Genomic DNA, 57,671 nt, shown 5'->3' on the forward strand with positions numbered 1-57,671 from the left:
AGCAGTGGCAGCCCGTACACCAGATAGAATTGCGTCGACGCCTGCAAGTGCCTGCTGATCTGTAGCGCTGCCTGCGAATACACTACGACCGGCGCTTTTGGTGTTAAGTGCGCTGACGATGGTTTCTAATTCCGAGAGCGCCTCGGTCGAAAATTGATCAAGTACCGGTCCGATCGCGCTGGTAGATCTTGTGAGCAGGGTCGTACCTAGGCTGCTCGCGCTGGACTGCATGCGTTCAAGTGCGGTTTGCATAGCTTCGGAAAATTGCGTGGCTTCCGACGTCGCAATATTGTAGCCCGCCAACGAAGTCAGATCATTTTCGAGGTCGCTAAGGTAAGCCACATTGCCAGCCAATACCGACTTGATGTCACTTACTTGCCCGGTCGCCACCTCCTCATTCAGGCGTGCCATCTCTGTTTTGAGCGCTGCGCCACGCCGCTGCAACATGAACGTTTGAGCCAGATCGCCAAGTGAAAAATTACTCATCTTCAAAGCCTCATCAATGTGTCGAACATCTCATCTACGGTTTCGATTACACGTGCATTTGCGGCGTAAGCTTGTTCAATGATCAACAGATTCTGTAGTTCGACATCTGTATCGACGCCGTTGGCCAGTTCGTGTTCAGTCAATTCGTAGAATTGTGCTGACGCAAAGCTAAGCAATTGGTTTTCTCGCAAGCGACCGGATCCAAGTTCGGATGCGATGCCGGTCACGACATCAAAAGCCGAGAGGGCCACAGGCCCAAAAACTCCCGAAGACGGAGTTCGGGTTTCCGTTAAAACGTCTGACATTGTGTTCAGTAGCGTTGCGTCACCAGACGCGCCGGGTGCGGATGCGCCTAAGCCATCTCGTAAGCGCCATGCCTCGCCGCCTTGCGCGGGATCGACCAGCGCATTTAGTGAAAGACGATTGGCGAGGCCAGTTTCAACGGCGACATCGAGTGAAGCGCCCGCATCCGTAAATAGTCCAGGTTGTCCTGCGGTAAGTGTGGGATCCACACTCGTGCTTTCGAAACGTTCGATTAAATCACGTGCAAGAGCGTCAATCTGAGACTGAGCTGCGGGTGATAGCTCGTCTCGAATTTCGAATTGGGCACCGAGCGTGCCTCCGTGCAAGCGTCCGGAAGTTGAAGATGTGCTCGTGGCGTACCCGTTAATTGTCAGACCTGACAACGTTCCGTCATCTATGGACATGTAAGGAGTCACGGTATTCGCGGATTCAAACCCGATTTCCACGGCGCTTCCATCCAACAGGATTGCGCCACCGGTTGAATATAGCGCGACAACGCCATGATCTCTGTCGATCATTCGCACAGGAACCATTTCGCTAATTTCGTCGACGAGTACTTGTCGTTGGTCTAGCAAAGATGCGGACTCTCCAGAGCGCACAGACGCCCGTGCAATTGCCGAATTGAGTTCTTGGACACCCCGCAATGCATCGTTCAAACGGGTGACTTGATCGGTGATATTATTTTCCGCCTCAGTGCGGGCCTCTTGGATGCCGTCCGCAACTGAGTTGATTGTTGCCGCCAGGTCACTTGCGCTAAATGCTACGTTGTTCAAACGTTCAATGGCATCTGGGCGGCTGCTGGCCGTAATGAGGTTGTTTTGAAGATCGGCGAGTCGAGCAGAAAGTGATCCCTCTTGATCTGGGGTTCCTACCAAATCTTCGATCCTAGTCATGTATGTTGAAGTCGTTGCCCGATAACCAAACTCTGATCCGGCCAACCTTCTGTCTGCAATAACCTGTGTGTCGACAAACCGAGTCACACCGTTGATTTGTACGCCAACGCCGCTTCCGTTCGTTGCTGAACTGACAGACAGGGTACGGCGCGCATATCCAGGCGTCAGCGCATTTGCGATGTTGCTCGACACAAGTTCTGAGGCACGGCTTGCGGCTTGAAGGCCAGACATGGCCGAATTGAGAGCGCTGGTAATTGTCATGTGACAACCTTTCGGGGTGATCCGGGCCTAAGCCCGGACAGATTTACCGTTTGATGTTTGTCGTTTCTTGCAGCATTTCGTCGACGGTCTGAATGACTTTGGCATTCGACGAATAGGCGCGCTGCGTCTGGATCATAGCGGTCAATTCACCAGCGACGTCGACAGCCGATTCTTCGCGTGCAAAGGCGACAATATCGCCCGTTGGACCATCACTGGCGTCCCATAGGAAGAAACTTCCGCTTTCGGGAGAAGCTTGATAGGTCTGTTGATCCAGTGCGACCATGCCGTTGGGGTTTGGTAGGTCGACCAATGGAATTTGATAAATTGTACTGTTGATCCCTGTGTCAAAGAACGCAGTCACAAATCCATTTGCGTCCACCTCGACGTTGGTCATGTTGCCAACAGGTGACCCGTCTTTAGAGATGGATACTGGGGCGAAACTGTCGGACAGTTGAGTGATGCCGTCATTGTCGCCCAATGTACCGATGTTGATTTCCAACGGTCCGCCTTCGGCATTGACAATTAAGTTGCCTGTAGTGGGATCGTATGCTCCTCCGCTCACAGCTGTAACGGATGCAAGCGTACCACCAGATGCTCGGCTGTCATCAAAAGTCACAACGTATTCGCCAATGACAGCATTGTTGAGCGCGGAATCAGTGAATTGAACTGTCCACTCATTTGACGAGCCATTGGCGGGTACAGTCGGCGTGAAACTGATGTTGATATTCTCTGACGTGCCAAGATTATCAAAGTATTCAACGGACAAGAACTGAACATCACCAAACGAGCCCGCATCTGTGTCTGTCGCTGGCAGGTTAACGCCAAGCGACATCGTCGTCGTGGGCTCGCCTGAAAATTGGTTTACGTTGATTTGTACTGGTTCCAGTCCTGCAGAAGTATCGCGTGGAAATGTTGGTACAGAGCCATCAGACTCCGCTGGCCAGCCCAGCAAGACGAGTCCAGACTCAGACACTAAAAAGCCGTCGGCGTCTGTACGAAACGACCCTGTTGTCGTCAGGAACATTTGTGGATCACCGTTGCCAACCACGACCTCTGATGCCTGTGCAACAGGCAAAAATCCGCGCCCTCGTACAGCAAGGTCAGTTGCGTTTGAGGTCGACACAAGGGAACCGCTTTGATCGATCAACCGCGAAGTGGTTGCCCGCACGCCACCCGCAGAATAGGTGCCGCCATCCGATGATATGACCATAGAATGAAAGTCAGTTTGTACTCGCTTGTAGCCAAAGGTTGATGAATTCGCGATGTTATCCGAAATGGCCGCAAGGCGCGTCGCATTCGCTTGAAGTCCTGCAACCCCTGCGTTGAGAGATGAAGAAATAGTCATAGACACGCCTTTCTGCTGTATCAACTTGGTTGAGCCAACAGATAGGTGCCCCTGCTTAACGTCAGGCTAACAGATCAAATCCAATCTATTCAGGTGTTCAGTTCATTCCCTGAGTAAGACAACTTCCAACCGGTTGTTTCGGATCGCCATTGGGTTGCGCGTTGCGTGTTCGCGATCAGCATGACCGGTAACCCGTTGCATCCGATTGGGTGCCGTGCCGGTATCTTCCAAGAGCTTTCGCATGATACTGGCTTGTTCAGCAGATTGGTCCCAAGTCGAATTGTTTGCCACGACGAGGGGCTGCGCTGGAACGTGCCCTTCGACGGCTATGGTGTTTGTGACGGACCTTGCAGCATTCGAGATCAATCGCGCGACATCACGCAATAAAGTGGATGGGCGGTTCGTACCCAGATCAAATAAAGGGCGGTCCGGCAATGCGAACACTTCAATGACCAACCCTTCGTCGGTGACACGCGTCGAGATATGCCGGAGTTCATTTTCCATGACGCTGGATTCACCGCCATGCCCAGTCAACATTTCTTCAATGGTTTCGAAGACTTCGTCTTGGGCAGCGGCGACTTCGTCACCGGTATCTGACATACCGGTTTCGCCTCGTGCCTCGCGCGCTTCCGTAGGATGCTGCGCAGACGCGCCAGTGCCATTATGCGGTAACGTTTCTTCAGAAAATATAGAATCGCCACCAAAGCTGCCATCCCCGCCACCAGACACCCGGCTGATTGGGATCGTCGGCGAGAAGTAATCTGCCAGACCTTTTCTTTGTTGTTCTGTCGTTGCATTCAACAGCCACATCAACATGAAGAACGCCATCATCGCAGTCACGAAGTCCGCATATGCCACCTTCCAAGCACCGCCGTGGTGGCCATCGCCACCGACAACTTTCTTGCGCTTGATGATGATAGGTTGCGCATTTGCTTGCACACTCATTTCCCACACCTCATTTTCACCCAAGACGAGGTTTAGCGGACACGGGTTTCGCCTGCCTTAACAGATAGAATTGTCACGATTTATACTGCGCTCTTGCACAAACCAAAGGAACGCGCGCAGATGTCTTCATGACGACATCGATCCATGACAGCGCATATTCTTGGACACGGCTTGCCCTGACCTTAGCCATCGCGACGGTGGCCAACGTTGGGATGTGGGCGATTATCGTGATTATGCCTGCGGTACAGGTTGAATTCGGTGTCGGCCGAGCCGAGGCAAGCTTGCCGTATACATTGACCATGGTCGGCTTTGGGATTGGTAATTTCGTCGTGGGGCGGGCCGTGGATAGGTGGGGCGTGACACCTGTTTTGATCGTCTGTGCTGTCGGAATCGCGGGGGGCTATGGGTTGGCGATCGCAAGCGGGTCTATTCTTGCGCTGGCTCTGGCTCAGTTCGTTGTGGGTCTTGGGACCTCTGTTGGTTTTGGGCCGTTGATCGCTGATATCTCGCACTGGTTTATGAAACGTCGCGGTATTGCTGTGGCGATCGTGGCCAGTGGGAATTACCTGTCAGGCGCGATTTGGCCGATCTTGCTAGCCGGTATTTTGACGGATAGCGGCTGGAGAACGGCCTATGCTGTACTGGCAAGCGCGACTTTGGTTATTGTGATCCCATTGGCCTTTGCATTGCGCCGTCAAGTGCCCGACAGCGCGCATGAAACGGCGGAATCAGCGTCAGCTGCAAAACGTCGTTCCTCGGGTTTGTCACCGCGGGCATTGGCGTGGCTGTTGGGTTTGGCGGGCATCGGGTGCTGTGTCGCGATGTCGATGCCACAGGTGCATATCGTCAGCTATTGTGTCGATCTTGGTTATGGCCCTGCGGTAGGGGCCGAGATGCTATCGTTGATGCTGCTGGGTGGTGTGGGGTCACGGTTGTTGTCTGGGTTGTTGGCCGACCGGCTTGGAGGTGTGAAAACGCTGCTGTTGGGGTCGGTGTTACAAGCCATTGCCTTGGCGCTTTATCTGCCTTCAGACGCATTGGTGTCGCTGTACGTGGTCAGCTTGATATTTGGGCTGAGCCAAGGCGGGATTGTACCTAGCTATGCACTGATCGTACGTGAATATATGCCGGCCAGAGAAGCAGGCGCGCGGGTCGGTTTTGTGCTGATGGCGACGATTATGGGCATGGCACTGGGCGGTTGGATGTCGGGTTGGATTTACGACGTGACCGGAAGCTACGAGATGGCGTTTTGGAACGGTATTTTGTGGAACGGAATGAACATTGCCATCATGGTGTGGTTGCTGCTGCAGAGCCGTTCGCGGACGGCGTTGCAACCTGCCTGAGGGCAGTTCGCGCTATGATGTTCTATCTGCTTGCGATGCTAGGTCGGAGGACACCTCCGCCTTACTTTGCATCTGTTGGGGTCTAATTTTTATCCGGGACCATTTTGCCGGTTAGGTGCGAAGTACCCCGCTTTCGCGCCAGTGCCACTTGTTTTTGGCGTTCGCGGAATCGGGCTTTGTCATGTTCGCTCGTTTCTTCGGCACAGTGATGGCAAGCCACCCCATTTTCATATTCAGGGCGGTCGCGATCCGCAGGCAGAATAGGGCGGCGGCAGGCGTGGCACAGGTGGTGTGGCCCGACTTCTAGCCCGTGACCAACGCTGACCCGTCCGTCAAACACGAAACAAGATCCGTCCCAAGTGCTGTCTTCTTGCGGTACGTTTTCAAGATATTTCAGAATCCCGCCTTTTAGGTGAAAGACGTCTTCCACCCCTTGGCCAAGCAGGTAATTGGTGGACTTTTCACAGCGGATGCCACCGGTGCAAAACATCGCGACCTTTTTGTTGTGGAAGCGGTGTTTGTTTGCTTCCCACCATTCCGGAAATTCGCCGAAGCTGGCAGTTTGGGGGTCGATGGCGCCCTTGAACGTGCCGATGGCGACTTCGTAATCGTTGCGGGTGTCGATCACCGCAACGTCTTCGCGGTTGATCAAGTCGTTCCAGTCGGCAGCCTCGACATAGTGGCCTGTGCGTGCGGCGGGATCGACATCGGGTTGACCCATGGTGACGATCTCGCGTTTGAGACGGACTTTCATCTTGCCGAATGGGGGCGTTGGGCTGTGGCTTTCTTTCCATTCCAAAGCTTCGCATCCAGGCAGGGCGCGAATATGGCCAAGTACGGCGTCAATGCCAGCACGCGGACCGGCGATTGTGCCGTTGATACCCTCGGGGGCAAGCAACAGCGATCCTGTCACGTCGTGGGTTTCGCACAGTGTCAGCAGCGGCGGTTTAAGCGACGCCGGGTCACTGAAGCGTGTGAAATGATAAAGAGCAGCGATTGTGAACATGGGGCGTGAGATAGGCGATGCACTGGCACTTGTGCAAGAGGGGCGGCGGATGCGATAATTTGTGAAACAAATGCAGGAGCCGCCCATGACCCATGCTTTGATCGTGATCGATGTGCAGAACGACTTTTGCCCTGGTGGCGCTTTGGCGGTCCCCGAGGGCGATTTGATCGTTCAAGGTATCAACACGCTGATGGCGGATGCTGACGCTGTGGTCTTGACGCAAGATTGGCACCCAAAAGGGCATTCGTCCTTTGCAAGCAGCCACAGCGGGTCTGGTCCATACGAGGTGATCGATATGCCCTATGGGCCGCAGGTGTTGTGGCCGGATCACTGTATTCAAGGCAGTGGCGGGGCCGCGTTTCATGCGGACTTAGACGTAAACCGGGCGAATATGATCGTGCGCAAGGGGTATCGAGCAGGGATCGACAGCTATTCTGCGTTCTTTGAAAATGACCGTGAAACGCCCACAGGGCTTGAAGGCTATCTACGCACGCGCGGGATCACGCGGTTGACTATGGCGGGATTGGCCACAGACTTTTGCGTGAATTTTTCTGCTGTGGATGCTGCAAAATTGGGTTTCGAGGTGAACGTACGCATGGATCTGTGCCGCGCCATTGATCTGGACGGATCGCTGGCGGCGGCACAGGCGGGGATGGCAAAGGCAGGGGTCAATCTGACCTAAGCTGGCTTTAATTTGTTCACGTCTTTGACCAATTTGGTCACTTCTTTGGCTTCGGTCTTAAGCTGTTTGACCGATTTTTTGATCAGGTTTTTTGCTCTTTTCACGCCGCTTGCAATCTGGCCGACTTGAGCGACCCATTTAAAGACCATCTGCAACATTCTCTTCATCGTGTTGATAAGGCTAAGCGCGATGTCGATGGGGTTCAGCACTGTCACCACCTCAAACACTTTTGAAAGGACTGTGCGGAACAATTTGGCCAGTCGGGCCGTCATGGTTTTGACGATCTTGAATGCTTTTTCCGGCGCAGAATTCGATTTGCGAATGATGGCCAAGATTTTATCAGCCATTTTGATCGTTTCTATAACTTGTTTGTCGACAAATATGGCGACTTTCAGCAACTGATCACCCGCTGTTATGATGTTTTGCACGACTTGGTCGCCAACTGCCTTGGCGAAGTCTTTGGCGGCTTTTCGCACCTCAGACATGAAGCTGACCAAGGATCGCAACACGGGCCGCATCTTGGTCAATACGTTACGCAGAAAATCGTACAGGCTTGAACGGATTTTTACGACCTTGTCGTGGATCGGGGTAAGTGGGTTTTCGGCCTCTGCCATAATGTTTCCTTTCTAAAATATCGCTTAATAAAAATGTCAGGACCAACGTCCTGAGGCATAGCGTGCAGCGAAATACTGTTTCATGCAAGTTTGCCGATCCAATGTGCGGCTCTTGCCCCTTGCCATGCGACTTGGCACAACAGGCGAGCGCCGGATGAGGAAATACGCACCATGGTCGATATCGCCACACGAGTTTGGAACCACAAATGGAAGATTGACCCAATTGTTCGGTCCTTGATCGACACGGACTTTTATAAACTGTTGATGTGCCAATCGGTGTTTCGCAACAAGCCGGACACGCAGGTCACGTTTAGCCTGATCAACCGGTCCACTCATATCCCATTGGCCAATCTGATCGATGAGGGTGAGCTGCGCGAACAGTTGGATCACATCCGCTCGTTGTCGTTGAGCCGGGGTGAAAGCACGTGGATGCGCGGCAATACATTTTATGGCAAACGGCAGATGTTCACGCCGGAATTCATGGACTGGTTCGAAGCTTTACGCCTGCCGGCCTATCATTTGGAACGGCGCGGTGATCAATATGAACTGACCTTTGAAGGCACATGGCCAGAAGTCATGCTGTGGGAAATCCCGGCGCTTTCCGTACTAATGGAACTGCGCGGACGTGCCGTGCTGAATGACATGGGGCGCTTTGAACTGCAGGTGCTTTACGCACGCGCCATGACCAAGCTTTGGGAAAAGATCGAACGATTGCGGACACACGAAGGTCTACGGGTGGCAGATTTCGGCACACGTCGCCGTCACAGCTTTCTCTGGCAAGACTGGTGTGTGCAGGCAATGGGCGAAGGGTTGGCAGGGGCTTTTGCAGGAACCTCGAACTGTCTGATTGCCAAGAACCGCGACCTTGAGGCGATCGGCACCAATGCGCATGAATTGCCGATGGTCTATTCCGCGTTGGCCAAGGACGATGCGACACTGGCACGTGCGCCATATGACGTGTTGCAGGACTGGCAGGATGAACATGATGGTAATCTACGCATCATCCTGCCCGACACCTATGGCACGCCCGGTTTTCTGAAAAACGCGCCGGATTGGCTCGCAAGTTGGACGGGCATTCGGATTGACAGCGGCGATCCGGCCACGGGCGCGGAAAACGCGATCAAGTGGTGGAAAGAACGCGGAGAAGACCCGCGCGATAAATTGGTGATCTTCTCAGACGGGCTGGATGCAGAAAAGATCATCGAGTTGCACCAGCAATTCACAGGCCGGGTCAAGGTGTCCTTTGGTTGGGGCACAATGTTAACCAATGACTTTAAGGGATTGACCCAAGATGACCGCTTGGCCCCGTTTTCAATGGTGTGCAAAGCAGTGTCGGCCAATGGCAGCCCGACAGTTAAACTGTCAGACAATCCCAACAAAGCGATGGGCCCGGCAGACGAGATAGCGCGTTATAAGCGCGTCTTTGACGTCGGAACACAGGACAAACAGGCTGTTGTTGTTTGAACACAGTTACCTAAATCGGGGGGTATTGTTTCCAAAATTAGGGCAGTGCCCCAATCTGACCACATTTGCTTTTTAGATTCATGGCAACAAAACTAAAAAATCTATTGAGCAGGTCACATTATGCGCATTGCAGCCCTTGTATCGTCACTTACCGTCGCGGTCGTCTTGAGTGGGTGTGGAGTGGTAAGACAGGATGTCACGCGGTCCAATACCGATCACTTATCTTTCAGCCAAAACGCTGATGCCGTGGCGATCCAAGAACAGGCCAATGCGCTAAACCTCATGGCAGACCAATTGGTGCGTCGCTCGACGGTGCGCGGCGCGGTGACAGGGGCGGCGGTGACCTGTGGCTTGGCGGCGCTGTCAGTGGGCAGCGCACAGTCTTGCGTTGTTGGGGCGGCAGCAGGTGGCGTTGCGGGTGCCGCTGTTGGGCGCGCCAAAGGTGAACGCGAGGTCGCGCAGCGTGTCGAATTGGTGTCCGCAAATGCACTGGTGCGCAGCATTCGCGGCATGAACGGTCAAATGTCCGCCATAGAGCTAAGCCTGCCCGAACTGTTGGCAGAACAGGATGCAGAACTGGCCGATTTGCAGATTCGTCGTGCCACGCGGGCTGTGACACAAAAGGAATATGAGAATGGCGTGCGTGCCATTCGTGAAAGCCGTGCCACGATTGCAGAGGCGTTGACCTTGACCATCGAGCAGACCGAAGTTGCAAGCCGGAACATGACCGTTGCCATGCAGCAAGGACAATCGGGTTTGGATTGGCACTTGAATGCCGCCAACCAATTGGGGCGGGAGGCACATTCCGCCCGGTCGACGATTTCTCCGATAGGGCCATTGTCGTTTGCGCAAGACGAACGCGTTGCGCTTAACGCGGCCCCTCGGTCGGGAGAGCTGCGTTAGTAGACCGACTACGTTTCCGTTCGCGCCAGATGATCAGCAAACCACCGACTGCGATCAACAGAGCCCCGGGAAATAGGGTGGACCAAGGTGTTTCGTCAAAGAACAGCCACCCCATAAGAAACGCCAGCGGGATGCCGAAATAGCTAAAAGGCGCTAGGTTGCTTTGTTCGGTCATGCGGTAGCTGATGACAAGAAACAGAACGGCAGTGCCGCCGAACCCGCCCATCGAAATGAGCCAAGCCATATCAGTGCTGCTTTGGATTGGGGTAAATCCGCCAAACGAAAGCGCGACAAGCGATGCCCCAACCAGTGATGCGCATGACGCATAAAGGTTGACCAATGCGCTGGGCACATCGTCATCCATCATCCGGGCACTGACGCCGACAAACGCATAAAATGCGGCGGCCGCCAACGGCAGCAACGCCACGGGCGTGAAGGTGTCCGACCCCGGTTGCATGACCAGAATGACCCCGACAAACCCGATCAGAACCGCAGACCAACGCACCCACCCAACTTGTTCCCCAAGCAGCGGAACGGCGAGGGCCGTCATGAACAATGCATTGGCATAGGTGATCGTCGATGCCGTCGCGAATTCCATCAGACCCAGGGATAGATAGAAAAAGAGCTGTGCAACCGTAACTACCGCACCACGCCCAAGCGCTAATTTCCATTGTCGGATGCGCCAGCGCCGCCCAGCGCGATGCCATTGCCGAGACAGGAACAGCGCAACAATGGCAGGGAAAATGCCAAACAGATTGCGCCATGCCGACAGTTCCGCCGCCGAATAGGCTGAAGACAAGTGTTTGATCACCAGTCCCATTGAATCGAACAAAACAAGCGCCACTAAGCTAAGACAAATGGCAAAGCCTGTCCGGTCTATTGGGCGCACAAGGGGCCTCTTTCGCAAAATGAGTTGGTCGCTGCGCTAGCTTTAGCAGAAAGAACGCAGCTGCTAATGCATTTACGGCATCAATCCGTGGAAGAACACGCAAACTGTCGTGAAAAGTCGAACAGATGCCCCACGGCTGCCACATTTCGTAGTCATATTGAGATCAATACAAAGCAAATCAGATGTATTGGATAGTAAAGTGAAACGTATTTTCTTGGTCGCAACCCTTACCGCAGCAACAGTCGTTTCGGCTTGCGGAGATCAGGCGCAAAGTGTCACGCGCACGCAGACCGTGCCCCTGAATTTTAGCGATTTTGGCGCTGATCTTGGTGGCGCGACGTCGACGCGGTCCTCGATCGACTTGTTGTCTTTGAGTTAATCAGTGGGGTCGACGCGTCCACGCATGGCCTTGACGTCGCCCCTTACTTTTTTGGCTTTGAGCCGACGTTTTTTCGACCCCAATGTGGGTCGTGTGGCAATGCGGCGTTTGGGCGCCACAAGTGCTTTTTGAATCAACTCGATAAGCCGTTGTCGCGCGATGTCACGGTTACGGGCCTGACTGCGTGTTTCATCACATTGGATGATCAACGCGCCCTCAAGGGTCCATCGTCGGCCCGCCAAGCGTTTTAAACGCGTTTTGATCGGCCCCGTCAGGGCAGGCGAACGCTCGGCCTCAAACCTAAGTTCCACGGCCGTTGCAACCTTGTTCACATTCTGCCCACCCGGCCCTGATGCGCGCACAAATTGCTCGCTCAGTTCCCAGTCTTCGATTGTGATGGTGTCGTTGATCCGCAGCATGTGTTTGTCTTACCCTGTCTGAGGCATGCGAAAAAGGGCCACCCTTTTTAGGGCGGCCCTTCTCGAAATGTTTCGGAGGTTGTGTCGGTTAGGTCAACCGACCAACTTGGCGATCTGCACCGCAAGGGGTTGCCCTAGCTGGCGACCTCCCAAGTTGTTCCGACACGTCGCTCCAATACCTTTCTTGACACTGGATCACCTCCTTTTCATTTGTTGAACTCACCCTCAGCTTTGCACAGCTGAGGGATAAGTCAACGTTTTTATGCGGTGTGTGCCACGCGAGCCGTGATCCAACGGAAAGGTGCCAAAGCAATAAGCGCGAGGGTCAGCTTGACCGCCCAGTCCGCGATTGCCAGCGAAACCCAAAGCGGCGCGGCAGGGCCAAAGCCAAGGATCGGCAGCACTTCGCCCGCCCAAGATACGTCATTCCCGGGTTCGATAAAGGTCAAGCCAGCTGAAAAAGCGATCGTGAAAAACAGAGCGGTATCAACGGTACTGCCCACTAGGGTCGACACCAAAGGCGCTTTCCACCACACCCCTGTGCGCAGTGCGGCAAAGATCCCGACGTCAAGCAATTGCGCCGTCAGGAAAGCAAGGCCCGAACCAATGGCAATGCGCAAGGTCACGGCAGGAAAGGTGAAGCCGTCGCCTTGAAGCATGACTTGAGTGCCGATCAGTGAACAAACCACCCCGACCAGAAACCCCGCGAACACGACTTTACGTGCGGCCTGCGCGCCATAGACGCGGTTCATCACGTCCGTCACCAGAAAGGCAAGCGGGTAGGTGAATGCCCCCCATGTCAGCCAATTGCCGAACAGATGTTGTACAAGGATGTTAGATGCCACCACGATGGCGGCCATGGCAAGGATGCCGGGAAGATGTGCGCGTGTCATAAATATATGCCCGTTTTTTGCAAGGTTGCGGCGACTTGGTTCGGTATTGAACTCGGGCGTCTTAGTCACAGGATGCATCCTGCGCAAGCGTTTCTGTCAGGGCGTATTCCACCAATTCGCTGCGTTGCACGGGTAAAAAGTTGTCATCGGATACCATTGTCAAACATGTGGCACCGCTTTGCGATTGCCAGATCGTTAGCCCTTCAAGGTTATCATGCCGACCCGGCGGAGTGGTCAGCAAGGTTTCTGCTCGAAGGGGCGCGGTGTTAAGATCAAGGCGCACGATGCGGCTGCGGAAACCCAATGGGCCGAAAGCGCGTTCAAGGATGTAAAGCATACCATCAGGCCCGATGTCTGCGCCTGCTGGCAGAAACGCGTCTTGGCGCGGCAAGTGGCCGATGATGTCCCATGCGTCATTGCGAAAACGATAGATCGGAAAGGGATGTGTTGGATTCCCACTGCGTTCTGGCAGGGTGTAAAGTGTACCGTCTGGCGCGCCTGCCAAAGCTTCAAGCGATCCGTTGTTATGAAATCCGACAAAGTCGGGGTGGTTGGGCAATGTGGTGCCGGAGCGCGTCACGATTTCGCCAGGGCCTTCATAGCTGAAAAACAAAGTACCCCCGGCATAAGCAAGTCCTTCGCTGTCGCGATGCGGGCGGGGCTGGGCTGTTGGTGAAATTTTGGGTTGGCGCTTGTCCGGGTCAAAAGTCAGGGTGAACGCCTGCCCACGATCCGACAGCACAATGGCGTTGTCTGGTCCCTGCATTTCGATGGCCGATAACCCACCAAAGCCGAGCAAGTCTGATCGCAACGGCGTGGCCCGCTGAAACGTCAGCGGGTCAGCGTGGGCCAGACAAGGCGCAAGGATCAGCGCGAGGCTAAGACGCCAGCGCATTGCTGTGGCAGGTCTCCGACACGCAGTTCACGGCGTGGTTTCGGGGCGGGTGCGTTTGGATCACGTGGCTGTGGTGGGGGCGGGTTCAGGATGTTGTTCACCCATTGCTGCGCATCTGCACAGCCGTCACCTGCGGGCGGAGCGGCTTGATCTACGCAACCGCGCGCACCGCGTGGGCATTTCAGTCGCACATGGAAATGGTAATGGTGACCGTACCATGGGCGCACTTTGTTCAGCCATGCCCGGTCGCCTTTCTCATCTTTACACATCTGTACCTTGGCGCCGGGGAAAACAAAGATGCGCGCAGTGCGTTTGTCGCTGGCCGCGGCTTTGATGATTTCGTGATGGGAGCGGGTCCAGTTGGAATTGGTGAACGCACCGGCGGCGCGCCGTGTCGAAATGGACGAGATATTTTCGCGTTCTGACGCACTAAGGGTCAGATTGCGTGCCGGGAGCATCCAGATATCCGCATCTAGCCCGATTTGGTGGCTGCGGTGTCCAGTTAGCATTGGCCCACCACGCGGCTGGCTCATGTCGCCGACATAAAGGCCGGCCCAACCGGGTTGCGCGGCGGCCTTTCGGCTTAAGCTTTGTACCATGTCGACCAGTTCCGGATGGCCCCAGTTGCGGTTGCGGGACAGCCGCATCGCTTGCCATGTGGGCCCGGTTTCAGCCAGCTGTTGTGCACCAGCCATGCAGCCTTTGGCATAGCTGCCGATCGGGGCAGGGTCTTGGATCGAGGCGCGGCGTTTGCTGCCAAACTGACCCTTGGCGATGTGCTGCAAAGTAGCCGGATCTACGTCAGCGGTCGGCGTTCCGTCGATGTCGGTGCCCGCACCGCCCGCGCACGCGCAAAGCAGCAAAGACGTGACCAAAGCAAGGGAACGTTTAAACGAAGTCATGGTTAATTCTCGCCCTTAGGATTGACCCAACGTAGCATGATCAGCCCCAAAAGGAAGAGTCCAAGCAGCGGAGAAACGCCCAATTGTGTGCTGCCAGTGGCGGCAGTGGCAACCCCGATTAAGAATGGGGCGATGAATGCCGTGGCGCGACCTGTCAGACCGTAAAGGCCAAAGCTCTCTGTTGGTGCGGCGGGGTCGCAGTGACGTACCATCAGCGTACGGCTGGCCGCTTGCATGATGCCGCCCATGCCGCCAATCAGTACGCCGCAGATGTAAAAGATGATGTCAGGCGCGGCCGAGCCTTGGGCCAACGGAATGCCAAACATGCTGTCGCGTGACAGGTTCACCAGCATGAAACAGACGCCCATCAAGACAAGGATCGTTACGATCACAACAGGCTTGGGGCCAAAACGTGTGTCGGCATGCCCGCCAAGATAGCTAAAGACCGAAGCCCCGATGGCTGCGATAATCCCGAACACACCAACCTGCACGACGCTGAAGTCCAGTACCAAAAGGGCAAAGGTCCCTCCAAAGCTGTAAAGGCCGTTTAGGGCGTCTCGGTACAGCATGGATGAACCGAGATAAGTCATCAAACTGCGCTTGGCAGGCAAGTTACGGATGGTGCCCCAAAGTCGTGACAATGCGGCCCCAGCAGAGGTGCGACTGCCTGTCGGGCGGGCTTCGCGCACCCACATGAAATAGGGGATGATAAAGATGGTGAACCAAAGGGCGACGAAGGGGCCAGTAAAACGTGTGCCTTCGCGTGTGTCTGCATCGAGCAAACCAAAACCCGGGTCGAGTCCGATGAGCGTTTTGCCATTGCCCTGCTCTGCAAACAACAAAAGGATGATAAACAGGGATAGAACGCCACCTGCATAGCCAAAGCTAAAAGCAGAACCCGAGATTTTTCCGATTTCTTCTTCTGTCCCAAGGGTGGGAAGTTGTGCGTTGATGAAGATGAGCGCGTATTCTGCACCGATAAAGCCAAAGGCAAAAGCGCATAACATCCACATGATGTTGCTGCCATCAGGGGCTGTGAACCAAAGCCCGCTGGCACCCGCGACAAGCATCAGTGAAAAGCCGATCACCCATGGAATTTTCCGACCACCGGTATCGGCCATGGCCCCAAGTAAAGGCGCACCAAAGCCGATGATGAGACCCGTAATCGTAAGAGTGAAAGACCACATTGCCTGCGCGTTGGCTTTGGCAAGTTCGGTTTCAATCCCTTGAGACATGAAGTTCTCGCTTGCGAGCGAGACAAAGAATGGGCCGAAGATAAAAGTTAGAAGAACAGTGTGATAAGGCTGGCTGGCCCAATCAAAAAAGAACCATCCCCAGATGCGTTTTTTGAGACTGATCTCTGACATTTTTATCCCTGCTCTTTTGTTTTTAAGACAAAAGCAGGCGAAAGGCAGAGTGGCAAGGAAAGGATGCGATCTTTGTTACAAAGATCGGTCGGAAATCGAAATGATTTCCTGTCGGCGCGTGCTTTTTCCGTTTCGGGAAATAGCCGAAGACCGTGTTCGTGTCTGTTCGCGTCATGTCGGATGGTTCATTGGCGGCCAGGGCCGCATGGCTTCGGCCTTGATCCAACCGGCGATCCATGCGGGTGTTTTGGGGGCCTTTGACGTCTGCCCCATTGCGGTCAAAACGCGGTCCGGTGACACAATGCCGTCGCGATCGGTAACGGCTGAACGATACAGTACATGACTGGCGCATACCCCGTCCGTGTTCCACATCGATTGTTCAAGATAGATGAACTTTTCATCCCAGCACACGCAACGGCTTCGCATTTCGAACCGCTCAAACGCGCGCAAGCGTTGGCGGTAGCGCGCGGATGATCCTGCGATTGTCATCCCCCACTTTTCGGACCGAAGCACCGACGTCAAACCTGTCCGCAGCCCTACGCTCATACGCCCCAGGTCATAAAGCGTCAGCGTCCGCCCATTGTTCAATTCAAGAAACCCGTCCAGATCCCAAGGCCACACGCGATGCTGCGACACATGCGTATCCGTCAGGGCAAGGGCAGGTTGGCGGGCCGCTAAAAGCATATCCTTGGCAAGGCGAACAAAAGGAAACATAGGGCAATACTCCTGTGGTTCCAAATTGCGGCACTGCGGCGGAACGTCAACCATGTGGTCAAAGTGACCTTGCGCCAATTGGCTACGCATCCTAACTCTTGGACAAAGAAAAGGACGAACCCCTATGATAGCCATCTACCAAACGCTGCAATTGATCCTAAGCGTCGTCTATACTGTCATGATTGTACACATCATCATGAGCTGGTTGATCAGCTTTCAAGTGCTGAACCTGCACCAACCAATCGTGGCGCAAATTTGGACTGGGCTGAACAAGCTGCTCGAGCCGATCTATACTCCGATCCGCCGCTTTATGCCCGACACGCGTCCGTTGGACCTTGCCCCGCTTGTCGCCTTCATCGCGGTGATCGCTTTGCGGGCGTTTATTCTGCCGGCCGTCTTCGGGCTGGCCTAAGCCTAAGGACTTGTTCACCGCCTGTTAAAATGTGAGTCTGTATCAAACGAGCAGACTACATAAAATTTGACAGGGTTTTGAGACATGGTCAGCGCTGCCACGCTGTTGCAAGACGTATTCGGGTTTGACGACTTCCGCCCAGGTCAGGAAGAGATCGTAAACGCCGTAACGTCGGGGGAAAACACGCTTGCCATTATGCCGACGGGCGGTGGTAAATCCCTGTGTTTTCAATTGCCTGCCCTGTTGCGTGACGGGGTGACTGTGGTGATTTCCCCCTTGATCGCCTTAATGCGAGATCAAGTGCGGGCTCTACAAGAAGCGGGCGTGACCGCTGGCGCGTTGACGTCTGGCAACACACCCGAAGAAACTGACGCAGTTTGGACAGCGCTGGAACGCGGTGAATTAAAGCTGCTGTACATGGCACCAGAGCGGTTGGCCGGGGGTTCGGCCATCGGCATGTTGCGCCGCATTGGCGTCAGCCTGATTGCAGTGGACGAGGCGCATTGCGTCAGCCAGTGGGGCCATGACTTCCGCCCTGATTATCTGCGTATTGGGGCGTTGCGACAGGCACTGGATGTGCCTTTGGCCGCTTTCACCGCGACGGCAGATGCAGAAACTCAAGTCGAGATTGTCGAAAAGCTATTTGACGGCACACCTCCGCGTGCCTTCTTGCGGGGCTTTGACCGCCCAAACATTCATCTGGCTTTTGCCGCCAAAAATGGACCGCGCACACAGATCCTGAATTTCGCCAAAGTGCGCAAAGGGCAATCCGGCATCGTCTATTGCGGCACGCGTGCCAAAACAGAAGCGTTGGCGCGCGCGTTGCGCGAAGCTGGGCACAGCGCCATCCATTATCACGGCGGGATGGAGGCCGAAGATCGCCGCATCGCCGAACGCCGATTTCAGCAGGAAGATGGTCTAATCGTCGCCGCCACTGTTGCATTTGGCATGGGCGTGGACAAACCCGACATCCGCTGGGTGGCGCATGCCGATCTGCCGAAATCGATCGAAGCGTATTATCAGGAAATTGGGCGCGCTGGGCGAGACGGTGCACCTGCTGAAACGCTGACATTGTTTGGACCGGAGGACATCAAACTAAGGCGATCTCAGATTGACGAAGGGTTGGCTCCGCCCGAACGGCGTATGGCTGATCATGCGCGGCTGAATGCGTTGCTGGGTCTGGCCGAGGCGTTGGAATGTCGGCGCAAAACACTGCTGGGCTATTTCGGCGAAACAGAAATTACCTGCGGGACTTGCGATTTGTGTGACGCACCGGCGCAGGTTTTTGACGGCACGACGGCAGTGCGCAAAGCGCTGTCCGCCATGTTGCGTACGGATGAATGGTTTGGTGCAGGCCACCTTATTGATATTTTGCTGGGCGCGCAGACGGACAAGATCAAACAGCGTGGCCATGACAGCTTGCCCACCTATGGGGTCGGCAAAGAGTATTCCAAAGGGCAATGGCAAGCCGTGTTTCGCCAGATGATGGGGCATGATCTGATACGGCCCGACCCGGATCGTTTTGGCGCGCTGCGTATGACGGATGCGGCACTGCCGATCTTGCGGGACGAGGCCAAGATCACCCTGCGAAGCGACACAATTGCCGCCGCATCTGAACGGCGACCGGCGGTCAAGGAAATGGTGAGCGAGGAAAACGCGCCATTGCTAAGTGCACTCAAAGCGAAACGGCGCGGCCTGGCAGAGGCGGCCCGGGTTCCAGCCTATGTGATCTTCCCTGATAAAACGTTGATCGAGATGGCTGAGAAGCGCCCCAACGATCTGGATCAAATGACGCAAATCAGCGGCGTGGGCGCCAAGAAACTTGAGAAATTCGGCGACGCGTTTCTTGAGGTCATCAACGGAGAAGCCGCGGCCTTGCACCCAACGCGACGCAAGTTGGCAGGGCAGGGTGCTGGTGCGATCTATGATCAATTACTGGCGGTTCAGGCGGAACTGTCGCGAGGGCAAGACGGGACAGACAAGCCGCTTAGCTGTTCTGCCTCGCAACTGGCGAAGGTGGCGCAACTGCGCAACGGGGATGATGCGGCGCTTGAACAACTGCTGGGGGATCGCAAAGCGGAAAGATTCGGTCCGGCTTTTCTGGACGTGCTGCGGGACGCGGGCTAAATCAGTTGAAACAAACGAGGTGATGCGATGTTGGTGGTGATTTCTCCGGCCAAACGGTTGGATTGGGCAGAACGAGATGTGGCGACAACGGAACCCATGATGCAGGATGACGCTGTGCGATTGGTGCGTACGGCGCGCAACCTCACGCTGGATAACCTAAAAACGTTGATGAGCCTAAGCGACGATTTGGCCCGGTTGAACCGCGACCGTTTTGCTGCTTTCGAGGACGCGCCCGACGCAGGACTGACCCGCCCAGCGATGCTGGCCTTTGCGGGGGATACCTATCAGGGCTTGCACGCAGAAAGCCTGTCGGCGGATGACACGGCCTATGCGCAGGATCACTTGCGAATTTTATCAGGGCTTTATGGTGTGTTGCGCCCGTTGGATGCGATCCAACCTTACCGACTGGAAATGGGCAGCCGTTTAAAAACGCGCCGTGGTGCGTCGTTGTATGAATATTGGCGTGATGACATCGCCAAAGCTTTGAACGCGCAGGCCGAAACAACTGGGACCAATATGTTGGTCAACTGCGCTAGCCAAGAGTATTTTGGTGCTGTGCCGTTGAAGGCGTTGAAACCGCAAGTGATCACCCCCGTCTTTATGGAAGACAAAGGCGCTGGGCCCAAGATCGTTAGCTTTTTCGCGAAACGCGCACGCGGTGCCATGGCGCGCCATATCGTGCAAAACCAAGTACAGAATTTGGATGGCATTCGGGCATTTGAGGTGGATGGTTATCAATTCCAACCCGAAGCGTCGGACGAGACTCGGTTGGTATTTGTGCGCCCTTATCCGGCTTGAAGATCTTCATTCGGTAAAGGTGGCGACGCCTCGGCTGGACAAAGGTCGCGCAATTTACCGTGTATCTCGGGTTTGCGCAGCGGTTTGGTCAGGTAATAGTCGATGCCGCTGGCCAGAATACCCGCATCGTCGCCATCCATCGCGTGCGCAGTTAACGCGACGATCGGGACATGTCCGCCGGTGTCGGTCTCGATCTTGCGAATTTCGACGGCCGCCGCTTTACCGTCCATTTTCGGCATCGAAATGTCCATAAATATCATGTCCGGGTCAAACTGCTGAAACTTTTCCACAGCCTCGATCCCGTCAACGGCGAATTCTAAATCAATGTCGGCATCTTTGACCATTTTGGAAAAAACAAGTCGGTTGGTTTTGTTGTCCTCGGCAGCAAGGACACGCATTTTACGCGGACCTTTAACAATTTGCGGTGCGTCACCTTGCGTTGTCCGCGTCACAAGTGGCCCGACGGATTGCAAACGATCAAACAATTCGGCGCGCGGCACGGGTTTTTGCAAAATGGCGTGCAAATGAGCAGCGCCCGGATCACTGGCGGCAAAGCTAGGATTGGAACTAAGTAACAAGATCGGAGTTTCCACGCCTTGTGCCCGCATCGTTTCGGCCAATTCTAACCCATCCATTTCAGGCATGTTATGATCGGTCAACACAAGGTCGATGTCTGCAAGGTGCTGCAAAGCTTCCGCCCCATTGGCACAGGTCACGACGCCAAGCCCAATTTGTTCCAACTGACGACATAGTATCGTGCGATTTGCCTCGATATCATCGACAACAAGCACCCGGCGCAGCCCTTCGGGGACAGGGGGATGTTCGGGTAGAATGGCAGTGCTGAGACTAAGTGGAATGCTAAACCCAAAGCATGATCCAATGCCGTCTTCACTGGTCACCCAGACTTCACCCCCCATCAAACCAACAAGACGCTGCGAAATCGCAAGCCCAAGACCCGTGCCGTCGAACTGTCGGTTCCGTTCGTTTTCGACCTGATTGAATTCACCAAAGATGTGTTTGATTTTGTCGCTGGGAATACCGATGCCGGTATCCTCTATCGTGATGTTCACGTTTGCGCAGCCGCTTTCAATGTCGGGTACGCCGGTTACGCGCACCAGCACGTGCCCCTCGTTGGTGAACTTGACGGCGTTGCCCATCAGGTTGGTCAGAACCTGCCTCATGCGGCCGGGGTCGCCGACGTATGTCGTTGGCAAGAACAGGTCAAAATCCACAAGCAACGTCAGATTCTTGTCGCGTGCAGAGGATTGCAGCAGCATGATCACTTCATGAATGCAGCGCTCAAGATCGAAAGGTTCAGGATGCAGTTGCAGTTTTTCTGCTTCGATTTTGGAGTAATCAAGCACGTCATTGATGATGACCAAAAGGGCTTCGCCTGAGTTTTTGATCGTATCGACGTATAGCTGTTGTTCTTCGCTTAATCCTGTATCGCCGAGCAATTCAGACATGCCGACGACGCCGTTCATGGGCGTCCTGATTTCGTGGCTCATGTTGGCAAGGAATGCGGATTTGGCGCGGCTTGCGGCTTCTGCTTCGGCGCGGGCCGTTTTCAGTTGTTTTTCATAACGCACAGATTCGGTGATGTTCAGCCCAAGCGAAACGATGTCCCCGCCCTGCCCCCGACGGTCGACCAGTTTGATGTACTGATTGTTCCACATTCGAACTGTAATGGGTTCGGGTTGTGGTTGCATCCAGCGTTCGGTCATCAACTGCCGCCAGTCATCTGCTGCCAGATTGCCCGTGTTGATAATCCCCTCATCCGTCATCGCCTGTAGGATCGTGACATAATGCACACCGGGGCGGATGACTTCCAGCCCGTTAAACGGCGCCAGATAACTGGCATTGGCGGCGATCATCTGATTGTCGGAGTTGAAAAATGCAAAGCCGTCCGTGATGGTTTGAACCGAATGCCACAAACGTCGTTCAGCAATTTCGACTTTCTGATTGGCCTGCCCAAGCTCGGTTTTGACCCGTTCGTTTTCAGTTTTTACGGTTGCGACTTGCGCCCGTGTTTCCGTGATCTCGCCTTGCAAAGCCGCAGCATGCCGCCCCAGCTTCCGGTTCGCGGCAGAAAGTTCCGCCTGCTTAAGCTCAAGCAATCGCTCGGCGGCAAGGCGACCCCGCCGTTCTACAGCTAGCTTGTTTGCAAGGGTCATTCATGTGCTCCGCCGAAATGTCTGGCACCGATATGTCATGGGTGTGGTGAACATTACCTTAACCCGTACGGCTTGAAATATTTGCATGCGAAGGGTCGGTCATGGCAGGTTACAACGATAGCCTGCCCCATTTTGATCCGGAGATTTTTATGCACCGTTTTATCCTGTCCTGCTTTGCGTTGATCTGGGCCAGCGCAGCAATCGGTCAGCAAATTGTGCCGGATCAACGGTACGTTTTGACCGAAGATATGGATTTTTTCGGAGCAGATCGCACGGCTTTGTTCGACACAACGTTTGAAGCTTGCCAACGCGCGTGCAGCGCTGATGATCAATGCGTTGCCTTTACCTTCAACAGCCGTTCGAATGCGTGTTTCCCGAAATCAAAAATCACCGAACGCCAGCCTTATGCGGGTGCAATTTCTGCCCAGCGGGTGCGAGGCGACGTTGCCGTACAACAGGCGGCTTTGGATCGTGCAGCGGCATTGGGCGCCAGTGATCAAGACTTGAATGCGGCGCGCAATCTGGCGCTGACCATGGGCGCGCGTTATCCCGCCAATGGCCAAACACAGGGTCAACTGTTGAATGCTTCTGTTGACGCTTGGGCCCGGGGCGATCGGGCCGCGGCGTTGCGCTGGACCGGCGCGGCTGTTGCGGTCGATGATGCGGCAGATATGTGGGCGCGTTATGCATTTATCGCACTGCGTTTGGGGGATGGCACGCCAACCAGCCTACGCAATGCGGCGCGGCGCGATGCAGTGCCTGCAGCCTTAAATGCCTACTTGCGTGCCGCAGCTCCGGGGGGCCAAGTAAGCGCCTTGCAAAGCTTGGCCGAGGCATATGAGGCCAATCGACGAGGGCGCGATATGATCCCAGCCTTGCGGTTGGCGCAAACCTTGCAGCCACGTGATGACGTCGCCACCGCTTTGGACAACGCGATTGGCAAATATGGCTTTCGTGTCACGGACACCCGTGTGGACAGTGATGCGGCCCAACCTCGCATCTGTGCCACGTTCTCAGAACCTTTGGTGCAGGGGGGCGTTGACTATGACCCCTTTGTGCGTAGCGAAGTTGATGAGTTGATCGCAGGTATCAATGGGCAAGATTTGTGTCTGGACGGGGTGCGGCATGGCGAACGATATCGTGTGACGCTACGATCAGGCCTGCCGGCGGCAAGTGGCGAAGTTCTGCATAAGGACGTCACCCTAACCCTTTATGTGCGCGACCGTTCACCTGCGGTGCGCTTCCCCGGCCGCGCCTATGTACTGCCCCGCACAGCCGGTGCGAACATTCCGGTAGAAACCGTGAACCTCAGCGCCATTGATCTGGTTCTAAGCCGCGTGAGTGATCGCAATCTGGTACAGTCGCTACGCGGAGGTTTCTTTGGTCGTCCCATGTCTAGATGGCAGGCCGAACAGTTCAATACCGAGATCGCGCAGGAAATTTGGCGCGGCACAGGCGAAGTTCAATCAACGCTGAACGCAGAGGTGCTGACACGGTTACCATTGGGAGATGTGCTGTCGAACCAGCCACCGGGCATTTACGTGCTAAGCGCGCGTGAACCGGGAAATGACGATTCTGGTGTGTTATCGGCGGCGCAGTGGTTTGTGCTGTCCGATCTGGGTGTGTCCACGTGGCAAGGCAACGACGGGCTTACCGCAGCGGTGCGTGGTTTAGGCGACGCAGAGGCGGTTACAGGGGCCGAAGTGCGCCTTGTCTCGCGCGCGAATGCCGTGTTGGGCACTGCCGTAACGGATGCCGAAGGTTTCGTGCATTTCGAGGCAGGTTTGACCCGTGGGCGTGGTAGTGCTGCGCCGGCACTTGTGCAGGTTGAGACAGGCGATGACTTTGTATTTCTGCCGCTAACGGATTCCGCGTTTGATCTGTCGGATCGCGGCGTCGAGGGACGTCCGCCCGCACCGCCAATCGACGTGTTTCTAATCACGGATCGCGGTGCTTATCGCCCCGGTTCGACGATCTTTGCCACGGCATTGGCGCGCGATGCGCAGGCAGCGTCGATTTCGGGCCTTCCTCTTACTGCGATCCTGTCGCGCCCGGATGGGGTGGAGTACAGCCGCACAGTTAGCACTGCCGACAGTGCCGGCGGGCACGTGTTGACGATGCCACTGGCGAACGGCGCGCCACGCGGCACTTGGCGGATTGCGGTGATGGGTGATCTTGAGGCCCCACCGCTGGCCACCACCACCGTGCTGGTCGAAGATTTCATCCCGGATCGCATCGCTGTCACCTTGGACATGCCCAACGATGATCTGCGCTTGAACGCGCCCGCCTCTGTGCAGGTCGATGCGCAATACCTGTTTGGCGCGCCGGGATCGGATCTCGTGATCGAGGGCGATTTGCGCGTGCAGCGCCGTACCTCGATCGACGGTTGGCACGGGTATCTTTTTGGACGACACGATACCCATTTTTCTGCCCAAAACCGTTACTTTGACGGGGGGCGCACCGATGCGGACGGTCGCGCGCAGGTCGCGCCGACATGGCCCGAGGTCGACGCCGAAGGCGTGTTGCTTGAGGCCGTGGTAAATGTGCGCGTCTCGGACAGCGGTGGGCGGCCTGTGGAACAGACCCTAACCCGCGCCATCGCGCCAGAGGGGGCTGTGATCGGCATCAAACCTGGCTTTGATGACGTGCTGCCCGAAGGGGGCACCGCGCGTTTTGAATTGGTTGCACTCGGGGCCGAAGCAGTGCCCGTGCAATGGACCGTGAACAAGGTCGAGACCCGCTATCAATGGTATCAGCTTTTTGGCAACTGGAATTGGGAACCAGTGACGCGGCGGATTCGTGTGGCACAGGGCAAGACAAGTTTAAGCGCAACGCCTGTCCCGTTAGAAGTCGCAACGGAATGGGGCGATTATGAACTGGTGGTGGAAACGCAGGCTGGGACTTATACGGCCACGTCTGTCGGTTTTGCGTCGGGCTGGTATGGCGGCGCAGACAGCAGCGCCACGCCGGATCGGCTGGCTTTGTCGCTGGATGCCAAAAGTTACAGCATAGGCGATACCGCGCAATTGCGGCTGGTTGCGCCTTTTGATGGCGTCGCACTGGTGTCGATCCTTTCAAGCGATGTGATTGCGCGCCAAACGGTGTCCGTCAGCGCCGGGGAAACCATAGTGCCGCTTGCGGTGAACGCGGCGTGGGGCACTGGGGCTTACGTTACGGCGTCAGTGCTGCGCAGTGGTGGCGAAGGGGTCGGCCCAACGCGTGCCTTGGGGCTTGCCCATGCCAGCGTTGATCCCGGCAAAAAGGCGTTGCGGGTTTCCATCGATGCGCCTGACGCCGTGGATGGGCAAGCGGGCAGCACCGATGTCACAGTGGGGGTCGATGGCCTTGGGGATGCACAGGGTTTCGTCACGCTTGCCGCAGTTGATGTGGGTATCCTGAACCTTACGCGCTTTGCTGCGCCTGATCCGCAGGGACACTACTTTGGACAGCGCCGTCTTGGGGTTGAATTGCGCGACATGTACGGGCGGTTGATTGATGCAAGCAATGGGGCAATGGGCACGGTCCGGTCCGGTGGCGATGCCACGCGGGGGATCGAACGCGCAGGCCCGCCTCCGACCGAAGCAGTGATGGCTACGTTTTCTGGGCCTGTCGCCGTTGGCGCAGATGGGACAGCGACGATCACCATACCGCGCCCGAATTTCAATGGATCCATACGACTAATGGCGGTCGCGTGGTCCGACACAGGTATCGGGCAAGCCTCGCAAGATATGCTGGCGCGCGATCCCGTGGTGATTTCAGCTACCTTGCCGCGTTTTCTGGCACCGGGGGATGCCAGCCGGATGATGTTGGAATTTGTCCACGCAAGTGGTGCAGCTGGTGCGATGCCGTTGAGCGTGCGCGCTACAGGTCTGGACCTTGGGACCGCCCCGACACAGGTTGATGTCGCCAAGGGTGGAACGGTTCGTGTTCACCTGCCAATTGACGCCGATGCGACAGGCGACCATCTGATCGAAGTGGCCTTGACCACCCCTGACGGCACCGTGCTGCGCAAAACCCTGACACTTGGCGTGCGCGCCAATGATCCGGTCACTGCCACAACGCGGCGCTTCACGCTGGGCGCGGGCGAGGTGCTGACCTTTGACGACAATGTCTTCGCCAACCTGCATCCTGACACGGCCAGTGCAACGCTTGCCGCCGGACCGTTGGCGCGTTTTGATATGCCGGGGTTGCTCAGACAGCTTGATCGTTATCCCTATGGCTGTACTGAACAGGTGACCTCGGCGGCACTGCCACTGCTTTATGCGCCGCAAATGGCAAACTCAGCCGGTATCGACGGGATTGCATCGCGGATCGATGCGGCTGTTGATCAAGTGCTGACGCGACAGACGGGCAACGGCAGCTTTGGACTTTGGAGCGCGCAATCCGGGGACTTTTGGTTGGATGCTTACGTCACCGACTTCCTGACACGGGCGCAGATGCTCGGCTATGACGTGCCGGCGGGGCCGGTGCGCACAGCCCTCGATAATCTACGCAATCGCATCAATTACGCGCCCGACTTCGACAAAGGCGGCGAAGATATCGCTTATGCCCTTATGGTTCTGGCCCGAAACGGAGCCGCCTCAATTGGGGATCTGCGATATTACGCCGACACCAAGGCCAAGGCATTTGCGACACCTTTGGCCCGCGCCCAACTTGGCGCAGCATTGGCGAATTACGGCGAACAAACCCGCGCTGACCAGATGTTTGCCTTGGCGCAGGAGTTGGCGTTTGGACAACCGGGCGCGCAATCTGGATGGCGCGACGATTATGGAACACCTTTGCGAGATGTCGCCGGCCTACTGCATTTGGCGGCAGAAGCAGGCAGCCAAGCAGTTGATCGCACGGCATTGGCGGCAGGGATTGTGGGGCAATCGGGGCGCTATTCAACACAAGAGGCGGCGCAGGTTTTGATGGCGGCTCAGGCTTTGCGCAGTGATGCAGGTGCCGCGGTGTTAAGCGTGGATGGTACGCCCGTGTCCGGCCCATTGGTCCAAACGCGATTGGCAGGGCAGGCGGCATCGGCCATCCGTAACCTGTCTGACACTGCGCAGGACGTGACGTTAACCACTTACGGCGTGCCCGTGGTCGCACCCGAAGCAGGCGGTTACGGCTACAGTATTTCACGCGCGTCCTATGATTTGGATGGCGCCGTTGTGGATGGCCCTTGGCGTGTGGGAGAACGCCGTGTCATCGTCTTGCGTGTGGTTCCATTCGAAGACGCCGGCGGGCGGTTGATGATCGACGATCCGTTGCCCGCAGGGATCGAGATCGACAATCCCAACTTACTGCGTGCAGGCGATGTACGCGGGTTGGAGTGGCTAAACCCCGCCGCCACCGAACACGCTGAATTTCGCAGTGACCGCTTTCTGGCGGCCGTAGATCATCGCGGGGAAAAAGCGTTCGAGCTGGCATATATCGCGCGCGCCGTCAGTCCCGGTGAATTCCATCACCCGGCTGCCTTGGTCGAAGACATGTACCGCGCCGAATACCGTGCGGTAACCGAAACGGGACGCACGGTGGTGACCGAGTGATGCCTAGCCACCGTCCTTTCATTGCACTGACGATCTGTCTGTTGGCGATCGCTGCAACGCGCGATGGATGGGACGCATGGGTGGCCCGGACGGTTCTGCCCCTTACCTTGGCCGAGACATCGGTCGAAATGCGTGACCGTGATGGCGTGCTGATGCGTGCCTTTGATATCGAGGACGGGCGGGTACGATTGGCGGTGCTTCCGGGGTCTGTTGATCCGACACTCACCGACATGCTGATCGCCTACGAGGACAAACGGTTTTATCACCACAACGGTGTGGATGCGCGCGCGATGGTACGTGCCTTCGGTCAGGCCGCGACATCTGGCAAGGTGGTGTCAGGCGGGTCGACTCTGACGATGCAAGTGGCACGTTTGCTCGAAAATTCTGGTACCGGGTCCATACATGGTAAATGGCGGCAAATGCGGCTGGCTTGGGCGCTTGAACGGTCATTGAGTAAGGATGAAATCCTGCATCTTTACTTGCAACACGCTCCCTATGGTGGCCGGATCGAAGGGGTGCGCAGCGGGTCATTGGTCTGGTTTGGAAAAGAACCGATGCGCCTGTCGCCGTCCGAAGCGGCCTTGTTGGTTGCCTTGCCGCAAGCACCCGAAGCGCGGCGCTCTGACCGTTTTCCAGATGCAGCCTTGGACGCACGCGATCGGGTCTTGGCACGTGTCGGCGCTGCGACTTCGCGGGCAGATGTTCCACGAAGAATGCGCCATTTGCCACGCCTTGCGCCTCATCTTGCCGACGCACTTCGCGGGGCGAACCCTCATGCACGCCGGTTTCCGACCACCCTTTCGGTTGCTCTGCAACAAAAGATGGAAACCCTGGTTCGGGCCCACGCTGCTGGACAAAGAGCAGGGGTAAGCGTGGCGTTGATCGCGTTGGATCACACAAACGGCGACGTGCTTGCCCGCGTTGGTGCGCCTTATTACTCGGACGCGAATGGTGCGCTTGGATTTGTCGATATGACGCGCGCCAAACGCTCGCCGGGATCGACGTTGAAACCACTTATCTATGGGTTGGCTTTTGATCGTGGACTTGCTCACCCCGAAACTGTGTTCGCCGATCGCCCCACACGGTTTGGGCGTTACGCGCCGCAAAATTTCGATGGCCAGTTTCGTGGCGATGTGACCGCGCGGGATGCGCTGTCGTTGTCGCTTAACATTCCCCCCGTCGCCTTAACCGAAGCGCTGGGGCCGGATCGTTTAATGGCCGCAATGCGCGCCTTTGGGGCCGAACCGATCTTGCCGGGGGGGCAGGCGGGTTTGGCGGTAGCTTTGGGTGGTGTGGGGCTAAGCCTTGAAGACATCGCGCGAATGTACGCTGGCCTTGCGCAATTGGGTGTCGAGGTTTCAGTGTCGGATCAACGAGGTGACGGACGGCCCGGGTATCGCGTGATGGCGCCGCGTGCGGCTTGGCAGGTCGGGGACATTTTGCGCGGCATTGCACCACCTGCAGGGGCGCCGGGGGGGCTCGCTTACAAGACGGGCACGTCTTATGGGCACCGTGACGCATGGGCTTTTGGCTATGACGGGCAGCACGTGATTGGGGTTTGGATCGGGCGACCGGATGGAACGCCGGTGCCGGGCGCGTTCGGGGCCGATCACGCCGCGCCTTTGTTATTTGAGGCCTTTGGACGGTTGAAGCCGTCGTTTGCGGCCGCACCTGCGCCCCCTCCGGATACGCTTATTTCAACGACGGCCGATTTGCCTGCCCCTTTGCGGCGCTTTGGTCTGGCGCGACCCACACATGCGAACCCAGTACTGGCCTTTCCGCCTGATGGCGCTGTTTTGGCGCAGGCTGAAACAGTGATCAAAGTCGAAGGCGGCGTGCTGCCCCTCACGGTGCTTTTGAACGGAGCGCCCTTGGCCTCTGGGCTGCACACACGTCACATCGAAGTCGGTTCTCTGGGCGCCGGGTTTTCAGATATCGCAGTGATCGACGCGGCAGGTCGTTCGACACGCATCACGGTTGAACTTAGGCCTTAACGCCGCCCTTCACGCAACCAAGCGCCAGTGATCAGACCTGCTGCCAACAACAACACAAGCCACGGCGGCAGCAATGCCATCTGGCGCACATCTTGGGTTTCGTATGCTTGGCGTGGGGTGATGCCGATCCAACCGCGCCCTGCGGCGGGGCGGCCTTCGCGCACAGTGCGGATACGGGGCGTTCCGGATTCGATACGCAAAACGCCGCCGCGTGTGCTGGCGACACGTTCGCCCAAGATGTCTGCGATTGCGATGGTTGCTTCGAATTCCTTGGGCGCGGCTGGGCCAAGGCCGATAACCGTTGTCTCGTCACCATTTTCAAGGCGGTATAGGCCGATGTCCGGTCCTTCAAATAGGGTTTCGAATTGGCCCGGCGCGGCTTCGGTCAGATCAAGTTCAGTGACAGTGCCGTCGGGGCCCGTAATGGTCACAGGTGGCACGGAATCCGACAGCGTACGACGCTGGATGCGCATGGATTGGCCGGTGGCGGTAGCGGTTAAGGTTTCTTCCTCAAGCTCAGGCTCTTTCATCATCCAATGGGCCAAACGGCGCAGCAATTCCAACTGCGGCCCGCCACCTTCATAGCCCCGGTTCCACAGCCAGGCATGATCGGATGCCAGCAAAGCCACGCGTCCTTCTTCGACCCGTTCGAGGACCAAAAGGGGGCGTTCGTCGATCCCTTCCATCACCACAACGCTGTTGTCGCGCGCGTCGACTTCGATCTGGCGTAGCCAACGGCCCCAGTCACCTGCACCGGGAAGGGCGGTGGTGACGGGGTGGCGTTTGCCGATATCGGACACGGTGGGGCGATAGGGTTGTTCCAGCACACGTGCCGAAGGTTCGCCGGGCATCACGTCACCAAGGGGTGAGCGAAAGATACTGTCGGCTCCGGCAAAGTCCGGCCCGGCGGCAACCAGAACCGCACCGCCTTCGCGGATATAACGTGCTACGTTATCAAGGTAGAGAGCAGGCAAGATCCCGCGCCGCTTATAGCGATCAAAAATGATCAGGTCGAAATCGTCGATCTTTTCCAAAAACAGTTCGCGCGTCGGAAAGGCGATCAGGGACAACTCGCTGACAGGCACGCCGTCTTGTTTTTCTGGGGGGCGCAGGATGGTAAAGTGGACCAGATCAACAGAGCTGTCGGACTTGAGCAAGTTGCGCCATGTGCGTCCGCCTGAATGTGGTTCGCCAGACACAAGCAGCACGCGCAAGCGATCTCGCACGCCGTTCATCTGGATCAGGGCGGTGTTGTTGCGGTCAGTCAACTCTCCGTCTGCCTCCGGCACGGTGAATTGGATCACGTTGCGCCCGCCATGGGGCAAGGTCACAGGCAGTTCGATGTCTTCGCCGATGCGCACGTTAAACCGCTGCGGTTCAGCGCCGCCGACAGAAATATCAAGCGGAGCCACGCCATTATTGGCCGGGGCCGCACCGCTGTCTTCGACCCGTAAGGTTAGTGTGACAGATTCGCCGATGATGGCAAAAGCGGGTGCGTTTTTGACCATCAGACGGCGGTCCCAATCGGTTTCCTTGCCTGTCAGTAACAGGTGCAAGGGGGCTGGCAGGTCCAGCGGCAGGTCTGCGTCATGTACTTGCCCATCGCTGATCGCGATAAGGCCTGCGACACGGGCGCGTGGTTCTTCGGCCAGCGCGTCCGACAAGGCGGTCATCAACCGCGTGCCCGCGTCTTCGTCGCCATCTGGCACCGTGACGCGGCGCACTTCGGTGTTGTCCCGCGCGATCAAAGCAGCGCTTAGGGCGTCAGCAGTGCTGGTGGTTTGATCAGGACGGTCGCGCAGGCGTTGGCTGGCGCTTTCGTCTGTCGCAAGGATGACTATGTCGCTTAGGGGAGCGCGGTCTTCTTCTTGCAAGGTGGGGCCGGTCAAAGCAGCCAAGACCACAAGCCCGGCAAGCCCGCGCAATGCCCAACCGCTAAGACCGCGCATCAGCGCAAGGATCACGCCGCCCACGACCACAACAGCCAACACAGCCAAAACAGGCCACGGTAACAACGGGTCAAAAAGGATAGTTCCGGTCATTGTCCCAGCCGATCTAGCAACGCAGGCACATGCACCTGATCGCTTTTGTAGTTGCCTGTCAGCACATGCATCACAAGGTTCACGCCAAAGCGATAAGCCAGTTCGCGCTGCCGCTCGCCTCCGAAACCGCGACCAACGGGCAACATCGCCTGACCCGAAGGTGTCACAGCCCAAGCTGCGGCCCAGTCGTTGCCGCCAATCACTACCGGCGTCACGCCGTCGTTAAGATTGCGAAATGGCATGCCCTCGATTTGCTCAGCGTCAGGTGGGGCGGCTTCGACCCAGACTTCGCTGTTCAGATGGCGGCCTGGGAAATCCTGAAGCAGGTAAAAGGTGCGCGTCAACACGTGGTCCCGCGGGATAAGTTCAAGCGCAGGGATGTCTAGCGGAGCAGCCAAATCTTGCAGCTTGCGCCCATTGGGGCTGGCCGCGCCAAAGCCAGCGATATCGCCATCGCGCGTATCAAATAGGATTAAACCGCCTGATCGCAGGTAATCATTCAGCTTAGCATAGGCTTCACGCGACGGACGGGGTTGGTCCGGCGTGATGGGCCAATAAAGGATGGGAAAGAATGCCAATTCGTCGGCTTCAAGGTTCACACCTGTGGGCGAGGACGGTTCGACTGAGGTGCGAAAGAACAGCGTATCTGACAGGCCGCGTAAGCCTGCCTCTGATACCTCGTCCACTTGTGGATTTCCGGTGATGACATAGGCCAGCACAAGTTCAGACGCAGAGGAAAGTTCGTCTTCAATGCTTTGTTGGGCTTGGGTTTGGCCAGACGGTAGTGCTGCGAACAGCAATGCGGCAAGGGCGGCGGTGCGGCTGGCACGCAGCCCGCCGATCAAGCGCCCCGATAGGGCGAGCGAGGCGATGACGTCAAGCAGCAGCAAACCGATTGCTGCGGCCAACAACAGCCCGCCAAGGGGTTGTTCCTGTTCAACGCTCAGGCCCGACACTTCGATCCGTGCAGGCCATACTGCGGGTTCCAGCGTGGCATCCGCCGTCAAAACGTTGCGGGCCAAACTGCGGTCCCCCGATGTATAAACACCGGGCAGTAAATCAGGGCTGGCAGGGGCCGTCACCAAAGTAGGGCCCGCCACACCGGGGCGTGCGCCTGCGTCGCGCAGCGCGCCAAAACCGTCCATCACGATTTGAGGGGTCCAAATTGTCCCTTCAAGATCACCCGCATCTGGTGTTGCGCTTGTGGCTGAAACGGCAAGGCGTTCCAGCATTTCAACAAACAGGCCTGACAACGGCAACGAAGACCACTCCGCATTGGCGGTGACATGGAACAAAACGACCTGCCCTTGACCCGCGCGCTTGCGCGTGACCAACGGAGTACCGTCGCTTAGTTCAGCGATCACCCGCTCGGCCAACGTTGGATCAGGTTGGGCCATAACTTGTGAAGTGATCGCGACGTCATCCGGCACCGACAGCCCAAAAAACGGCGAACCTTCCTTAAATGGCGCAAGAGTTTTAGGCGATCCCCAACTCATTGCACCGCCGACGCTGCGCCCGCCAGAACGCAGGCGCACGGGCATCAATGGGTCTTCGGTTTCGCGGGAAATGTCGCTGGCCGCGACGCGCGGACCTGCAAAGCGCAGCAACAAGCCTCCGCTTGCGATCCAATCCGAGATGGCGGCGGATTCCCCATCAGACAGCGTGGCCACATCGGCCAAAACGATCACATCGGGGTTGGCGGGCAGGATGTCGGACAACGATCCGTTCAGCAAGTCAGCCGTGGGGGCAAGGGCGCGTTCAAGATAGTGCAACGGCGACAACAGTTCGAGGCCTTCGCGGTCTTCGCGCCCTGCAATCAATGCGATTTCGCGGCGGCGCAGGCTGTCATCCACCAACGTGACAGAGCCTGCAGATTTTGCGCCCTGCACCTCAAACCGTGTGACACGTGCGCGCAATTCGGCAGGTAGGTTCAGGGCTGTCTGGGCTGTCGTGCCGCCAGTTTCAAACACAGCATTGGCCGAAGCCAAAGTCGCCGCATTGCCAGCAGGGTCGCGCCCTTGGGCCAAAATAGTCACGCCGCGCTCGACGCCGGGAAACGCACGGACGGCGGTCAGTTCAACCAGCCCATCGACGTAAGCCGCAGGGGGCAGAGCAATGACATCAGAGACGGCCTGGACCACGCGCACAGGACCGCGGGTTTCCAATGTCTCAAGCATGGGCGCGCGGTCGGGATAATCTAACGCGTCGCTGAACCAGATGGTTTCAAAGTTTCCGCCGGGCAAGGCGTTGACCAACGTATCGACCTCTCCGGGTTGCCATGGGGCGGGTTCAAGACCCGGTAAGAAGGTGATGATGGTGCTTGCTGCTTGGAACACGGCGGGTTCGGGGGTGACCAATTGCAGTAGCGCGACTTCGCGTCCGGATGCACTGGCGCGTCGCAACTCGATTTCGATGGCTTCGAGCTGACGGCTCCATCCTGCGGCCCCTGCCCATGTGCCGTCCATAACGATCAACAAAGGTCCGTCGCCCGCGACACCGTCTTTGTCGGGGTTCAACACAGGACCAGCAAGGCCGATAATCATTGCCGCGACTGCCAACATGCGCAGCAACAACAGCCACCACGGCGTGCGGTCTGATACGGATTCGTCGTCCTGAAGACCCAACAAAAGCGCCACACCGGGAAAGCGTTGGCGGATTGGAGCAGGAGGGATCGCGCGTAAAATCAGCCACAGGATCGGCAGCGCCACCAATGCGACCAAAAGCCAAGGAGACAGAAACCCAAGTGGGCCAAAAACGGTCATGTGCGTAGCCTTCCGCCATCCAGTGCGCGCCAGATCCAAAGCAGACCAGATTGCGTCGAAGCGTCTGTGTGATGTAGCCCGTATTGCCAGCCCGCCACGGAACACAACTGTTGTAATTCTGCTTTGCGCGCGGCGAGACGTTCGAGGTAGCGATCTTTGAGGTCGGACGCCTTCAGCGTTTCATGTTCTAGCGTGCCGCCCATGCTTTCAAAGACGGTGCGTCCGCGAAAGGGGAATGCTTCCTCGGCCGGGTCAAGGACGTGCAGAAGAACGCCGCGTACGCCGCGGTCGGCGGCTTTGGTCAGCGCTGTGCGCACGGCTTCGATATCGCCCATAAAGTCGGACACAAATACGGCACGTGCATGGGGCACCATTGCGCGGTGTTCGGGTGGGGAATAGTCTTCGTCAGCATCCTCGGAAAATACCTCGGCGAGGCGTAGAATTTGAGGCGTGCCCCGGCGCGGTGGCAGGCGCGTGCCGGTCAGGCCGACACGTTCGCCGCCACGTACCAATAGGATGGCAGTTGCAAGACTAAGCACTCGGGCGCGTTCAGCCTTGGTTGTAAGTTGCGGGGTTGAAGCAAAGCGCATTGAGGCACCTTGATCGACCCAAAGCATCACCGACTGCGCAATTTGCCATTCGCGTTCGCGCACGAATTGGGTGTCGCCCATGGCGCTGCGGCGGTGGTCGATCATGCGCAGGCTGTCGCCCACCTGCGCCGGGCGGTATTGCCAAAAATCATCCCCCATACCTGCGCGGCGACGACCATGGTCGCCCAGCAAAACGGCCCCGGCCAATTGCTCTGCCCGCGCCAAAAGGGCGGGCAAGCGGGCGGCTTGAGTTTCCGCTTTTTCCCGCAGGACAAGGGGTGTTGTCACGCCGCGGCCTCTCGGCTTGATAGGTTGGCGGCGGTTTCGGTGATCAAATCGGACAGGCTGTCGCCGCGTGCACGGGCCGCAAAGTTCAACGCCATGCGATGGGTCAAAACTGGGCGCGCCATGTCAATCACGTCTTCGGCGGATGGGGCCAGACGACCTTGCAACAGTGCGCGTGCACGCACGGCTAACATAAAGGCCTGCGCGGCGCGCGGACCGGGGCCCCATGCCACGGTTTCGCGCACGATGGTAGGCGCGTCGGGTTCGCCGGGGCGGAACGTGCGCACCAGATCAAGGATCAGCTCGACCACGCTGTCGCCCACTGGCATGCGGCGCAATAAAGTTTGCGCAGCAAGAAGTTCGCCACCCGAGAAAACAGCCGTGGCCTGTTCATCCACCGTGCCGGTGGTCGCCAGCAGAATGTCACGTTCTGTCGCGCGGTCGGGATATTCAACATCGATTTGAACAAGGAAGCGGTCAAGTTGCGCTTCGGGCAAGGGATAAGTGCCTTCTTGCTCGATGGGGTTTTGGGTGGCAAGCACATGAAAAGGAGTGCCAAGTGGACGGTCTTGACCAGCCACGGTAACTGTTTTTTCCTGCATCGCCTGCAACAGCGCAGATTGCGTACGTGGGCTGGCGCGGTTGATCTCGTCCGCCATCAAAAGTTGGCAGAACACTGGACCGGGCACAAAGCGGAAGGCGCGCGTGCCGTCCTCGGCTGTGTCGAGAACTTCGGAGCCAAGAATGTCTGCCGGCATCAGGTCCGGCGTGAACTGGATGCGGCTGCCATCAAGGCCCATGACGGTGCTGAGGGTTTCGACCAGACGGGTTTTGCCCAGACCGGGCAAGCCGATCAACAAACCGTGGCCTCCACACAAAAGGGCTGTTAGGGTCAGATCGACCACGCGTTCCTGTCCGATAAAGCGTTTGGTGATCGAGGCTTTGGCCGCGGCCAGCTTGCCCCCAAGTGCTTCGATGTCTGCAACAAGGTCTTCGGCGTCGGTCATGACTTCTCTTTCATTCGGAATATATGGCATTCAAGGTATACCTTTAGCACAATCTATTGCCTTGGACAGGAATGGCAAAACATATGAGTAGACAAAAATCTGTGACACCTGATGCCGAAGGGCTGGTTGCGTCAATAACTGCTGCAAAAACACGCGGTTTGCCGCCAGTACACCTGTGGAATCCACCGTTCTGTGGTGATCTGGATATGCGCATCGCGCGTGATGGGACGTGGTTTTATCAAGGAACTCCAATAGGACGACCTGGGTTGGTCAAACTGTTTTCATCGATTCTTAAACGAGAGGACGGGAAATATTTCCTTGTCACGCCGGTTGAGAAAGTGGGGATTACCGTCGATGACGCCCCATTTGTTGCGCAGGATTTTGAGGCCTCTGGCACAGGAGTGGATCAGGTTTTGACCTTTACGACCCATGTGGGCGACACGGCGGTGGCGGGGCCGGATCATCCAATCCGAGTGGAGCGCGATGCGGAAACGGGCGAACCGTCGCCTTATGTTTTGATCCGCGCAGAGCTTGAGGCGCTAATTGATCGCAAGAGCTTTTACCGATTGGTCGACTTGGGGGTGCATCATGATGACTGGTTTGGCGTTTGGTCGGGTGATACGTTTTTTGGGATTATTCCATCAGCTGAACTGCCCTAAGCGGGGCGGCGCACGCACAAGTGCGCCTTACTGGTGCACAGAAGTTGTGCGTTGTTGAGGACTGGGAACAGGCGCGCAGGTAACCCACCTCAAATGGTAAGGCGGAGGTGTCCTCCGCCCTTTTTGAAGAAAAAAGGATCAGGATATGGATATGGGAACAGCGGTCATTATTGGGGCAGGTAGTGGCTTGTCCGCCTCACTTGCGCGGAAATTGCACCGCGCGGGCTACGCTCTAGTTCTGGGCGCGCGCAACACGGACAAGCTGGCCGACCTTGTTGCAGAGACGGGTGCCCGCGCTGTTGCGTTGGATGGCAGCGACCCTACTCAGGTTGATGCGCTTTTTGCGTCCGTTGAGGGCCCTTTGCGTGTTGCCATCTACAACCCATCGGCGCGCCAACGGGCCCCTATCGCGGAACTCGAGCCCGAAGACGTGCGCCGTGCCGTTGAGATTACCGCGTTTGGGTCATTTTTGACCGGGCGGGCTGCTGCCAAAAAGATGCTGAACCAGCCCGTACAGGATGGACGCAAAGGGACGATCTTGTTCACCGGTGCTTCGGCTGGGGTGAAAGGGTTTGCGCAATCTGCGCCTTTTGCCATGGGTAAATTCGCCCAACGCGGGCTGGCGCAATCTATGGCGCGGGAATTGCATCCTAAAGGCATCCATGTGGCGTGGGTCAATATTGATGGTGGTATTTCCAATACTGCGCGGGAAGAAAGAACGGATGATGGCACAGACAAAATGCTAGACCCGGATGCCTTGGCTGCAACCTATCTGCAATTGATTGATCAACACCGCTCTGCGTGGTCAGACGAAATGACACTGCGCCCATGGGTTGAGACCTTTTGATGACGTCTTGGGCCACCGAGGGCTAAACTGAATCTCATGCCGCGATTTTCAGCCAACCTGACACACCTTTGGGCCGAATTGCCCTATCTTGATCGCTTTGACGCTGCTGCTGAGGCGGGATTTGAAGGTGTCGAGGTGCTGTTTCCCTATGATGTTCCTGCTCCTGCCACGCAGGCCGCGCTGCGCCGCAATGGCTTGCAGATGGTTCTGTTGAACGCGCCGGGGCCGAATTACACAGGCGGTGCGCGTGGGTTTGCAGCCATCCCTGGCGGCGAGGCGCGGTTTGACTATGACATGCGCCGGGCGGTGCGTTATGCGCAGGCGCTGGGTGCAAAGCTGATCCATGTGATGAGCGGTGACGGGGAAGGCTCGCACGCGAAGGCGACCATGATTGCCAATCTCAAACGCGTTTCTTCTGCCTTGCCAGAGGATTTATGTCTGACATTGACGCCTTTCAACGCACAGGCGCAACCGGATTACTTTCTAAACAGTTTTGATCTTGCCGCTGACATAATTGATTCGGCCGGCGCGCCGAATGTGGCTCTGCAATTTAACACCTACCACGCTCAGATGATTGCTGGGGATGTGTTGGGCCGGTTTCAGGACCTGTTGCCGTTGATCCGTCATATTCAAATTTCTGATGCCCCGGGGTGTGTGGCGCCGGGCCTTGGGCAAATAGATTTCCCCGCTGTGTTCGCGGCGATTGACGCGAACAGCTATGACGGGTGGGTGAGTGCAGAATACATGCCTGCTGGGCGGACTGAGATCGGTCTGGATTGGATGCGATGATATTGTCAGGGCGCGAGATTGCACCATATCAAGCGTTAAAGAAAGAAGAGGACGTATCATGATTCCGGCACGTTATGCACAAATTGCCTTTGGTTTTGTACTAAGTGGGATGATGTCATTTTTGGTATCTGGCGTTTCCACAGCTTTTACGCTTGGTTTTGGTACCGGGTTTGTGTGGCTATGGATGACTGCGTGGATGCCCAGTTGGGCGGCCGCATTTCCTGCTGTGTTACTTGTGGCACCTATTGCGCGCCGGATCGTCGCGGCGATTACAATCCCGGACTAAGGGCGGAGGAACCTCCGCCTTACGTTGTTGCGACTTTATCTTGTATTAGGCCGCTGTTGATCTGGCGGAACCTTTCAAAATTCAGGCCCACCAAAGACAGGCAGGACCAGCTTGGGGCCAACACCCTGCACAGGATTTAATGCGCCTCTGCCCAGTTTTGCCCTTGGCCTGCATCCACCGTCAGTTTGACGTCTAAATGCACCACGGGGTCCGCAGCGCCTTCCATCACATCGCGCGCGGCATTGATCAGGGCGTCAACAGCGCCGTCTTCTACTTCAAACAGCAGTTCATCATGCACCTGAAGCAGCATTGTCGCCGGCAACTCAGCGATGGCAGAGGGCATGCGGATCATCGCGCGTCGGATGACGTCGGCGGCGGTGCCTTGGATCGGTGCGTTGATCGCGGCACGTGCGGCAAAACCGGCATGCGGGCCTTTTGCGCCGATGTTGGGTGTATGGATGCGCCGCCCAAACAGGGTTTGGACATAGCCGTGTTCTTTGGCAAAGGCCTTGGTGTCGTCCATATAAGTGCGGATGCCGGGGAAGCGTTCGAAATAGCGATCGATGAACCCCTGCGCCTCGGCTCGTGGAATGCGCAGATTGCGGGCAAGGCCAAACCCCGAGATGCCATAGATGACCCCAAAGTTGATGGCCTTGGCCTGCCGACGGATGTCAGAGGTCATCTGATCCAGAGGCACGTCGAACATTTCCGATGCGGTCAAAGCGTGGATATCAATGCCATCGTCAAAAGCCTGCTTGAGTTCAGGAATTTTAGCGATGTGCGCAAGAATGCGCAGTTCAATCTGACTGTAATCCAGTGCCACCAGCGTTTTACCGGGTTCCGCGACAAAGGCTTCGCGGATGCGACGCCCTTCTTCGGTGCGGATTGGGATGTTTTGCAAGTTCGGATCGGTCGAGGCTAGCCGCCCTGTGGACGCGCCCGCGATGGAATAGGACGTGTGCACGCGGCCCGTGTCTTTGTTGATGTGGTCCTGCAACGCGTCTGTGTACGTCGATTTAAGCTTGGACAATTGCCGCCAATCCAACACGAGGCCGGGCAGCTTGTGTTCTGTCGCAAGGTCTTCGAGCACATCCGCGCCGGTCGCGTATTTGCCGTTCTTGCCCTTTTTTCCACCCTCAAGGCTCATCTCATCGAATAGAATTTCGCCGATTTGAGCGGGTGAGCCGACATTAAATTTACGGCCGACAAGCTCGTAAATCTCATCCTCAAGTCCCGCCATCTTTTGCGCAAAAGCGTTGGACATGCGCGACAGCGTATCGCGGTCAACTTTGATGCCGGACCGTTCCATTGCGGCCAAGACCGGCACCATAGGACGTTCGAGGGTTTCGTAGACTTTGGTGACTTGCGTGCGGTGCAGCAATGGCTTGAATTGTTGCCATAAGCGCAGCGTAATATCGGCATCTTCAGCGGCGTATTTCACCGCGTCCTCGATCGGAACCTGATCAAAGGTCTTGGCCGATTTTCCGGACCCCAGCAGTGGTTTGATTGGAATAGGCGTGTGGTTTAGATAGCGATCCGACAGCGTGTCCATACCGTGGTTGTGAATGCCGCCATGCAAGGCGTAGCTCATCAGCATGGTGTCATCGATGGGGGCGACCATGATGCCGATTTGTGCAAAAATCTTGGCATCATATTTCATGTTTTGCCCGATTTTCAGGATGCTATCATCCTCAAGCACGGGTTTGAGCATCTCAAGCGCCTGTTCCAACGGCATCTGCCCTTCGGACAGTTCGTCTGACCCAAACAGATCATCCCCACCCTGTTTGTGGATCAGCGGAATATAGCAGGCGTGACCGGGATTTACGGCCAGTGAAATGCCAACCAAATCGGCGGTCATTTCATTGAGACCAGTTGTTTCAGTGTCTACCGCGACATAGCCGCGTTCATAGATCAGATCGATCCATGTTTGCAGGGCGTTCGCATCGCTGACCTGTTCGTATTTCGCGTCCTCAAAACTGGGGGCGTCTGGCGCGTCTGCGGCGGCAGGCACGGTATCTTTGATTTCGGGCGCTGCGACGCCAAGCTGTTCGGAAATGCGCTTGGTCAAAGTGCGGAATTCCATCTCGGAAAGGAAAGTCATCAGCTTTTCTGCATCCGGGTCGCGCACTTCGAGATCGTCGATGGTAAAATCAAGTTCCATCTTTTCGTCAAGCTGCACAAGGCGACGCGACAGGCGGATTTGATCGGCATTGTCGATCAAGGTCTGACGGCGCTTGGGCTGTTTGATTTCGCCCGCGCGTTCCAACAGTGCATCAAGGTCACCATATTCATTGATCAGCAAGGCGGCGGTTTTGATCCCGATGCCGGGCGCGCCGGGCACGTTGTCGACGCTGTCGCCCGCAAGAGCCTGCACATCCACAACACGCTCAGGATAGACGCCGAATTTTTCGTGCACGCCGTCGCGATCAATGCGCTTGTTTTTCATCGCGTCAAACATTTCGACGCCACCGCCGACCAATTGCATCAGGTCTTTGTCAGAGCTGATGATGGTGCAGCGCCCGCCTAAGGCTCGGGCCTGTACAGCGAGGGTGGCGATAATGTCGTCAGCCTCAAAGCCTTCTTTTTCCTCGCAGGCGATGTTGAAGGCGATTGTGGCCTCGCGGGTTAACGGCATTTGCGGGCGCAGGTCTTCGGGCATTGCTTCGCGGTTGGCCTTGTACAAGTCGTACATGTCGTTGCGGAAGGTGTGGCTGCCTTTGTCGAAAATCACCGCCACATGGGTGGGCGCATCGGGGCCGTGGTTCCCTTCGACATAGCGTTGCAACATGTTGCAAAAACCGGACACGGCCCCGATGGGCAGCCCATCGGACTTGCGCGTGAGCGGCGGCAATGCGTGATAGGCACGAAAGATAAAGGCCGAGCCATCGATCAGATGCAAATGGCATCCTTTGCCAAATCGTGTTTCACTCATGCCGTGAATCCTTGTCTTGTCGCGGAGTAACAGATGCTACGGATAACAGCCCTGAGCCTAATTGCCAGCCTCTGCGGACCTGCATCTGCGTCAAACCTTTGCACCTTGGACAATAATTTCTGCGTACCCTTTGTTGGATGCGCTGTGAACGGAGCCACATTTTACGTAGGTCGCACTTTTGGCCGCGAATTTGGCCCGCTAGAGGCAACGACACCTGACGGGACTGTGTGTCACGGAGCCTGGAAGCGCACCACGTTAGGGGCGGGTCGTGCCACATTTACTTGTTCAGATGGTGTTAGTGGACGGGCAAGCTATACTTACTTTCACCGTCAATCCGGCACGGCGACTGGTCGTGGCAGGACCAAATCCGGGGATCGGTTGCGGTTTTGGGCGGGCCATCGCGTGCAGGAATATGTGCTAAGCGGGGCTGAAACCAACCGCGAGATGATCGACTGCGTTGGCCGGGCCTTGCAGTCCCTTAAATGACTTTTTGTGGCGCGTGAGAACGCAGCTCTTAACCCAGTGGATCAGGCGGCGTCTGGGTTCAGCACATATTTGCAGTCGCAATATGGGCATTCAACCCAGCCGATGTCCTCGGGGATTTGCAACCAGACGCGCGGGTGACCCAAAGGCCCTTCGCCGCCGTCACAGGCCACGCGCGTGGTGTCGACTGTTTTGGTCTCAGGGGCGTCGATGGTCATGGGTTAGATCCTCGAATTGGGCGCGAATGCAGGGGCGTTTATGGGCCAAGCAGCGACGCCAGACAAGACCCAAGAGCGCTTCGTCGTATAACGTTCGTATTGCTTGTTCGTTACCTTTCGCTTTGTTCAAAGGCGAAAAGCCAAGCCTGATGTCCCAATGTAAAGTCAAAGTGCTTTAGCCACCGCGATCCACCCGCGCTTGATAACAATTGTTCCGGGCCGAACGCACATGGATGTAAGCCACGTCAGGATTGGTGAAAATAGCCGCAAGCTGGGCCTCAAGTTCATCAGTGGGCGCCACCGCACCGGTGCCATAAACTATGCGATCATGCGCCGAATACCCTTTGACCAGATAGTCAGGCGAGGTGGTTAAAACGTCAGGGACAGCCGTTCCTCCTCCTTGTGCGCAATCTTCAACGCATAGGAATATCGGTCCGACTTCGGCATAAGGATGCGTTCCTTCAAACGGTTTGTGAGCAAGGATCAACATCCCCGCGCCTTTGGGAATATTGCGCAAACAATGCCGACAAGGGTTGGCGGTGCCATCGCTGATCGCGGTTTCTGGCGGATTACCAAACGCATCCAAGCCACCAGATCGGTAAGCTTTTACAACATCGGATGGCAGGGCGGAAAATTCAAACATAGCAAGTCTCCTTTGCGCTTCGATTATCCGGGCTGCGCGGCAGTAAGCGACCCGAATGATGCGCAACCGATCCTCTTTATCTTTCAAAGAGAACAAAACATGAATATGCTGTTCCTTCCCCATAACCCGAATCTGCCAACTATGTTCATTGAACTTTCTGCCACGTCGAATTTTACCTTTCTCACCGGGGCCTCCCACCCCGAGGAATATATGGCGCGTGCCGCCCTTCTGGGGATGGAGGCACTGGCCATCGCGGATGACAATTCCGTGGCGGGGATCGTGCGTGCACATACGATGGGCAAAACCATCGCGCGCAGCGTGCGTGAACGCAGGGATTTTGATGCACGTGTCGGGTTGATTGGACCGCCAACGCCTGATCACATTTCGCCACCGCCAAGTGCTGCGATCACGACAACCCCGCGTCTGATCCCTGCGGCGTGGCTGGTGTTCACGGATGCACCGCCTATCACTGTGCTGCCACAAGACCGCCACGGGTGGCGCAGTCTTTGTCGCATAATTTCGCATGGGCGGTTGCGCGCGGCCAAAGGGCATTGCGATCTTCGACTAAGCGACCTTGAAGAGTTCGCGGATGGTCTCCACCTGCTGCTGTGGCCGCAAACGCTAAGGGTACAGGGCGGCGCGATCTCATGGATGCAAACAGCGGGCCGGTTGATGCGCCGCTTTGGCGGGAACATCCATGTTCTGATGGTGCCGCAGTATGACGGGAACGACCGCGCACGTTTTGACAGTATCGCAACTCAGGCGCAGGCGCTGAACCTACCCACGCTTGCCTCGGGCGCGCCACGTATGCACCACGGGATGCGGCGCAAATTGGCCGACGTGCTCAGCGCTGTGCGGCTTAAAATCCGCGTGGATGCATTGGGGCGCAACGCATTAACCAATGGAGAGGGACGCTTGCGCGGCACGCACGACATGTTGCGCATTTTTGCAGGTCACGAAGGTGCCGTGGAACGCACCGCTGCGTTGGCGAAAAGCCTCACCTTTTCGTTGGATGAATTGCGCTATGAATATCCATCCGAGATTACTGACAATGAAACCCCGTCGCACCGGTTGGAGCGGCTGGCATATGAGGGGCTCAAATGGCGATACCCCGCAGGCGCGCCAGAAAAGGCGCAGCGCTTGTTGCGTCACGAACTGACCTTGATCGGCAAGCTGAACTACGAACCCTATTTTTTGACCGTGCGCGATATCGTCCAGTTTGCGCGTTCTCGTGACATCCTGTGCCAAGGGCGCGGATCGGCGGCCAATTCGGTGGTGTGTTACTGCCTTGGGGTCACCTCTGTTTCACCCGAAATGGGCACAATGGTGTTCGAACGTTTCGTGTCCGAGGCCCGCGACGAGCCCCCCGACATTGACGTCGATTTCGAACATGAACGGCGCGAAGAGGTCATCCAGCACATCTATGAAACCTATGGCCGTCACCGTGCAGGCCTGTGCGCTACAGTCGTGCACTACCGAGGCAAGCGCGCCATCCGCGAAGTGGGTCGTGCCATGGGGTTAAGCGAGGATACGATTTCGGCGTTGTCCTCCCAACTTTGGGGCTTTTTCTCTACCAAGGGATTGGAAGCCACGCGCATGGCTGAAATCGGCCTCGACTTTAATGACAAACGGCTGCGGCAAACGATCGAGTTGGTATATGAAATCAACGGATTTCCGCGCCACTTGTCCCAGCATGTGGGTGGGTTCATCATCACCGATGGGCGGTTGGATGAACTGGTGCCCATCGAAAACGCCACGATGGAGGACCGCACGGTTATTTGCTGGGACAAGGACGATATCGACAGCCTTGGCATCCTGAAAATCGATGTGCTCAGCCTTGGGATGCTGACTTGTATCCGCAAAGCGTTTGATCTGCTGAGAATGCACCATCAACGCGACTATACCCTTGCCACGCTGCCGCCCGAAGACCCGCGCGTCTATGATATGCTTTGTGCTGCGGACAGCGTGGGCGTGTTTCAGGTGGAATCCCGTGCGCAGATGAATTTCCTGCCGCGCATGCGCCCGCGCAATTTCTATGACTTGGTGATTGAGGTGGCAATCATTCGGCCCGGCCCCATTCAGGGTGACATGGTGCATCCCTATATCAGGCGCCGCAACGGAGAAGAGGAGGTCAGCTTTCCTTCGGACGAACTTGGTGCGGTGTTGGGTAAAACGCTGGGCGTGCCGTTGTTTCAGGAACAAGCGATGCAGATTGCCATTGTCGGGGCGGGTTTTACGCCGGACCAAGCAGACCGTCTGCGGCGGTCTTTGGCCACGTTCAAAAAACACGGGAGCGTCAGCGAATTCCGGGCGCTGTTTCTGCGGGGCATGCGCGAAAAGGGCTATGACGATGATTTTGCCACGCGCTGTTTTTCCCAGATCGAAGGGTTTGGGGCCTATGGGTTTCCCGAAAGCCACGCGGCATCTTTTGCGCTTTTGGTCTATGCCTCAAGCTGGATCAAATGCCACCATCCCGGCATCTTTGCCTGCGCTTTGCTTAATTCCCAACCGATGGGATTTTATGCGCCTGCGCAGATCGTGCGGGATGCGCGCGAACATGGGGTGTCGGTGCGCCCCATCTGTATCAATGCCAGTTTTTGGGACAATGTGATGGAACCCGATGGGCAAGGGGGGGTGGCCTTGCGGCTTGGATTTCGCCAGATCAAAGGGCTGACCGAAGAGGACGCGACATGGATCACGGCGGCGCGTGGCAACGGGTATCAGTCGGTGCGTGACGTGTGGCGGCGTGCCGGGCTTGGGTCAAAGGTGTTGGTACGGTTGGCTGAGGCGGATGCCTTTGGGGGTGTCGATATCAACCGCCGTACCGCGTTATGGGAGGCCAAGGCGCTGGCCTCTGGTCCGGCCTTGCCGTTGTTTGCGCGTGATATTGACGGTGAAGTGGTGGATGAACCGGCTGCATTGCTGCCTGAAATGACGCTGGGCGAAGAGGTGATCGAGGATTACGTGTCCACCCGTCTGACGTTACGCAAGCATCCTGTTGCGCTGTTGCGCCATGTTTTAACGCCAGTTCCGTACTGAATTGAACGGGCGGTGTCCGTCACGGACACCGGGTTGGAAAGCGATGCGCTTTCCAAGGCCACGCCTTGATTTTCCGTGTCGGAAAATAGCCGGAGACTGCATCAGTCTCCGGTTTCCGGTTGATCGCAACATTCCTAAAGGTCCGGTCAACCGTTCTTCCCAACGCTGCTCGCGCAGGTTAGAAGTCTCGGAACGCGACACACAAAGGTATCCGAGCATATGACAGCCCCCAAACCCGTCGTCCTGTGTATCCTCGATGGCTGGGGCCAACGAGCAAGCAAGACAGCCAACGCCCCTGCATTGGCCAACACACCCACCTTTGACCACATCATGGCGACCCGTCCAAATGCGACGTTGATCACACACGGACCCGATGTCGGTTTGCCAAAAGGGCAGATGGGCAACTCTGAGGTTGGACACACCAACATCGGCGCAGGTCGTGTTGTGGCGATGGATTTGGGGCAAATCGATCTTGCCATCGAGGATGGTAGCTTTTTCCATAATCCGCGCCTGACAGACTGGATCAACGCTATAAAAGCCGCAGACGGGCGCGCGCACTTGATGGGCGTGATGTCGGATGGCGGCGTGCACGGACACATTACTCACTTAATCGCTGCGGCCAAGCTGTGCACGGATGCGGGCCTTGATGTTGCGATTCATGCCATCAGCGACGGGCGCGACGTCGCGCCTAAATCAGCGCTTGAATATCTTGAAACGCTGAACGCCAATCTGCCAAAAGGCGCACGCATTGTCACATTGACCGGACGGTATTTCGCGATGGATCGCGACAATCGCTGGGACCGGGTCGAGACAGCATTTGACGCCATGATCCGTGCCAAAGGTCCAATCAGTGAAAGCCCTGCCACCGCCATCGAAGCGGCCTATGCCAACGACAAAACTGATGAGTTTATCCCTGCCACCGTCATGGACGGCTACAAAGGTGCCAAGCAGGGCGACGGACTGTTCTGTCTGAACTTCCGAGCCGACCGCGCGCGCGAAATCATGGCAGCCTTTGGTGACCCGGGCTTTGATGCCTTTGAAACCGACGGACGCCCGCAATGGTCTGGCCTGATTGGCATGGCCGATTATTCCGAGGCGCATGCCGCATACATGACCACCGTTTATCCCAAGCCCGAAATCGTGAACACGCTGGGGGCATGGGTGGCCAAAGCAGGCTTGCGCCAGTTCCGTTTGGCCGAGACTGAAAAGTACCCACACGTCACGTTTTTCCTGAACGGAGGCGAGGAAAGCCCAGAAGTGGGCGAAGATCGCGCCATGCCCAAGTCTCCCAATGTGGCCACCTATGACATGCAGCCAGCGATGTCCTCGGTCGAGGTGACGGACAAGTTCATTGAAGCGATCAATGCAGATTACGACCTGATCGTAGTGAATTATGCCAATCCGGATATGGTTGGTCACACCGGCGATCTGGACGCTGCTATCGCCGCTTGCGAGGCCGTGGATCAAGGCCTTGCGCGGGTCATGCCTGCGTTAGAGGCCGCTGGCGGGGCGATGATCCTAACGGCGGATCACGGCAATTGCGAAGTGATGGTCGACCCTGACACCGGTGAACCGCACACAGCCCATACAACCAATCTGGTGCCTGTCGCACTGATCGGGGCAGAAGGTAAATTAAATGCAGGGCGCTTGGCGGACTTGGCGCCAACGCTGCTGCATTTGATGGGCCTGGAACAGCCTGTTGAAATGACGGGGCAAAACTTGATCGCATGAGACGCGTTGCCGTTCTTGTCCTTTGCCTGCTGACAGGCCCGTTGTTTGCGCAAGAAGACGCAGGTGCGTTGGCACGCGCGGCGGGGCAGTTGTTGGAAACGGCCTCTGTGCAGTTGGATGATGCAGACAGCGCGCGGGATCGCGTGCGTGCGTTGACCCAGACGGTTCAGGCCTATGAAGCTGGATTGTCGGCCATGCGGGCAGGCCTGCGCCGTGCGTCTATCCGCGAGGCGCAACTGCGTGCCCAACTTGAAGCGCGCGATACCGAAATCGCGCAATTGTTGGCTGTGTTGCAAACCCTAACTCCCGGGCAGGCCCCGACGGGTTTTCTACACCCCGATGGCCCAAACGGTTCGGCGCGGGCGGGCATGTTGTTGGCGGAATTGACACCGGCTTTAAACCAACGTGCCGAACGGCTCCGTCGGGATCTAAGCGACGTCTCGGGGTTACGCACACTTCAGCTACAGGCTGCTGCGCAGCTGACAAAGGGCTTAAACGAGGTTCAAACCGCGCGGGCGGACCTAAATCAGGCTATGGCAAACCGCACCGACCTGCCGCAGCGCTTTACCAGTGATCCCGTGCGCACGGCGATCTTGATTTCGTCGTCCGAAACGCTTGATGCCTTTGCCAGCGGTCTGTCCAGCATCGCGGTGGACGAAACGGTTTGGACAGCGCCTGATATTGCAAATGATGTCGGCAACCTGCCGCTGCCCGCCCGTGGGCTGATCTTGCGTCGCGCAGGCGAAGCGGATGCCGCCGGGATCACTCGGCCAGGCATTTTATTGGCGACGCGACCCGGGGCTCTCGTTACGTCACCTACGGCTGCGACATTGCGTTATGTTGGCCCGTTGCTAGATTTTGGTAGTGTAACGATTCTTGAACCGCGTCCCGGCACGCTGATTGTGCTGGCTGGTTTGGGTGTGAGCTATGGGGAAACGGGTCAAATTATCACTGCGGGCACACCTTTGGGCCTGATGAGCGGGCTTCCTGAGCAAAGTGACGCCACTACATTGTCAACAGACGGTGAAGGGGGTGGCGCTGAGGCGTCGGAAACGCTCTATATAGAAGTAAGACAGGATAACGTGCCTTTGGACCCTTTGACGTGGTTCAGCACTGAACAGGATGGATAAGCAAGAATGAAAAAATTCGTCATGGCCGCAGTGGGCGGTACGTTGGCAGGGGTTGTCGCTACCACTCAGATCGCTGGGCCACTTTTGGCACAAGAAAGCGCCGCCAACAGCAATGTCTATGAACAACTTGATCTGTTTGGTGACATTTTCGAACGCATTCGCGGGCAATACGTCGAAGAGGTCGATCCCGGTGATCTGATCGAAGCTGCGATTGACGGCATGCTGACGTCTCTTGATCCACATTCTAGCTATCTGTCCCCCAAAGACGCCGCCGCCATGCAGGTGCAGACCCGTGGCGAATTTGGTGGCCTTGGGATCGAAGTGACCCAAGAAGAAGGCTTTATCAAAGTTGTGTCGCCCATCGACGGCACACCTGCGGCGGACGCGGGTATTGAGGCTGGCGATTTCATCACCCATGTGGATGGCGATTCCATGTTGGGTCTGACATTGGATGCAGCGGTGGGCAAGATGCGTGGCCCTGTAGGGTCCGAAATTATCATCACCGTTGTCCGCGAGGGCGAAGCGGAACCGTTTGACGTTTCTATCGTGCGCGACACCATCGAATTGCAGGCCGTACGCAGCCGGACGCAAGGCGAAACCGTCGTGCTGCGTGTGACGACCTTTAACGACAAAACGACGCCGAACCTGACAACCCAATTGGCTGAAAAGGTCGAAGAACTGGGCGGCATGGAAAACGTAAACGGCTTTGTGCTTGATCTGCGCAACAACCCCGGCGGGCTTTTGACCCAAGCGATCCGGGTGTCGGATGCATTCCTTGAAAAGGGCGAGATCGTATCGACCCGCGGCCGCAACGCTGCCGATGGCGACCGGTTTAACGCAGCGCCGGGCGATCTGGCGGAGGGCAAACCGATTGTTGTGCTGATCAACGGCGGCTCTGCCTCTGCGTCGGAAATTGTCGCGGGCGCGTTGCAGGATCACCGCCGCGCCATCGTTGTGGGGACCAAAAGCTTTGGCAAAGGCTCGGTTCAAACTGTGATGCCGCTACGGGGCGAAGGCGCGATGCGTCTGACCACAGCACGGTACTACACACCCTCGGGTCGTTCGATCCAAGCGCTGGGTGTTAGCCCGGACATCGTCGTCGAACAGCCACGTCGTGTTCCTAATGAAGAAGAGGATGAGCCCGCAAGCGCAGTCGGCCAACGTTCAGAGGCGGACCTGCGTGGCAGCCTGAACAACGATTCGCTGAGCGAAGACGAAATCCGTCAGATCGAAGAAGACCGTGAAAAGGCCGAAGCTGCTGCCACTTTGCGTGAAGAGGATTATCAACTGGCCTATGCCATCGATATCCTTAAAGGTCTGAATGCCCTCGGCCCAACCGAGTAAACCCGTAAGGTGCGTGGTACCGCGCACCTTACCCCCGCCTAAAGAGCGACCTCGAACGGGGTCAGCTTGGGCCAATCAAACTCAACCCCAATACCCGGCACAATCGGCGCGACAGCCAAGTGATCTTCGATCACCAGAGGGCGTTTGGTATAGCGATCAATCGGAAAGCTGTGGACCTCAAGCCAGCCGCCATGCGGTTGGCTCGATACCAGCGAAACATGCAATTCCTGCATCCCGTGACTGCACACCGGCACGCCGGCCTCTGCCGCCATTTGTGCCACCTGCAACCAGCCTGTAATGCCCAAACAGTTCGACGCATCCGGTTGTATAAAATCCACATGCGGCATGGCACGGGCAAATTCGTGGCTAGTGTGTAAGTTTTCGCCTTGGGACACAGGTACACCCGTGGTCGCACGGATCGCGGCATAATCCTCGTAGGCATCAGGAATAATCGGTTCTTCGAACCACGCGATGTCATAGGGTTTAAAAGCACGCGCCATGTCGATGGCCTGCTGCACGGTCATGGAATAATTGGCATCGACCATAAACGTAACATCCGGCCCGATCAGGTCGCGTACCGCTGCAATGCGGGCGATGTCTTCGAGCTGCGTTGGTTGGCCGATCTTGATTTTCACCGCGTTGTGGCCGCGATCCAGATATCCCTGCACGCTGCTAAGAAGCTTGGGCAGATCAAAACCCAAATCGATCCCGCCTGCATAGGCGCGACACCGATCCGATGCACCTCCGGCCGCTTTGACAAGCGATTGCCCCGCCCCTTTCAGGCGCGCATCCCACAGCGCAATATCAACGGCAGACAGCGCAAAACTGACGATGCCGCCGCGCCCAACATAATGCATATGCCAGTCCATCGCTTCGGTTAGTGCTTCGACATTTGTAGCATCCTGACCGATCAAAAACGGCGCAATATCGTGGGTGATCATCGCAGCCGTTGCATGCCCGCCGCGCCCACCATTGTAGGTATAGCCAGTGCCGGTGCACCCATCTTCCAGCGTGATGGTTGCCGTCACCAGATGAAAGTGGCTGTGGTCACCATGTTTGGCGTCCACAAGCACTTCGTCCAGCGGCACCGCAAACAAACGGGCGGTGACGCTGGTGATCTTAGACATTGAGGTGGGCAGTTTCCGGCACCGACGTAAGAACCTTGCCAGAGTTCAGATGCGAAATCAGGTTGTCCACAACAAGCCCGCCCATCGCGGCACGCGTTTCGTGCGTCGCAGAGCCGACATGCGGCAGTAAAATCGCGTTGGGCATGGTTTTCAGCGCGTCCGGTATTTTCGGCTCGGCCTCAAAGACATCCAATGCGGCATAGCCCAAGCGCCCATCTTGCAACGCCTTCACCATCGCGGCCTCGTCCACCACAGACCCACGCGAGACATTGATCAACGTGCCCTCCGGCCCCAGTGCGTTCATCACCTCTTGGTTCACGATATGCTGAGTCGAAGGTCCGCCGGGCGTGATGCAGATCAAGACCTCGACCGCTTTGGCCATATCAGTCAGATCTGGGTGATAGGTGTAAGGCACGTCTTTTTTGCTGCGCGTATGATAGTGGATTTCAGCATTAAAAACGGCCAATTTGTCCGCAATCGCCTGCCCAATACGCCCCAGACCAAGGATACCCACGCGGCGGTTGTCTGCGCTGCGTGACAGGGGCGCGTTGCCGTTCGCTTCCCATGTGCCGGATCTTGCATGCGCCTCGTCCGCCATAAAGTTGCGGAAGCTGGCAAGCATCAGCATGATCGTCGTACTTGCCACCTCGTCGTTCAAAACGTTAGGCGTGTGACTGACAATGATACCGCGATCAGCCGCCACTTTGGTGTCGATGGCATCATAGCCGACACCGTAACAGCTGACCATTTTCAGGTTTGGGCAGGCGGCAAGGACGTCCGCCGGGACACCGTCATGACCGTTTGTGGCGACATGGGTGATGGCAGCACCGGGATAGGCACCTTCGCTCAGTTTATGAATCGTAAAGTGTTCTTCTAAGCGCGTGCGCATCCTGTCGGTGATGCCACCGATTTGTAGAAGGTCATGCATCTTGCTTCACTTCTTGACGCTGGCGGCCCAACCCTTCGATTTCCAATTCCATTACGTCGCCGACCTTGAGATACGTGGGTGGCTTCATTCCCATGCCAACACCGGGAGGCGTGCCAGTCGTAATGATGTCACCGGGGTGCAACGTCATCAAACCCGACAGGTGCTCGATGATTTCAGCCACGGTAAAGATCATGGTATTGGTGTTACCCGTCTGCATCCGCTTGCCGTTCACATCGAGCGACATGGCTAGGTTTTGCACATCAGGAATTTCGTCGCGCGTCACAAGATAGGGACCGGTTGGGCCGAATGTGTCGCAAGACTTGCCCTTGGTCCACTGCCCGGTCAATTTGGTCTGAAAGTTGCGTTCGGACACGTCGTTGATCACGCAATAGCCCGCGACATGGTCCAACGCATTTTCCTTGCTGACATACTTTGCTGTGGTGCCGATGACGACACCCAGCTCGACTTCCCAATCGGTGGCTTCGGAACCGCGCGGCATATACACATCGTCATTCGGGCCAACGACTGCAGAATTTGCTTTGAAGAACAGAATTGGGTGCTCAGGGATCGCAGCGCCAGTTTCGGCGGCGTGGTCTGAATAGTTCAGACCGATGCACAAGAACTTGCCAAAGTTGCCAACGCAGGCCCCAAGGCGCGGATTGCCTTCGACAGCGGGCAGGGTTGTTGGATCGATGCTTTGCAGCTTGTCTAGCGCTTCATCACCCAATGTATCGCCGGTGATGTCGTCAATCACGCCAGACAGATCGCGCAAAGTATCGCCGTCCATCAAGCCGGGGCGTTCGGATCCTGCGTCGCCAAATCGTACAAGTTTCATAGTCTAACCTTTCTTGTGGTCGCGCCAAAAGCGCGGTCATTTTTTTGCACCCAAAGGGGCATTATTATTGCTGCACCCAAAGGGGCGTTAGTGATTGTCGCGCGGCATGTGCTTGCGCGAAATATCTCGGTACTCTGTCGATCCACGCAGGGTCATGCCTTCGTCAAAACGCCCGACCCGGTCGCGGAAAATTTCTTGCCATGGGCTTTGATTTTCTGGCGCGTCGTACCCGCCTGCATCCGCCAACGCCACGGAACGCGCCGCCAGTTCAGCAGGTTCGATCAGCATATCCGCAGTGCATTTCTTCAGATCAATCCGCACCATGTCACCGTTTTTCAGCAAGGCCAGCCCGCCGCCATCGGCAGCCTCAGGCGATGCATTCAGGATCGACGGCGACCCAGATGTACCGGATTGCCGCCCGTCCCCGACGCAAGGCAACGCTTCGACGCCCTGTTTCAACAGATAAGACGGAGCGCGCATGTTCACGACCTCGGCGCCGCCAGGATACCCCTTTGGCCCCGTGCCACGCATGAATAGAATGCAATCGTCATCGATATTTTCTGCTGGGTCATCGATGCGGTGATGATAATCTTCTGGCCCGTCAAAGACGACGGCGCGGCCTACAAAGGCCTCGGGATCATCCGGGTTTGACAGATAGCGCGCGCGAAAGGCATCCGAAATCACAGATGTTTTCATGATCGCACTGTCAAACAAATTGCCCTTGAGGTTGATAAAACCGGCATGCTCTTTCATCGGTTCGGTGATCGAGCGGATGACTTTGGTGTCTTCGCTGCGCAGGCCTTCGCAGTTTTCGCGCATGGTCTTGCCATTCACGGTCATCGCATCGGGGTATGGCAACAGGTCAGCGGCCAGAAGTTCACCAATGACAGCCGGCACTCCGCCTGCGTGTTGATAATCCTCGCCCAGATATTCACCCGCGGGCTGCATGTTCACGATCAGGGGAATCTTGTGGCCAACGTCCTGCCAATCGTCATTGTCCAACGGCACACCAAGATGGCGCGCGATACCATTCAAGTGAATTGGCGCATTCGTGGACCCGCCGATGGCCGAATTGATGACGATCGTGTTTTCAAACGCCTCGCGCGTCATGATGTTGGCAGGACGCATGTCCTCCCACACCATATCCACAATACGCCGACCGGTTTCATAGGCCATCTGACCACGTTCGCGGTAGGGTGCCGGAATTGCAGCCGCGCCGGGCAATTGCATACCCAAAGCTTCGGCCAGCGAATTCATCGTTGTCGCCGTGCCCATGGTGTTGCAATAGCCAACCGATGGGGCGGACGAGGCAACAAGTTCCATAAACCCATCGTCGTCGATTTCACCGGCCGCCAGCATTTCGCGGGCTTTCCACACGATAGTGCCTGAACCTGTGCGTTCGCCACGGAACCAGCCGTTTAACATTGGACCGACGGACAAGGCGACGGCGGGGATGTTGACGGTGGCGGCGGCCATCAAAAGCGCGGGCGTGGTCTTGTCACAGCCGATGTTCAATACGACACCGTCCAGCGGATAACCGAACAGGGTTTCAACCAAAGACAGATAGGCAAGGTTGCGATCCAACATGGCAGTTGGGCGCTTGCCGGTTTCCTGAATGGGGTGCACAGGCACCTCAATACAGGTGCCACCCGCGGCAATGATTCCATCGCGGACGCGCTTTGACAGCTCAAGGTGGTGACGGTTGCAGGGCGACAGATCACTGCCCGTCTGCGCGATGCCGATGATGGGTTTACCCGATTGCAATTCATCGCGCGTCAGGCCGTAATTCAGATAACGCTCAAGATACAGCGCGGTCATTTCCGGATTGTCCGGGTTCATAAACCACTTGCGGGAACGCAGGTCTTCAATTCCTATTTTCTTGCTCATTGTCCCGACCAACCTCCGTCGATGATGTGGGGGTGACCCGTGGTGAATCCACTGTCGTCGCTGCCCAAATAGACCACCAGATTGGCGATTTCTTCGGCGGTGGCGACGCGCCCCATGGGCTGGCGCGATACGAACTGTTTCAAGGCTTCTTCGTAGCTGCCCAATTCTTCGCCGAGTGCTTTGACGCGGTCATGCCAACTTGGGCTTTCTACGGTGCCGGGGCAGATGCAATTACAGCGCACTCCGTCCTTGATAAAATCCAAGGCGACTGATTTTGTCATGCCGATGACAGCGGCTTTGGTGGTGCCATAGATGAATCGATTTGGCGCGCCGATCACCGATGAACAGGCCGAAGACATGTTGATAATCGACCCGGTGCCCCGTTCGACCATGCCCGGAAGGGCGGCCCGGATCGTGCGCAACATGGACCGGACGTTGAGATCAAAAGCGAAATCCCAATCTTCGTCCGTTGTGTCCAGAACGGTGCCATGATGCACGAAACCGGCGCAGTTAAACAGCACATCTGGCTGCGCGCGTGCGACGCCTTCTTTTACGCTGTCATCATCCAATGCATTGATAACAAAAGTTTCTATTCCCGTTGGCATATCCTTCAATACGTCCGCATTCACGTCGGTGGCGAACACGGTCGCACCTTCGGCTGCCATGGCGATTGCGCTTGCGCGTCCGATCCCCTGACCAGCTGCTGTCACAAGTGCGCGCTTTCCGCTTAAACGGCCCATAACGTCCCTCCCTATGTTTTCTAGTGTTGCGCATCGCTGATGCCTGCGTTTTGGTGGGACCGTAGGACAAGCCGTTCGTGTTGACCAGACGTTACGGCAAAATCGAAAAGGACGTGCAATGGCGACGCAAAAAGTAACCCTGTTGGGGACGGGGTTGATGGGGTTTCCCATGGCCCGCAATCTGGTCGAGGCCGCCGTGCCTCTCACGGTGTGGAACCGGACCAAAACCAAAGCGCAACCGCTTGCGGCCATTGGGGCCGAGGTGGTTGATACCACATTCGACGCGGTGACAGATGCCGATATCATCATCTCTATGATGAGCGACGGACCCACTGTTCTGGCCATGATCGCCGAAGTGGCAAAAGCCCTTAAACCGGGGGCGCTGTGGATCGACATGTCATCAACAAAACCCGACGAAGCGCGCGCACAAGCCGAGGTGCTTCAAGCGCTCAACGTTGCCCATCTGGACGCGCCCGTATCTGGTGGGACCAAGGGGGCAGCGGCGGCGACCCTTGCCATTATGGTCGGCGGCAGCGCTAAGGATATGGATCGTGCCAAGCCGACGCTTGCTGCCATGGGCAACCCTGTTCATGTTGGGCCAAGCGGTGCCGGGCAACTTTCGAAACTGTGCAACCAGACCATCGTTGCTGTTACTATCGGGGCCGTGGCCGAAGCGATGTTGTTGGCAGAACAAGGTGGCGCCGACCCCGCAGCTTTGCGCGCAGCGTTGAAGGGCGGATTTGCCGACAGCGTTATCTTGCAACAGCACGGCGAACGTATGACCACAGGTAACTTTGAACCCGGTGGGCTGTCGAAATTCCAGCTTAAGGATTTGAACAATGCTTTGTTCGAAGCCGAAGCCGTGGATCTGAAGTTGCCTATGACGCAAAGTGTGCGTGATCGATTCGCGCATTTCGTGGATCACATGGACGGCGCTGACAAAGACCATTCGGGTCTGTATCTTGAATTGCGCAAACAAAATGGAATGGACACATGATGCGGGTACTTATTCTTGGCGGAGGTGGCATGGTTGGCCAAAAGCTGGCCCAAAAACTAGAAGCCGAAGGGCTTGATGGTGCGCCTGTCACCCTGACCCTACACGACATCGCCTTCCCCGAAGGCGGGGTCGGATCAGACCGGCGGGTTGGCAACATCTCGACCGCTGCCGAAGGGGCGGCATTGGCGGCAGAACGATTCGACGTAATCTATTTCCTTGCCTCGATCGTGTCGGGCCAAGCCGAAACAGACTTCGATTTGGGCTGGCAGGTGAACATGCTGCCCATGTGGCACTTCCTTGAAGCGTTGCGCGCGCAGCACCGCGCGACCGGTGGTGCTTATGTGCCCCGCGTCGTGTTCACCTCGTCCATCGCGGTCTTTGGCGGCCCCTACCCGGACAAGATCGGCGACGAATTCCTGACCTCGCCCCAAACCAGCTACGGCGCGCAAAAGGCGTCGTGTGAACTGATGATCCAGGACTTCTCCCGCAAAGGCTTTATTGATGGCATGTCGCTGCGCCTGCCCACGATCTGTGTACGGCCGGGCAAGGCCAACCTTGCGGCCTCATCGTTTTTTTCGGGCATCATCCGTGAACCGCTAAACGGAGTAGAAGCGATTCTGCCCGTTGCTGA

46 protein-coding genes and 1 pseudogene (1 of these 47 running past the window's edge) are annotated in these 57,671 nt (G+C 56.8%); 21 read left to right on the forward strand and 26 right to left on the reverse strand.

Annotation, left to right across the window (positions count from 1 at the left end):
- The 4 genes and pseudogenes from ABJF76_RS07600 to ABJF76_RS07615 all read right to left on the reverse strand — a co-directional run.
- Positions 1–486 (reverse strand): annotated as a pseudogene (locus tag ABJF76_RS07600) (flagellar hook protein); the annotation flags it as partial.
- A gap of 2 nt (positions 487–488) precedes the next feature.
- Positions 489–1,943 carry a flagellar hook-associated protein FlgK gene (gene flgK, locus ABJF76_RS07605; RefSeq protein ID WP_413818885.1) on the reverse strand — a complete coding sequence of 485 codons (1,455 nt, stop codon included), beginning with the start codon at positions 1,941–1,943 and terminating at the stop codon, positions 489–491.
- A gap of 43 nt (positions 1,944–1,986) precedes the next feature.
- Entirely contained in the window at positions 1,987–3,288 is a 1,302-nt protein-coding gene (locus ABJF76_RS07610) for a flagellar hook protein FlgE (protein WP_413818884.1), read from the reverse strand.
- A gap of 102 nt (positions 3,289–3,390) precedes the next feature.
- Positions 3,391–4,233 carry a flagellar motor protein MotB gene (locus ABJF76_RS07615; RefSeq protein WP_413818883.1) on the reverse strand — a complete coding sequence of 281 codons (843 nt, stop codon included), beginning with the start codon at positions 4,231–4,233 and terminating at the stop codon, positions 3,391–3,393.
- Between the two features lie 128 nt (positions 4,234–4,361).
- On the opposite strand from ABJF76_RS07615, the gene ABJF76_RS07620 reads away from it, so the two are divergent.
- A complete protein-coding gene (locus ABJF76_RS07620; protein WP_413818882.1) occupies positions 4,362–5,576 on the forward strand; it encodes an MFS transporter in 1,215 nt (404 codons plus the stop codon).
- A gap of 82 nt (positions 5,577–5,658) precedes the next feature.
- Here the strand turns inward: ABJF76_RS07620 and ABJF76_RS07625 are convergent, their stop codons facing one another.
- On the reverse strand, positions 5,659–6,582 hold the full coding sequence (locus tag ABJF76_RS07625; RefSeq protein ID WP_413818881.1) for a rhodanese-related sulfurtransferase: 924 nt from the start codon (positions 6,580–6,582) through the stop codon (positions 5,659–5,661).
- A gap of 85 nt (positions 6,583–6,667) precedes the next feature.
- Between ABJF76_RS07625 and pncA the strand changes: the two genes are divergently transcribed.
- The gene (gene pncA / locus ABJF76_RS07630) at positions 6,668–7,264 is read left to right on the forward strand and encodes a bifunctional nicotinamidase/pyrazinamidase (protein WP_413818880.1); all 597 of its coding nucleotides are present in this window, start codon (positions 6,668–6,670) and stop codon (positions 7,262–7,264) included.
- On the opposite strand, the gene ABJF76_RS07635 is transcribed toward pncA, so the two are convergent.
- Positions 7,261–7,878, reverse strand: coding sequence for a hypothetical protein (locus tag ABJF76_RS07635; RefSeq protein ID WP_413818879.1), 618 nt, complete (start codon positions 7,876–7,878; stop codon positions 7,261–7,263). The genes pncA and ABJF76_RS07635 overlap by 4 nt on opposite strands.
- A gap of 171 nt (positions 7,879–8,049) precedes the next feature.
- Between ABJF76_RS07635 and pncB the strand changes: the two genes are divergently transcribed.
- Complete coding sequence (pncB, locus tag ABJF76_RS07640) at positions 8,050–9,342, forward strand: nicotinate phosphoribosyltransferase (RefSeq protein WP_413818878.1); 1,293 nt, start codon at positions 8,050–8,052, stop codon at positions 9,340–9,342.
- Between the two features lie 120 nt (positions 9,343–9,462).
- Complete coding sequence (locus tag ABJF76_RS07645; protein WP_413818877.1) at positions 9,463–10,245, forward strand: hypothetical protein; 783 nt, start codon at positions 9,463–9,465, stop codon at positions 10,243–10,245.
- Here ABJF76_RS07645 and ABJF76_RS07650 read toward each other — a convergent pair.
- The gene (locus ABJF76_RS07650) at positions 10,211–11,134 is read right to left on the reverse strand and encodes a DMT family transporter (protein ID WP_413818876.1); all 924 of its coding nucleotides are present in this window, start codon (positions 11,132–11,134) and stop codon (positions 10,211–10,213) included. The genes ABJF76_RS07645 and ABJF76_RS07650 overlap by 35 nt on opposite strands.
- Positions 11,135–11,333: 199 nt before the next feature.
- Between ABJF76_RS07650 and ABJF76_RS07655 the strand changes: the two genes are divergently transcribed.
- Positions 11,334–11,513 (forward strand): hypothetical protein, encoded by a 180-nt coding sequence (locus tag ABJF76_RS07655; RefSeq protein ID WP_413818875.1) that lies wholly within the window; start codon positions 11,334–11,336, stop codon positions 11,511–11,513.
- Here the strand turns inward: ABJF76_RS07655 and arfB are convergent.
- From arfB to ABJF76_RS07685, 6 genes are all read right to left on the reverse strand, one after another.
- The gene (gene arfB, locus ABJF76_RS07660) at positions 11,510–11,932 is read right to left on the reverse strand and encodes an alternative ribosome rescue aminoacyl-tRNA hydrolase ArfB (protein WP_413818874.1); all 423 of its coding nucleotides are present in this window, start codon (positions 11,930–11,932) and stop codon (positions 11,510–11,512) included. The two genes, ABJF76_RS07655 and arfB, sit on opposite strands and share 4 nt — an antisense overlap.
- Positions 11,933–12,192: 260 nt before the next feature.
- The gene (locus ABJF76_RS07665; RefSeq protein WP_413818873.1) at positions 12,193–12,825 is read right to left on the reverse strand and encodes a queuosine precursor transporter; all 633 of its coding nucleotides are present in this window, start codon (positions 12,823–12,825) and stop codon (positions 12,193–12,195) included.
- Positions 12,826–12,886: 61 nt separating this feature from the next.
- Entirely contained in the window at positions 12,887–13,720 is an 834-nt protein-coding gene (locus ABJF76_RS07670; protein WP_413818872.1) for an esterase-like activity of phytase family protein, read from the reverse strand.
- Complete coding sequence (mepA, locus tag ABJF76_RS07675; RefSeq protein WP_413818871.1) at positions 13,693–14,622, reverse strand: penicillin-insensitive murein endopeptidase; 930 nt, start codon at positions 14,620–14,622, stop codon at positions 13,693–13,695. The genes ABJF76_RS07670 and mepA overlap by 28 nt, the downstream gene beginning before the upstream one ends.
- 2 nt (positions 14,623–14,624) lie before the next feature.
- A complete protein-coding gene (locus tag ABJF76_RS07680; RefSeq protein ID WP_413818870.1) occupies positions 14,625–15,989 on the reverse strand; it encodes an MFS transporter in 1,365 nt (454 codons plus the stop codon).
- 171 nt (positions 15,990–16,160) lie between these two features.
- Positions 16,161–16,703, reverse strand: a complete 543-nt coding sequence (locus tag ABJF76_RS07685; RefSeq protein WP_413818869.1) for an acyl-CoA thioesterase — start codon at positions 16,701–16,703, stop codon at positions 16,161–16,163.
- 124 nt (positions 16,704–16,827) lie between these two features.
- On the opposite strand from ABJF76_RS07685, the gene ABJF76_RS07690 reads away from it, so the two are divergent.
- From ABJF76_RS07690 to yaaA, 3 genes are all read left to right on the forward strand, one after another.
- A complete protein-coding gene (locus ABJF76_RS07690) occupies positions 16,828–17,115 on the forward strand; it encodes a YggT family protein (RefSeq protein WP_413818868.1) in 288 nt (95 codons plus the stop codon).
- 84 nt (positions 17,116–17,199) lie between these two features.
- Complete coding sequence (gene recQ / locus ABJF76_RS07695) at positions 17,200–19,242, forward strand: DNA helicase RecQ (RefSeq protein ID WP_413818867.1); 2,043 nt, start codon at positions 17,200–17,202, stop codon at positions 19,240–19,242.
- A gap of 27 nt (positions 19,243–19,269) precedes the next feature.
- The gene (gene yaaA, locus ABJF76_RS07700) at positions 19,270–20,040 is read left to right on the forward strand and encodes a peroxide stress protein YaaA (RefSeq protein WP_413818866.1); all 771 of its coding nucleotides are present in this window, start codon (positions 19,270–19,272) and stop codon (positions 20,038–20,040) included.
- Here yaaA and ABJF76_RS07705 read toward each other — a convergent pair.
- Positions 20,028–22,214 carry a response regulator gene (locus tag ABJF76_RS07705; RefSeq protein WP_413818865.1) on the reverse strand — a complete coding sequence of 729 codons (2,187 nt, stop codon included), beginning with the start codon at positions 22,212–22,214 and terminating at the stop codon, positions 20,028–20,030. The two genes, yaaA and ABJF76_RS07705, sit on opposite strands and share 13 nt — an antisense overlap.
- A gap of 101 nt (positions 22,215–22,315) precedes the next feature.
- On the opposite strand from ABJF76_RS07705, the gene ABJF76_RS07710 reads away from it, so the two are divergent.
- Both ABJF76_RS07710 and pbpC read left to right on the forward strand, forming a co-directional pair.
- Positions 22,316–27,745, forward strand: a complete 5,430-nt coding sequence (locus tag ABJF76_RS07710) for an alpha-2-macroglobulin family protein (protein WP_413818864.1) — start codon at positions 22,316–22,318, stop codon at positions 27,743–27,745.
- Positions 27,745–29,739, forward strand: a complete 1,995-nt coding sequence (gene pbpC / locus ABJF76_RS07715) for a penicillin-binding protein 1C (RefSeq protein WP_413818863.1) — start codon at positions 27,745–27,747, stop codon at positions 29,737–29,739. The genes ABJF76_RS07710 and pbpC overlap by 1 nt, the downstream gene beginning before the upstream one ends.
- Here pbpC and ABJF76_RS07720 read toward each other — a convergent pair.
- Genes ABJF76_RS07720 through ABJF76_RS07735 form a run of 4 tightly spaced genes read right to left on the reverse strand, consistent with a single transcriptional unit; the run spans position 29,736 to position 36,425 of the window.
- Complete coding sequence (locus ABJF76_RS07720) at positions 29,736–31,781, reverse strand: glutamine amidotransferase (protein ID WP_413818862.1); 2,046 nt, start codon at positions 31,779–31,781, stop codon at positions 29,736–29,738. The two genes, pbpC and ABJF76_RS07720, sit on opposite strands and share 4 nt — an antisense overlap.
- Positions 31,778–34,543, reverse strand: a complete 2,766-nt coding sequence (locus ABJF76_RS07725; protein WP_413818861.1) for a DUF4159 domain-containing protein — start codon at positions 34,541–34,543, stop codon at positions 31,778–31,780. Before ABJF76_RS07725 ends, ABJF76_RS07720 begins: the two co-directional genes overlap by 4 nt.
- On the reverse strand, positions 34,540–35,421 hold the full coding sequence (locus tag ABJF76_RS07730; protein WP_413818860.1) for a DUF58 domain-containing protein: 882 nt from the start codon (positions 35,419–35,421) through the stop codon (positions 34,540–34,542). Before ABJF76_RS07730 ends, ABJF76_RS07725 begins: the two co-directional genes overlap by 4 nt.
- Complete coding sequence (locus tag ABJF76_RS07735) at positions 35,418–36,425, reverse strand: AAA family ATPase (RefSeq protein WP_413818859.1); 1,008 nt, start codon at positions 36,423–36,425, stop codon at positions 35,418–35,420. The genes ABJF76_RS07730 and ABJF76_RS07735 overlap by 4 nt, the downstream gene beginning before the upstream one ends.
- Positions 36,426–36,508: 83 nt before the next feature.
- Here ABJF76_RS07735 and ABJF76_RS07740 point away from each other — a divergent pair, with 83 nt between their 5' ends.
- From ABJF76_RS07740 to ABJF76_RS07755, 4 genes are all read left to right on the forward strand, one after another.
- Positions 36,509–37,084: a DUF1285 domain-containing protein gene (locus ABJF76_RS07740; RefSeq protein ID WP_413818858.1), complete on the forward strand. Its 576-nt coding sequence runs from the start codon at positions 36,509–36,511 to the stop codon at positions 37,082–37,084.
- Between the two features lie 145 nt (positions 37,085–37,229).
- Positions 37,230–37,931 carry an SDR family NAD(P)-dependent oxidoreductase gene (locus ABJF76_RS07745; protein ID WP_413818857.1) on the forward strand — a complete coding sequence of 234 codons (702 nt, stop codon included), beginning with the start codon at positions 37,230–37,232 and terminating at the stop codon, positions 37,929–37,931.
- Between the two features lie 36 nt (positions 37,932–37,967).
- A complete protein-coding gene (locus tag ABJF76_RS07750; protein WP_413818856.1) occupies positions 37,968–38,720 on the forward strand; it encodes a hydroxypyruvate isomerase family protein in 753 nt (250 codons plus the stop codon).
- Between the two features lie 58 nt (positions 38,721–38,778).
- Positions 38,779–39,006 (forward strand): DUF2798 domain-containing protein, encoded by a 228-nt coding sequence (locus tag ABJF76_RS07755; protein WP_413818855.1) that lies wholly within the window; start codon positions 38,779–38,781, stop codon positions 39,004–39,006.
- A 136-nt stretch (positions 39,007–39,142) separates the two neighbouring features.
- Here the strand turns inward: ABJF76_RS07755 and polA are convergent, their stop codons facing one another.
- The gene (gene polA / locus ABJF76_RS07760; protein ID WP_413818854.1) at positions 39,143–41,938 is read right to left on the reverse strand and encodes a DNA polymerase I; all 2,796 of its coding nucleotides are present in this window, start codon (positions 41,936–41,938) and stop codon (positions 39,143–39,145) included.
- A gap of 144 nt (positions 41,939–42,082) precedes the next feature.
- Here polA and ABJF76_RS07765 point away from each other — a divergent pair, with 144 nt between their 5' ends.
- Positions 42,083–42,424, forward strand: coding sequence for a hypothetical protein (locus ABJF76_RS07765; RefSeq protein ID WP_413818853.1), 342 nt, complete (start codon positions 42,083–42,085; stop codon positions 42,422–42,424).
- A gap of 41 nt (positions 42,425–42,465) precedes the next feature.
- On the opposite strand, the gene ABJF76_RS07770 is transcribed toward ABJF76_RS07765, so the two are convergent.
- Together ABJF76_RS07770 and ABJF76_RS07775 are read right to left on the reverse strand one after the other, a co-directional pair.
- Positions 42,466–42,639 (reverse strand): zinc-finger domain-containing protein, encoded by a 174-nt coding sequence (locus ABJF76_RS07770; RefSeq protein ID WP_413818852.1) that lies wholly within the window; start codon positions 42,637–42,639, stop codon positions 42,466–42,468.
- A 175-nt stretch (positions 42,640–42,814) separates the two neighbouring features.
- Entirely contained in the window at positions 42,815–43,282 is a 468-nt protein-coding gene (locus ABJF76_RS07775; RefSeq protein ID WP_413818851.1) for a DUF1203 domain-containing protein, read from the reverse strand.
- A 141-nt stretch (positions 43,283–43,423) separates the two neighbouring features.
- Here ABJF76_RS07775 and ABJF76_RS07780 point away from each other — a divergent pair, with 141 nt between their 5' ends.
- The 4 genes from ABJF76_RS07780 (at position 43,424) to ABJF76_RS07795 (ending at position 50,526) form a co-directional block, all read left to right on the forward strand.
- Complete coding sequence (locus ABJF76_RS07780) at positions 43,424–46,321, forward strand: error-prone DNA polymerase (protein ID WP_413819240.1); 2,898 nt, start codon at positions 43,424–43,426, stop codon at positions 46,319–46,321.
- Between the two features lie 219 nt (positions 46,322–46,540).
- On the forward strand, positions 46,541–48,052 hold the full coding sequence (gene gpmI, locus ABJF76_RS07785; RefSeq protein WP_413818850.1) for a 2,3-bisphosphoglycerate-independent phosphoglycerate mutase: 1,512 nt from the start codon (positions 46,541–46,543) through the stop codon (positions 48,050–48,052).
- Positions 48,049–49,182, forward strand: a complete 1,134-nt coding sequence (locus tag ABJF76_RS07790; protein ID WP_413818849.1) for a murein hydrolase activator EnvC family protein — start codon at positions 48,049–48,051, stop codon at positions 49,180–49,182. Before gpmI ends, ABJF76_RS07790 begins: the two co-directional genes overlap by 4 nt.
- A gap of 6 nt (positions 49,183–49,188) precedes the next feature.
- A complete protein-coding gene (locus tag ABJF76_RS07795; RefSeq protein WP_413818848.1) occupies positions 49,189–50,526 on the forward strand; it encodes a S41 family peptidase in 1,338 nt (445 codons plus the stop codon).
- A 38-nt stretch (positions 50,527–50,564) separates the two neighbouring features.
- On the opposite strand, the gene ABJF76_RS07800 is transcribed toward ABJF76_RS07795, so the two are convergent.
- From ABJF76_RS07800 to ABJF76_RS07820, 5 genes are all read right to left on the reverse strand, one after another.
- A complete protein-coding gene (locus tag ABJF76_RS07800; protein ID WP_413818847.1) occupies positions 50,565–51,653 on the reverse strand; it encodes a mandelate racemase/muconate lactonizing enzyme family protein in 1,089 nt (362 codons plus the stop codon).
- Complete coding sequence (locus ABJF76_RS07805) at positions 51,646–52,581, reverse strand: 2-hydroxyacid dehydrogenase (RefSeq protein ID WP_413818846.1); 936 nt, start codon at positions 52,579–52,581, stop codon at positions 51,646–51,648. Before ABJF76_RS07805 ends, ABJF76_RS07800 begins: the two co-directional genes overlap by 8 nt.
- Positions 52,574–53,416, reverse strand: a complete 843-nt coding sequence (locus ABJF76_RS07810; RefSeq protein ID WP_413818845.1) for a fumarylacetoacetate hydrolase family protein — start codon at positions 53,414–53,416, stop codon at positions 52,574–52,576. The genes ABJF76_RS07805 and ABJF76_RS07810 overlap by 8 nt, the downstream gene beginning before the upstream one ends.
- Before the next feature lie 87 nt (positions 53,417–53,503).
- Positions 53,504–55,303: an IlvD/Edd family dehydratase gene (locus ABJF76_RS07815; RefSeq protein WP_413818844.1), complete on the reverse strand. Its 1,800-nt coding sequence runs from the start codon at positions 55,301–55,303 to the stop codon at positions 53,504–53,506.
- On the reverse strand, positions 55,300–56,043 hold the full coding sequence (locus ABJF76_RS07820; protein ID WP_413818843.1) for an SDR family oxidoreductase: 744 nt from the start codon (positions 56,041–56,043) through the stop codon (positions 55,300–55,302). The genes ABJF76_RS07815 and ABJF76_RS07820 overlap by 4 nt, the downstream gene beginning before the upstream one ends.
- Before the next feature lie 43 nt (positions 56,044–56,086).
- On the opposite strand from ABJF76_RS07820, the gene ABJF76_RS07825 reads away from it, so the two are divergent.
- Positions 56,087–57,040 (forward strand): NAD(P)-dependent oxidoreductase, encoded by a 954-nt coding sequence (locus ABJF76_RS07825; protein WP_413819239.1) that lies wholly within the window; start codon positions 56,087–56,089, stop codon positions 57,038–57,040.
- Positions 57,037–57,671 carry the 5' portion of a D-erythronate dehydrogenase gene (denD, locus tag ABJF76_RS07830; RefSeq protein ID WP_413818842.1) on the forward strand. It continues 337 nt past the right edge of the window, so only the first 635 of its 972 coding nucleotides appear in the window; it begins with the start codon at positions 57,037–57,039; its stop codon lies beyond the right edge, outside the window. The genes ABJF76_RS07825 and denD overlap by 4 nt, the downstream gene beginning before the upstream one ends.

It is taken from the genome of Tateyamaria sp. (assembly GCF_039940735.1).
Taxonomy (GTDB): Bacteria; Pseudomonadota; Alphaproteobacteria; order Rhodobacterales; family Rhodobacteraceae; genus Tateyamaria.

Coding starts and splice junctions, on each gene's coding strand:
- flgK (WP_413818885.1), bottom strand. CDS start 1,943: ATGACAATTACCAGCGCTCTCAATTCGGCCATGTCTGGCCTTCAAGCC.
- ABJF76_RS07610 (WP_413818884.1), bottom strand. CDS start 3,288: ATGACTATTTCTTCATCTCTCAACGCAGGGGTTGCAGGACTTCAAGCG.
- ABJF76_RS07615 (WP_413818883.1), bottom strand. CDS start 4,233: ATGAGTGTGCAAGCAAATGCGCAACCTATCATCATCAAGCGCAAGAAA.
- ABJF76_RS07620 (WP_413818882.1), top strand. CDS start 4,362: ATGACGACATCGATCCATGACAGCGCATATTCTTGGACACGGCTTGCC.
- ABJF76_RS07625 (WP_413818881.1), bottom strand. CDS start 6,582: ATGTTCACAATCGCTGCTCTTTATCATTTCACACGCTTCAGTGACCCG.
- pncA (WP_413818880.1), top strand. CDS start 6,668: ATGACCCATGCTTTGATCGTGATCGATGTGCAGAACGACTTTTGCCCT.
- ABJF76_RS07635 (WP_413818879.1), bottom strand. CDS start 7,878: ATGGCAGAGGCCGAAAACCCACTTACCCCGATCCACGACAAGGTCGTA.
- pncB (WP_413818878.1), top strand. CDS start 8,050: ATGGTCGATATCGCCACACGAGTTTGGAACCACAAATGGAAGATTGAC.
- ABJF76_RS07645 (WP_413818877.1), top strand. CDS start 9,463: ATGCGCATTGCAGCCCTTGTATCGTCACTTACCGTCGCGGTCGTCTTG.
- arfB (WP_413818874.1), bottom strand. CDS start 11,932: ATGCTGCGGATCAACGACACCATCACAATCGAAGACTGGGAACTGAGC.
- ABJF76_RS07665 (WP_413818873.1), bottom strand. CDS start 12,825: ATGACACGCGCACATCTTCCCGGCATCCTTGCCATGGCCGCCATCGTG.
- ABJF76_RS07670 (WP_413818872.1), bottom strand. CDS start 13,720: ATGCGCTGGCGTCTTAGCCTCGCGCTGATCCTTGCGCCTTGTCTGGCC.
- mepA (WP_413818871.1), bottom strand. CDS start 14,622: ATGACTTCGTTTAAACGTTCCCTTGCTTTGGTCACGTCTTTGCTGCTT.
- ABJF76_RS07680 (WP_413818870.1), bottom strand. CDS start 15,989: ATGTCAGAGATCAGTCTCAAAAAACGCATCTGGGGATGGTTCTTTTTT.
- ABJF76_RS07685 (WP_413818869.1), bottom strand. CDS start 16,703: ATGTTTCCTTTTGTTCGCCTTGCCAAGGATATGCTTTTAGCGGCCCGC.
- ABJF76_RS07690 (WP_413818868.1), top strand. CDS start 16,828: ATGATAGCCATCTACCAAACGCTGCAATTGATCCTAAGCGTCGTCTAT.
- recQ (WP_413818867.1), top strand. CDS start 17,200: ATGGTCAGCGCTGCCACGCTGTTGCAAGACGTATTCGGGTTTGACGAC.
- yaaA (WP_413818866.1), top strand. CDS start 19,270: ATGTTGGTGGTGATTTCTCCGGCCAAACGGTTGGATTGGGCAGAACGA.
- ABJF76_RS07705 (WP_413818865.1), bottom strand. CDS start 22,214: ATGACCCTTGCAAACAAGCTAGCTGTAGAACGGCGGGGTCGCCTTGCC.
- ABJF76_RS07710 (WP_413818864.1), top strand. CDS start 22,316: ATGGCAGGTTACAACGATAGCCTGCCCCATTTTGATCCGGAGATTTTT.
- pbpC (WP_413818863.1), top strand. CDS start 27,745: ATGCCTAGCCACCGTCCTTTCATTGCACTGACGATCTGTCTGTTGGCG.
- ABJF76_RS07720 (WP_413818862.1), bottom strand. CDS start 31,781: ATGACCGGAACTATCCTTTTTGACCCGTTGTTACCGTGGCCTGTTTTG.
- ABJF76_RS07725 (WP_413818861.1), bottom strand. CDS start 34,543: ATGACCGTTTTTGGCCCACTTGGGTTTCTGTCTCCTTGGCTTTTGGTC.
- ABJF76_RS07735 (WP_413818859.1), bottom strand. CDS start 36,425: ATGACCGACGCCGAAGACCTTGTTGCAGACATCGAAGCACTTGGGGGC.
- ABJF76_RS07740 (WP_413818858.1), top strand. CDS start 36,509: ATGAGTAGACAAAAATCTGTGACACCTGATGCCGAAGGGCTGGTTGCG.
- ABJF76_RS07745 (WP_413818857.1), top strand. CDS start 37,230: ATGGATATGGGAACAGCGGTCATTATTGGGGCAGGTAGTGGCTTGTCC.
- ABJF76_RS07750 (WP_413818856.1), top strand. CDS start 37,968: ATGCCGCGATTTTCAGCCAACCTGACACACCTTTGGGCCGAATTGCCC.
- ABJF76_RS07755 (WP_413818855.1), top strand. CDS start 38,779: ATGATTCCGGCACGTTATGCACAAATTGCCTTTGGTTTTGTACTAAGT.
- polA (WP_413818854.1), bottom strand. CDS start 41,938: ATGAGTGAAACACGATTTGGCAAAGGATGCCATTTGCATCTGATCGAT.
- ABJF76_RS07770 (WP_413818852.1), bottom strand. CDS start 42,639: ATGACCATCGACGCCCCTGAGACCAAAACAGTCGACACCACGCGCGTG.
- ABJF76_RS07775 (WP_413818851.1), bottom strand. CDS start 43,282: ATGTTTGAATTTTCCGCCCTGCCATCCGATGTTGTAAAAGCTTACCGA.
- ABJF76_RS07780 (WP_413819240.1), top strand. CDS start 43,424: ATGTTCATTGAACTTTCTGCCACGTCGAATTTTACCTTTCTCACCGGG.
- gpmI (WP_413818850.1), top strand. CDS start 46,541: ATGACAGCCCCCAAACCCGTCGTCCTGTGTATCCTCGATGGCTGGGGC.
- ABJF76_RS07790 (WP_413818849.1), top strand. CDS start 48,049: ATGAGACGCGTTGCCGTTCTTGTCCTTTGCCTGCTGACAGGCCCGTTG.
- ABJF76_RS07795 (WP_413818848.1), top strand. CDS start 49,189: ATGAAAAAATTCGTCATGGCCGCAGTGGGCGGTACGTTGGCAGGGGTT.
- ABJF76_RS07800 (WP_413818847.1), bottom strand. CDS start 51,653: ATGTCTAAGATCACCAGCGTCACCGCCCGTTTGTTTGCGGTGCCGCTG.
- ABJF76_RS07805 (WP_413818846.1), bottom strand. CDS start 52,581: ATGCATGACCTTCTACAAATCGGTGGCATCACCGACAGGATGCGCACG.
- ABJF76_RS07810 (WP_413818845.1), bottom strand. CDS start 53,416: ATGAAACTTGTACGATTTGGCGACGCAGGATCCGAACGCCCCGGCTTG.
- ABJF76_RS07815 (WP_413818844.1), bottom strand. CDS start 55,303: ATGAGCAAGAAAATAGGAATTGAAGACCTGCGTTCCCGCAAGTGGTTT.
- ABJF76_RS07820 (WP_413818843.1), bottom strand. CDS start 56,043: ATGGGCCGTTTAAGCGGAAAGCGCGCACTTGTGACAGCAGCTGGTCAG.